Source organism: Micromonospora sp. NPDC051227 (genome assembly GCF_044455385.1).
In the GTDB taxonomy this organism is placed as follows: Bacteria; Actinomycetota; Actinomycetes; order Mycobacteriales; family Micromonosporaceae; genus Micromonospora.
Genome location: NZ_JBITET010000009.1, coordinates 1 through 57,671, shown reverse-complemented (window position 1 = coordinate 57,671; position 57,671 = coordinate 1). Strand labels below are relative to the sequence as shown.

Below are 57,671 nucleotides of genomic sequence, written 5' to 3'. Positions count from 1 at the left end.
TCGGCAACCAGACCCGGGTCACCTTCTGCCTGCCCCGCGATGTCCCGCCCGGCCCGGTGAGCGTCGTCGGCTCCTTCAACGGCTGGCAGCCGGGCCGGCACGAGTTGGTGGTCCGCCGCGACGGCACCAGGACGGTGACGGTGAAGCTGCCGCCGGGGGAGTACCGGTTCCGTTACCTCGGCACCGGCGGCGTCTGGTTGGACGACGAGTCGGCCGACCAGGTCGACGACCGGGGCAGCCTGCTCCGACTCTGAGAATAAAACTGCCATCATCGATGGATTTATCGATGAGAGTCTTTACTGTTAACAATGTTTAAATTACGTTGAGGGCACCCACCGGACCCTGGAGAAGGAGCTGCCCCCATGCGTCGAAGAATCACCGTCCCGCTGGTGGCGGCGGGCGCCGTCGCCGCCACCCTCACCGTCGCCGCCCCCGCGCAGGCGCACGGCTACGTCTCCGCCCCACCGAGCCGGCAGGCGCTCTGCGCGCAGGGCCGGGTGCCCGACTGCGGGCAGATCAAGTACGAGCCGCAGAGCGTCGAAGGACCGAAGGGCCTACGCAGCTGCAACGCCGGAATCGCCCAGTTCGCCGTCCTCAACGACGACAGTCGGGGCTGGCCGGCCACCTCGGTGGGCAGCTCGCTGACCTTCACCTGGGTGAACACGGCCCGGCACGCCACCAGCAACTGGGAGTACTGGATCGGCAACACCCGGGTCGGCGTGGTCAACGGCAACGGCCAGCAGCCGGGCGCCACGGTGTCGCACAACGTCAACCTCGGCGGCTTCTCCGGCCGGCAGAAGATCCTCGCGGTGTGGAACATCTCCGACACGGCGAACGCCTTCTACTCCTGCATCGACGTGCAGATCGGCGGCGGAGGATCGAACCCGACGCCCACCCCCACCACCTCACCCACCCCACGGCCCACCCCGACAACCACGCCGACCACTCCGCCCGCGCCGGGCGGCAGTTGGACGACGGGTCGGGCGTACCAGGTCGGCGACCAGGTCACCTACGGCGGAGCGACGTACCGCTGCCGGCAGGCGCACACCGCGATCCCGGGCTGGGAGCCGCCGAACGTACCGGCGCTCTGGCTCAAGGTCTGACCGCACACGGGTGCGGCCCCTGGTCGCACCCGTGTCGCCGCCCTCGCGTGAACGGAGCAACCGGCATGCCCCGCCGCACCCCGCTGGCGTCCCTCGTTGCCGCTCTGCTGCTCACCGGAGCCTGCGCCGGATCGCCCACGTCGAGCCCGTCGGCCCTGCCTCAGCCGGCCCTCGCGTCCCCGGCCGGCTCGACGGCGGCCGGGTCCGCGGGTGCCGGGTCCGCGATCGAGGCGGACGCGATGAGCGGGATCGACGTGGTGTTCCTGAGCACCATGGTCGGGCACAGCGAACGCACCCTGCAGATCGTCCGGCTGGCCCGGGACCGGGTGCGCGACGACGCGCTGCGCACTCTGGCCGCCGCCGTCGAGGCGACCGAGGCCGACGAACTGGCCGCCATGCGCGGCTGGTTGCCCACGACCGGGCCGGGTGCCAGCGCGGCCGCACACCACCACGACGGGCACGGCGACGACGCCGCCCTCGACCGGCTGCGGACCGCGCCGGACGCGGACGTCGACCGGATGCTGCGCGACGTGCTCGCCGACCACCAGCGATCGGCCGCCGACCTGGCCCGATCCCACGTCGGCGTCGGCCGCAACGAGCGGGTCCGCGACCTGGCCCGGCGGATCGAGCAGTCCCGGACCGCCGAGGTCGAGCTGCTCAGGGGTACGGGTAAGCCCTGAGCACGGTCATGCCCTGAGCGCGGTTACGCCCGGCGTGCCCGGGTCAGCGGGGTTCCAGCTTGATGGAGACCGAGTTGACGCAGTGCCGGGTGTCCTTCGGGGTGAAGCCCTCACCGTGGAAGACGTGCCCGAGGTGACTGTCGCAGCGGGCGCAGCGGATCTCCGTACGCGCCATGCCGAGGGTGCGGTCCTCGATCTCCTTGACCCGGCCCGGGATGGCGTCGTCGAAGCTCGGCCAGCCGCAGTGCGAGTCGAACTTCGTGTCGCTGGAGAACAGCTCCAGCCCGCAGGCGCGACAGTGGTAGACCCCCTGGGTCTTCGTGTCCACGTACTCGCCCGTCCACGGGCGTTCGGTGCCGGCCTCCCGCAGGACGTGGAACTCCTCGGGGGTCAGTCGGACCCGCCACTCTTCGTCGGTACGGGGCAGCTCGTTGTCGTCAAGACTCACCCCTCAACGGTACGTCGAACGTCGGGGGCGTGGCATAAGGTCGCGGGATGGGTGGCACCAAGGCTGCGGCCGCCGAGGTCGAGGTGGCCGGGCACACCGTCCGGCTGAGCAGTCCGGATCGGGTGATCTTCCCGCAGCGGGGGTTCACCAAGGCGGACGTCTTCCACTACTACCTCGCTGTCGGCGACGGGATCATGCGCGCTCTGCGGGACCGACCGACCACTCTGCAACGCTTCCCCGAGGGTGTCGAAGGCGAGGCGTTCTTCCAGAAGCGGGTGCCCACCCGGGGGGTGCCGCCCTGGGTGACGACCGCGCAGATCACCTTCCCGAGCGGTCGGAACGCGGCGGAGCTCTGCCCGGCCGATCTGGCGCACGTGGCCTGGGCGGCGCAGATGGGCACGATCGTCTTTCACCCGTGGCCCGTGCGGGCCGCCGACGTCGACCACCCCGACGAGCTGCGCATCGACCTGGACCCGCAGCCCGGCACCGACTTCGCCGACGCGGCGCGGGCCGCCGGCGAGGTCCGCGCGCTCCTCGACGAGCTGGGCGCGACCGGCTGGCCGAAGACCTCCGGCGGCCGGGGCGTGCACGTCTACCTGCGCATCCAACCCCGCTGGACGTTCACCGAGGTGCGTCGGGCCACCATCGCGCTGGCCCGGGAGGTGGAGCGCCGCAACCCCGACCTGGTCACCACAGCCTGGTGGAAGGAGGAGCGCGGCACCCGGGTCTTCGTCGACTTCAACCAGATGGCGCGCGACCGCACGATCGCCTGCGCGTACTCGCTGCGGGCGAACGCGCGGGCCACCGTCTCGACCCCGGTCAGCTGGGACGAGCTACCCGACGTCGACCCGGACGACTTCGACCTGCGCACCGTGCCGGCCCGGCTCGCCGAGCGAGGTGATCCGCACGCCGGCATCGACGACGCACCGTGGGACATCTCCCCGCTGCTGGAGTGGGCCGAGCGGGACGCCGCCGCCGGCCAGGGCGACCTGCCGTACCCGCCGGACCACCCGAAGATGCCCGGCGAGCCCAAGCGGGTGCAGCCGAGCCGCGCCAAGCGCACCCCTGACGGTCCCTGACCGACCTCCGGGGTCACAGGCGCGGCTCGGCGGTCCACGCCAGGAACCTGTCGAACAGCTCCCCAGGATTCGAGCAACTTCCCCGATGTTGCTGTCTCCGGCATGTGGGAGGCAGCAACATCGCTGATGTTGTGCGGATCTTGGCGACGAGCGCTCGACGTGGCGGCCGCGCCGGTGTTTTCTCCTCACGTGGCGGCCGATTCTTGTCGTACATCTGTTCTGGAGTTCGTTTGTGATCGATGAGTTGGCGCGTTGACCCGGCAGTTGAGCGCCGGGGCGCTCGACATCGGCCTGCGACTCACGCCCGACACGGTGCGCCGGCTCGCCTGTGACGCCACCGTTCTGCCCGCCGTGCTCGGTGGCGTTGGCCAGGTACTTGACGTGGGCCGGCAACGCCGCTTGATCGCCGGTCCGCTGCGGCGAGCCCTGGTGCTCCGCGACGGCGGGTGCGCCTTCGGCGGGTGCGACCGGCCGCCGCGCTGGTGCGCCGCGCATCACATCCGGCACTGGGTCGACGGTGGCCCGACCAGCCTCGACAGCGCGGTGCTGCTCTGCGGCCACCATCACCGGCACGTCCACCGAACCGCCTGGGTCGTCCGGCTCGGTGGCGACGGCCATCCGGAGTTCGTGCCGCCGGCCTCGCTCGACCCCGACCAGCTCCCACGCCGCAACCACTACCACCGACGAACGTAGGCCGAGCGGCATCGACCAGGCGGGAAAGCGGCTGGGGATGTGGGGCGGGCCTTCGGCGGTCTGCCGCTCGGTGACGATCTGCCGTCGGCCACTGTGGATCTAGTCGTACTAGTCTGTGCCGCATGGCCTTACGACCGGACGAGTTCTACGACCGCGCGGTCGCCGCCGCGGACGACGAGCGCCGGCTTCCCTTGGCGCGGATGACCGGGTGGGAGATCAGTCCGTTCGAGCCGGACGGACTTCGAGTGTCGCCGCTGCGGCCTCCGGTGCTGCCGGAGCCGGCGCGGCACGGCGAGGACCCGGCGGACTGCGATAGCTGCCGCAACCGGGACGAAGGGATCTGGTTCAACGAGCGTTGGCGGTTGATCCGAATCCCGGGCGTGGGCGTCCCGCTGGCGCTCATGCTGTTGCCGCTCGATCACCATGACATGGCGGATCTCCCTGACGAGCTGGCTGCCGAGCTTGGGCTGTTGAGCACCCGGATCGTTCGCCACATGCAGGCGCTGCCGCACGTCTCGCGGGCGCACGTCCACCGCTTCGGGGATGGCGGCGCTCACCTGCACGTCTGGTTCTTCGCTCGGCCCGAGGGGCAGGCTCAGTTGTTCGGCTCGTGGCTGATCGCCTGGGACGACCTGCTGCCGGAGTACCCATCGGACGTGGCGGACGCCGACGCCGCGGCCGTCGTGGACGCGTTGATCGAGTCCCACGGAGGTCACCGGCTGTCGGACCCGGCGGATAGCTTGCCCGTATGACGAGCACCGAGCTGGCTGAGTTGGTTGTCGCGGACGCCGATGCCCTGCGTGCATGGTTGTCGGCGAACCACGCCTCGTCGCCCGGTGTCTGGCTCGCCCTGACCAGGAAGGGCGGCACGGTCACGACGTTGACCTGGCAGCAGGCGGTCGACGAGGCACTGTGCTTCGGCTGGATCGACGGGCAGGCCCGTAAGCGGGATGAGGAGTCCTCCTGGATCCGGTTCACCCCACGCCGGTCCCGCAGTTCGTGGTCCCAACGCAACGTCGCCAACGTGGCCCGGCTGGAGGAGCAGGGGCGGATGCTGCCGGCGGGCCGCGCCGCGGTGGATGCCGCGAAGGCGGACGGGCGGTGGGCCGCCGCCTACGCCCCGCCGTCGGAGGCCGAGGTGCCGGCCGACCTGCTCGCCGCCATCGCCGCCGAGCCCGCCGCTCAGGCCATGCTCGACGTGCTCACCAAGGCCAACCGGTTCGCTCTCATCCACCGCCTCAATGCCGTCAAGCGGGCGGAGACCCGCGAGCGCAAGATCGGCGAATTCGTCGCCATGCTGGCCCGTCACGAGACGTTCTACCCCCAGAAGGCGAAGCCGACGCTGTCGTGAGGGGTGCGTCGACGTTGCAGCAACCGATTGACTTTCGATAGGTAACGAGCGAAACTCGATGCATGGTTACAGAGCATCGAGCGGTTGCCGCTCTCAGAGTTTTCCTCGTGGTGCTGTTCGGGGTCCTGCTCGTGTTCCAGACCCTCTCGCTGCCCGGGCAGTTCGCGTACATGGCCCAGGAGTCCCCGGAGGACGCGTACCTCCGCTGGCCGGCCACGATCGTGGCGGTGTTCTGGGTGCTGTGCGTCCAGGTCGTCATCGTCGCGACCTGGAAGCTGCTCAGCCTGGTCAAGAGCGACCGCATCTTCACCGAAGCGTCCCTGAAGTGGGTGGACGCGATCGTGTGGGCCATCGCTGCCGCATGGGTGGTGCTCGTGGGTGTCTTCCTCTACGTGGGGTTCAACGCGGATGACCCAGGGATGCCACTGCTGCTGTTCCTGCTGACGGTGGGCGTCACGGTGCTGGGGCTCCTCATGGTGGTGATGCGGGCGCTGTTGCGGCAGGCAACCAGGCTGCGGACCGACATGGAAGCGGTGATCTGATGCCCATCGTCGTCCGCATCGACGTGGAGTTGGCCAAACGCAAGATGAGCGTCGGTGAGTTCGCCGAACGCGTCGGGCTCACCCCCGCCAACGTGGCGGTGCTGAAGAACGGCCGCGCCAAGGCTGTCCGCTTCAGCACCCTCGAAGCGATGTGCCGAGTGCTCGACTGTCAACCCGGAGACCTGCTGGAGTGGGTCGAGGAGGAAACCTCATGAGGTACGTCCTGATCGTTGTCACCATCCTCGGGGTCGCGCTCGGCATCGCCGGCGTGGTGCTCGGCGGGGCCGACGACTCCCCGGGGTTGCAGCTCATTGGCGTCTTGCTGGTGATCGGCGCGGTGGTGTTCGGCATCCGCAACCTTCGACGCGGCAGCTAGCCGCCCGGCTCCGGCCGACCTTCTCGTAATAACGATCATGTAACGGGCGCGAACCTTTCCCGGTAGGTGGCCTGTCTTGATGGTCGTCGGCCCGCCAGGGCCAGGGGAGGCGTCGGATGAAGCTGGTGTGGAGGCGGGCCCGCGAGGCGCGAGGGTTGCTGGTCGCGGCGGTGATCGCTGCCCTCGTCGCCGTCGCGTTGGTCACTGGGCTGTCCGACTACAACCGTCGGGCGGTGGACGCCGGGCAGCGGGCACTGGTCGCCGCCTCACCCGCCGAGGAGCGCGGCCTTCTGGTCAGTGGCTCGGGTGGGCGGGACGCGGCCGAGTTCGCCACCCGGGACAAGGCGGTCCGAGCCGAGTTCGCCACCGGGCTCGGCGGCGTCCCGGTCAGTGTCACCGCCGCCCGTTACGGCACCGGCCGGGAGCTGACCGGCGACCTCGGGCAGATCCCGCGTACGGCCGACGAACCGGTCTTCGCGAACCTGGCCACGCTCGCCGACCTCGCCAGCCACGCCGAGCTGACCAGCGGAGCCTGGCCCAGCCCCGGAGCGAACCCCGTCCAGGTGAGCCTGCCCGAGCGGGTCGCCGGCGCCCTCGGCCTGACCGTCGGCGAACGCGTCCCGGTGCGCGACCGGGCCACCGAACGACGCGGGGAGTTGGTGCTCGCCGGCACCTGGCGGCCCCGCGACCCGTCGGACGCGTACTGGCTGCTGGCCCCCGGCGTGGGGGCGGGCAGTGCCGGTTCCGGCACCTCCTACGGGCCGTTCACGCTCGACCCGGCCGACTTCGCGGCCACCTTCCCGGGCTCGGTGTCGGCGTCCTGGCTGGCCCAACCGGACCTCGGCGCCGTCGACACCGCCGACCTGCCCGCCGTTCGGAAAGCCCTCACCGAGGCGGTCTCGGCCGTGCCCGAGGCCGCCCAACTGGGCAGCTCCGGGCAGACGGTGACCAAGATGCCGCAGTTGCTGGACCGGATCGGTCGCGCCGACCTGGTGGGTCGCTCGTCGCTGGCCACCCCGCTGCTGCTCATTCTGGTGCTCGCCGGGTACGCGCTGGTGCTGGTCGCCGCGCTGCTGCACGAGGACCGCCGCCCACAGACCGCACTGCTGCGCGCCCGCGGTGCCGCCCGTCGGCAGTTGGCCGGCCTGGCCGCCCGTGAGGCGACCCTGGTGGTCGCCCCGGCCGCCGTGCTCGGTCCGCTGATCGCCGGTGAGGCGTTGCGGTACATCCGACCCGGCGGCTCGGGTGACCTCTCCACCGCCGGCGGCAACACGACCCTGGTCTGGGCGGCGGCAGCGGCCACCGCGGCCGGCTGCCTCGTCGCCATGGTCCTTCCGACGCTGCGTGGCGCCGGGACGTACGTCGCCGACATGGCGGCACGATCCCGGCCGAACCGGGCCGCGAGCGTCCAACGCGCGAGCGTCGACCTGGTGCTCGTTGTGCTCGCCGTGCTCGCCTGGGTGCAGCTGCGCCGGTACGCCTCCCCGCTGGCCGGTTCGGGTGGCCAGCTCGGGCTCGACCCGCTGCTGGTCGCCGCCCCGACGCTCGGCGTGCTGGCCGGTGCCGTGCTGGCATTGCGGGTGCTCCCGCCGCTCACCCGGTTCGCGGAGCGGTTCGTCGACCGACGCCCCTGGACCGCCACCATGTTCGGCATGTGGCAGGCCGGCCGTCGTCCGCACGCCGGCCCGGTGCTGCTGCTCGCCCTCGCCGTCGGCGGCAGCACCCTGGCCTGGTCGCTGATCAGCACCGGCGAGCGGTCCCAGGTCGAGCAGGCCGGCCACACTGTCGGCGCCGACCTCCGGGTGACCGAACGGACCGGGGGCGCCCCACCGACCCGGGCCGGTGAACTCGCCGCGCTGCCGAGCGTGAACCGGGTACTGCCGGCGTGGCGCGACGAGATCCGGGTCGGGCGGGAGAACCTGCCGGCGACCGTGATCGGTGTCGACCCGGCCAGCGCATCGGGCGTCGTCCGGCTCGCCGACCGCCTCGGCGACGGATCGGCGTCGGAGCAGTACGGGAGGATGGTCGGCGCGCGGGGGAAGCCAGCCGGCGTCGAACTGCCCGCCGGGGCGCGTGAGATCACCGGCACGATCCGTACCCCGGTGAGCAACGCCGCCCGGTCGCTGAAGGTGGCGGTGACGCTGCTGGTCACCACCCCCGACGGGCTCGCCCTGCGGCTGCCGGCGGCCAACGCCGACAGCGACGGCCGGGCCACCCCGTTCACCGCGCGACTGCCCGACCTGGGCGGGACGCGGTTGCGGCTGGCGGGCTTCGAGGCCGACGGTGGGTTGGCCGCCGGCAACTCCTACGAGCTCCAGGTGGACGGGCTGACGGTGGTCAAGGCCGACGGCACGAAGCAACCGACCGAACTGGGCGGCGACTGGGCCGTGACCGCCCTCGGGCAGGAACCCATGCCGGTACGAACCACCGGCGCCGGGTTCGCCGCGGCCCGCGCGGTCGACGTGATCCCCGGCGGGCAGTTCGCGTACCAGCCGCCCACCCGGTTCGCTGTCGTGCCGGGCGGAGACAACAAGCCCATACCGGTGTTGATGACCCCCGGGGTCATCAACGCGCTGAGCCTGCGCGTCGGCGACACCGTCGACCTGACCCTCTCCGGGGCGACGCTGCCGGTGCACCTGGTCGGCGAGCTGGACGCCGTGCCGGCCACCACCGACGAGGGTGTCCTGCTGGACCTGCCGGCCGCGGTCGACGCGATGATCCGGAGCAGCGGCGCGGTGCGACCCGTACCGGAATGGTGGGTCGGCGCCGCCGACGCGAACGCCGCCGCCCAGGCGGTCAGCGCACTCCCCGGCGTCACAGTGCTCAACCGGGAGGCGGCCATCGAGGCGGCCGCTGACGACCCGTACTGGCGTGGCTCGCGTACCGGCATGCTCGCCGCCGCGCTCGGCGCGGTGCTGCTCGCCCTCGTCGGCCTGATGGTGGACGTGTGGGCCACCGCCCGGCGTCGGCTCGGGGAGTTCGCGGTCCTGCACACCCTCGGTGCCACGCCCCGGCTGATGGCTCGGGCGCTGCTGGCCGAACAGACGTTCCTCGCCGGCATCGGCGTGGGCGTCGGGCTGTTACTCGGCACCGCGGTCGGCGCGACGATGGCCCCACTGGTCATCCTCACCCCGGCCGCCGGCCGGCCGACACCCCCGGCGGCGTTCGTGCTGCCCTGGGTGCCCATCGGCCTGACCGCTGTCGGCCTGTTGCTGGCGGCGCTCGCCTTCAGCGCGTTCATCGCCACCGGCATCCGTCAGCGGGTGGCGGCGGTGCAGCTGCGAATCGGGGGAGAACGATGAGCGTCGGGGCGGCCGTCCGGCGGGTCCGGGCGTACGGGGGGCAGTTCCTGCTGCTGGCGGTGCTGACCCTGGTGGTCACGCTGCTGATCAGTGGGGTGCCCCGGCTGGTCAACCGGCTCGCCGAACAGGGTCTGCGAGCGCAACTCAACAGCGAGCCGGCCGCCCGCCGGGACCTCTCGTACACCACCAGCCTGGCGGCGGCGACGGCGCGGCGGACGGCGATGGGCGACGCCGCCGAACGGTTCGACGCCCTGGCCGCGGAGATGCCGCCGCAGGTGCGTGCGGCAGTGACCGAGCGGTGGTACAGCGTCACGACCAAGGCGGCCCGCGTGGTCGGACCGGACCTGGCGGCCCGCAACCTGCTGGTCAATCTGGGCCTGCGGGCCATGCCCGGCGTGCAGGACGCGACCACCCTCGTCGAGGGGGCGTGGCCGAGCGAGACGTACGTTCCCGACCGGCCGATCGAGGTGGCGCTCGACGTCGACGTGGCCGCCAAGCTCAACCTGCGCGCCGGCAGCCAACTTCGCATCGGCAACACCGACGACAAGGGCAGACTCCTCGACGGCGCCCCGCTGGTGGTGACCGGGCTGTTCCGCCCCGTCGACAGCGCCAACGGCATCTGGGACGGGCTGCCGCAGCTGCTGCGGATCATCGAACCGCAGGGCGATGGCGAACCGTTCGTCATCGTCGGCGTCGTCGCGCAGTCGGCCCTCAACAAGCGGACCGCGGCGGGCTGGCCGATCCAGTCCAACTGGCGGTACCGGCTGGGCGTCGACCGGATCGGCGCACGCGAGCTGGACCAGCTGATCGACGGCCTGCAGGTGATGCAGCGCAACCAGCCGACGGGGCTCACCCTGACCCAGGGCGTCGACGTTCCCTTGCGCGCGTTCGCCGCCCAGATCGATGCCGTCCGGACCCTGCTCGCGGTGATCGCGGCCGGCGTACTGGCCACCCTGGCCGGGCTCATCGTGCTCGCGGCGGGTCTCGCCACCAGACGGCGTCGCTCGGAGTTCGCGCTGCTGCGCGCCCGTGGCGGTGGGGCCACCGCCGGTGCCCGGCGCAGCCTCGCCGAGTCGGTGCTGGTGGTGCCGGTCGCCGCCGCGCTGGGCTGGTGGTTGGGCACGCTGTTCCCCGGTGCCCCGGATCCGACCACGCCGTACGTCATCGTGGTGACCGTGCTGGTCACGCTGGCGCTGCCGTTGGCGACGCTGGCCGTACCGGCCGGCGGGGCGGCGCGCCGGGACCTGATCAGGGTGCGCCCGTCGGCCCGTCGGCTCACCGTGGAGATCTCCCTGCTGTTCCTGGCCGGGCTCGCCGCGGTGCTGCTGCGCCGGCGTGGCCTGACGCTCGGCGAGGTGGACCCACTGCTCGTGTCGGTGCCGGTGCTCCTCGCCGTCGCGGCGGCGGTGCTGGCGCTGCGGGCGTACCCCTGGCCGTTGTTGCTGCTGAGCTGGCTGGCCGCGCGTACCCGGGGCAGCGTGGCGTTCCTCGGCACGGCCCGCGCCGGCCGCGCGGCGGTCGCCGCCCCGCTGGTCGTGGTGGTGCTGGCGATCGGCACCGCGGCGTTCTGCGCGGTCGTGGCCGCCGGCGTCGACGCGAGCCGGGAACGGGCCGCCGAGCAGATCGTCCCCGCCGACGCGGTGATCCGCGGGGAGCGCTTCGCGCCCGACACCGTCGACGAGCTCGGTCGTCTGCCGGGGGTCCGGGCCGTCACCTCGGTGCTGTACGAGGACGACGAGCGGTTCGCGTCCGACGAGGTCGGCACCGATGCCTTCATCGAGCAGACGGACGTGCTGCTGGTCGACGGCTCGGGGCTGGACACCGTCGCTCGCGAATCCGAGGTGGACCTCCCGGTTCCGGCCGCGCTGCGCACCGCCACGCCCGGCCCGGGTCCGCTGCCGGCGATCGTCTCACCGGCGGTCGCCGCCGACCTGGCGAAGGCCGGGCTGGACGACTCGGCCTTCATCTCGGTGCAGGGCCAGCGGTACGAGTTCCGGGTGGCCGGCACTCAGGACGGTTTCCCGTTGCTGGCGGCGAACACCAGCCGGTTCGTGATCCTGCCCTGGCAGGCCCTGCCGACGCGTACCACCACACCCGTGCCGACCAGCCTGCTGATCGCCGGGGACTCGCTGGACGCGGAGGCGCTGCGCGTCGCCGGCGACCAGGGGCAGGAGCGCTACCAGCGGGACGGCACGGTCACCGGTCGGGACCGGCCGCTCGGGGTCACCGTCGACACCCGGGCGGACGTCCGCCAGGATCTTGGCGAGGGCGGGGCGAACGGGGTGCTGGCCTTCGGCTTCGTGGCCGGGGCCGCCGGCGGCACAGTGCTCGGGCTGTTGGCCATCGCGTTCACAGTGCTGGCCGGCGCGCGCGCCCGGGGTCAGGTGCTGTCCCGGCTGCGCACCCTCGGCCTGTCCCGCCGGCAGTGGCGTGGGCTGCTGCTGGTCGAGTTGACCCCGCTGGTCGCGGTGTCGGTGCTGACCGGCGCGCTGGTCGGTGCGGTGCTGCCCCTGCTGCTCAACCCGGTGCTCGGCCTGTCCGCGTTCACCAGTGGTGTGCCGATCCGGGTGGCTTTCGAGCCCAGCCTGGTCGCCGCGGTGCTCGCGCTCGGGGCGATCGCCCTCGGCTTCGCGGTCGCCGTCGAGGCCCTGAACAACCGCCGGTTGCGCCTCGGAGAGGTGCTTCGGCTCGGAGAGGAGAGCTGAGATGACCGCTACCGCCCAGACTCCACTGGTGCCGGACCTGGCCGCCCTGCAACAGCGGGCAGCGCTTCGCGCCGCCGAGCGGGCCGGCGGGCAGGACCGCCTCCGCGGGCACATCGTCTGCGACGGCCTGGTGCGCATCTTCAAGACCGAGGGGGTGGAGGTGGTCGCCCTGCAGGGGCTCGACCTGGTCATCGACCGGGGCGAGCTGGTGGCGATCGTCGGTGCCTCCGGTTCGGGCAAGTCGACCCTGCTCAACATCCTCTCCGGCCTGGACACCCCGACCGCCGGTATCGCCCGGGTGGCCGACTACGACCTGCTCTCGCTCTCCGCCAAGCGGCGGCTGAGCTACCGGCGGCAGCTGGTCGGGTTCGTCTGGCAGCAGACCGGCCGCAACCTGCTGCCGTACCTCAACGCGCTGGAGAACGTCGAGCTGCCGATGCAGTTGGCCGGCAAGCGCAGCCGCAAGGCCCGTCGGGAGCGGGCCCGGGAACTGCTCGACCTGGTCGGTGTGGGCTACTGCGCCGACCGGCGACCCGGGCAGCTCAGCGGTGGCGAACAGCAGCGGGTCGCGGTGGCGGTGGCGGTGGCCAACGATCCGGAGGTGCTCTTCGCCGACGAGCCGACCGGTGAGCTGGACGAGGCGACCGGCGCGGAGGTCTTCGCGGCGCTGCGCACCATCAACGCGGAACTGGGCGTCACCATCGTGGTCGTCACCCACGACCACGCCGTGGCCACGCAGGTCCGCCGGACCGTCGCGATCCGCGACGGCCGGACCGCCTCCGAGGTACGCCGGACCGCGCGGATCGACGCGGACGGCAACACCGAGTTGGTCAGCGAGGAGTACGCGGTGCTGGACCGCAACGGTCGGATGCAGCTGCCGGCTGCGTTCGTCGACGCGCTCTCGCTGAAGGAGCGGGTTCGGCTCGACCTGGAGCCGGACCATGTGCAGGTACGGCCCGGCGACCGGGCCTCGGAGGAGCGGGGGGCGCGGGCATGAGCCGGCAGGACATGGTGGTGACCGGCGCGGCCGGGTTCGGCGGTGCGCCCCCGGCGGGCGCCGACGAGGTGGTCCGGGTCAGCGGGGTCAGCCGGACCTTCGGCAGGGGTGAGCACGCCGTGCACGCGGTGCGGGACGTGTCGTTCACCGCCAACCGGGGTGAGCTGGTCGCCATCCGAGGTCGGTCCGGGGCCGGCAAGACCACTCTGCTGAACCTGATCGGCGGGCTGGACCGGCCGGACACCGGTCAGGTGGTGGTGGCCGGGCACGAGGTGACCTCGGCCGGGGAGGCGGAGCTGCTGCGGCTGCGCCGGGGCACCGTCGGCTTCGTGTTCCAGACCTTCGGGCTGGTGCCGATCCTCTCCGCCGCCGAGAACGTGGGCGTGCCGTTGCGGCTGGCGCAGGTGCCGGCCGCGGAGCGGGAAGAACGCGTCGCGGTGCTGCTGGAGCTGGTCGGCCTGGGCGGGCACGCCGCGCAGCGCCCGTACGAACTCTCCGGCGGCCAGCAGCAGCGGGTCGCGGTGGCCCGTGCGTTGGCCAACGAGCCGGACCTGCTCATCGCCGACGAGCCCACCGGTCAGCTCGACTCGGAGACCGGACGGTCCATCATGGATCTGTTGCGCGCGGTGGTGCACGCCCGCGGCATGACCGCCCTGGTGGCCACTCACGACCCGGCCCTGATCGACCTCGCCGACCGGGTGCTCGTCCTGCGCGACGGTCGCCTGGTCGACGGCTGACGGCGGGCTGCCTCCGCGGGCTGAACGCGACGCCGGGTCAGAGCGCGAGCTTCATGCCTTGGTGACTGGCCACGAAGCCGAGACCCAGGTAGAAGCGGTGCGCGTCCTCGCGGGTCTTGTCGGTGGTGAGTTGCACAAGCGCACAGCCGCGCTGCCGGGCCTGGTCGACCGCCCAGGTCATCAGGTCCCGGCCCAGCCCCTGGCCACGCCGGTCGGAGCGGACCCGGACCGACTCGATCAGCGATCGCTCGCTGCCGTGCCGGCCCAGGCCCGGGATGTAGGTGATCTGCAGGCAGCCGACCAGTTCGCCGGCCTGCTCGGCCACGATCAGCTGGTTGCGCGGGTCGGCGTCGATGGCCGCGAACGCCCTCTCGTACGCCTCGTCGACCTCGGTGAAGTCGCGGGCCCTGCCCAGGACGTCGTCGGCGAGCAGGGCGATGACGGCGGGCAGGTCCGCCCGAACCGCCTCGCGGTAGATCACATCGGTCATGCCGGTGAGCCTGGCACAGCGAAACCGACGAATGGGCCGGTGCCACTTGCCGGGAGCGGGCAGCATGGGGCGGCATGGAGCTTCTGCTGCTGCCGTTCCGGTGGATCTACCGAGCGTTGGTGTGGTTCGCGAACTCGCCGCGCACGCTGATCACCTCGTACCTGCTGATGATCGTGGTCGCGGGGGTCATCTACGGCGAGGTCGAGAACCGCAGCCCAGCCGACGCCGTCTGGTGGGCTGTGGTGACCGCGTCCACCGTCGGCTACGGCGACATCTCGCCAACCAGTTGGGCCGGCCGTACGCTCGCCGCGCTGCTCATCTCGACCATGGTGCTGCTGGTCATTCCACTGATCACCGCACATTTCGCGAGCCGGCTCATCGTCGATGACGACGCCTTCGAGCACGAGGAGCAGGAGCAGCTCAAGGCCGACGTGCGGCGGATGCGGGCGCTGCTGGAGGAGTTGGCAGCCCGGCAGGGCATCGAGCTGCCACCGCTGCCGCCGACGCCGCCGGTCACCGGGCCGGGCAGCGAAGCCCCTCTCTGGGAACGGTCAGGTCGAGCAGGTAGGCGTCGACCGCGCTGGTGATGCAGGACGTCTGCGGGTAGGCGGTGTGCCCCTCGCCCTCCCAGGTGAGCACCCGACCGACGCCCAGCATCGACGCGAGCCGTGGGGTCTGCTCGTACGGCGTCGCGGGGTCGCCGGTGGTGCCGACCACCAGGATCGGCGGCGCGCCGTTCGCTTTCCCGGTCGGGTACGGGTCACGACCGCCCGGCCACTCGACGCAGCTCAACATGCCGACCGCCAACGCCGGCCCGAACAGTGGGTATTTCCCGCGCCACTCGGACTGCAACTGCCGGATCTGCTGCCGGCTCGGCTTCTCCGTCTCGTCGGCGCAGTTGATGGCCAGGTTGGCGTCGAACAGGTTCGAGTAGTGCCCGTCGTCCTCCCGGCCGGCGTACGCGTCGGCCAGCCGGAACACGTCCTTCGGGTCGCCCTCGGCGAGCTTGTCGATCGCCTGGGCCAGCTCCTGCCAGCCGGATTCGGTGTAGAGCGAGGAGATGACGGCGTAGAACACCCAGCCGGCGGTGGCCTCCCGCCCGTCGGCGCCGCGTACCGGGGAGACCTTGGCCTTGTCGATGGCCGAGGTGACCGCGGCGCGGGCGTCCGGGGCGATCGGGCAGCGGCCGGCGTTCGCCGCGCACCAGCGGGTGAAGTTGGTGAAGGCCCTCTCGAAGCCGCGGGCCTGGCTCTCCGAGCCCTCGACCAGCCGCTGCTGCGGGTCGACCGCGCCGTCGAGCACCAGCGCCCGCACCCGCTGCGGGTAGAGCTGGGCGTAGGTGGCACCGAGCAGGGTGCCGTACGAGTAGCCCAGGTAGGTGAGCTTGTCGTCGCCCACGGCGGCGCGTACCGCGTCCATGTCGCGGGCGGCCTGCTCGGTGCCGTACAGCGGCAACTGGTCGCCGTAGCGGTCGCCGCAACCGCGCCCGATCCGCTGGCTCAGGCCGACGAAGCCGTCGAATGCCGACTGGCTCGCCGGGTCCGGGTCGAAACCGAAGCTGGCGTCCAGGTCGGCGTCCGAGATGCACTTCACCGGGCTGGACCGGGAGACCCCGCGCGGGTCGAAGCCGACGATGTCGAAGCGCTCGGTGATCGAGGCGGGCAGCCCGCCGAACTGGGGGCCGAAGGAGAGGTAGACGGCGGTGTCGACACCGGAACCGCCCGGGCCGCCCGGGTTGATCACCAACGAGCCCACCCGGTCGCGCTGCTTGGTGGACCGGGCGCGCAGCAGGGCGATCTCGAAGGTCTGCCCGGCGCCCGGGCCGGCGCTCGCCCCGCCGCCGGTGCCCCAGTCACGGGGCACCGCGATCCGGGTGCACTCGTAGCGCATGTTCGGTGCGCTCCGGCCCACCAACTCGTCGGGCACCTCCGGGCAGGGCCGCCAGTTCGGTGCACTGCCGGTCGGGGCGGCCGCGCCCTCCACCTCGGTGCGCGGCGCGAACGCCGGCAGCGTGCAACCGGCGGTGAGCAGCGCGGCGACACCGAAGGCGGCCAGAGTGCGACGGACCCGGCGGCTGGTCGCCATCCGAGGCTGGTCGGCGGTGCGGGTCACGTGGTCCTCCGGAATCGAGTCGACGGCCAGGCTACGCCGAGCCGGTGGCGGCTCGGTCCACGGTGGCCGTCGGGTCGCCGCGCAGCACCTGGTCCACGTCGAAGCGGATCGGCCGGTCGAGCTGGTCGTAGCGGCAGGATCGGGGGTCGCGGTCCGGGCGCCACCGAACGAACTGCGCGGTGTGCCGGAACCGTTCGCCCTCCATGGCGTCGTAGCCCACCTCGACCACCAGCTCCGGGCGCACCGGCTCCCACTCCAGGTTCTTCGTGCCGGTCCACCGGCTGACCCCACCCGGGATGCGTTGGCCACGCTCGTGGTCGCCGTGCACCCACGGGTGCTCGCCGCCGGTGTCCCGATAGGGCGCCAGCTCGTCGAGCAACTCGGCGCGGCGGGCCATGCTGAACGACGCACTCACGCCCACGTGGTGCAGGACCCCGGCGTCGTCGTACAGGCCGAGCAGCAGCGAGCCCACCACCGGGCCGGACTTGTGCCAGCGGAAGCCGGCCACCACCGCGTCCGCGGTGCGGGCATGCTTGACCTTGAACATCAGTCGCTTGCCCGGCTCGTACGGCAGGTCGGCCGGCTTGACGATCAGACCGTCCAGCCCGGCGCCCTCGAAGACGTCGAACCAGCGCCGCGCGGTGTCCGGGTCGGTGGTGACCTGGGTGACGTGCACCGGCGGGCGCACCCCGGCCAGCGCCTCGACCAGCCGCTCCCGGCGGCGGGGGTAGGGCTGGTCGAGCAGGGCCTCGTCACCGATCGCCAGCAGGTCGAACGCGACGAAGTCGGCCGGGGTGGTCTCGGCCAGCATCTTCACCCGGGACGCGGCCGGGTGGACGCGCTGGGCCAGCAGCTCGAAATCCAGCCGCGGTTGGCCGCTCGGCCCGTCACGCCGAATCACGATCAACTCCCCGTCGACAGCGCACCGCTCCGGCAGCTGTCGGCGGGCCTGCTCGACCACCTCGGGGAAGTAGCGGGTCATCGACTTGCCGCCCCGGCTGGCCAACTCGACCTCGTCGCCGTCGCGGAACACGATGCACCGGAACCCGTCCCACTTGGGCTCGTAGGTCACCCCTGGCGTGGTGGGCAGCTTGGGAACGCTCTTGGCCAGCATCGGCTCGACCGGCGGGTTGATCGGCAGGTCCACGCCGACCAGTCAATCAGACGCTGCCGACAGTCGTGAGGCAGATCACCGTGGATGCCGGGGCGGCGTGTCCGCCTACGCGCCGCTCGTCCCCGCCGGGCGAATCGAATAACCCCAGGTCAGAGCTACTTTCGCGAGGTGTCCGAGTGGGTCTGTGGCTGCTGCGGGCGGTGGCGGGTGAGCGTCGAGCTGATCCGGGGCCGCTACCGCTTCCGGCTGACCCGCCGCTACCCGGAGCGGTTCGGCGGCGGCCGGAACGTGCTCGGCGAGGTCGGCTCGGTGCCGGAGCTGGAGGAACTGTTGCGGCGGCGTACCCCTCTCACCCTGGCCGACCTGCACGAGGCCGCCTGACCCGCGCGGTGGCCGGGGACGGTGTGTGCGGCCGGGAACCACCGGGTGCCAGGCCCGGTCTGCCTCCACTGAGGAGGGACGGACGGGATCGAGCCTCGGTGTCACAATGCTCCCGGCGGCCTCGTCTGCATCCGTGGCGGTGCCGACCGGCGCCGCCGGGGAGGGGACACCATGCGGTTCGAGGCGGACACCGAGATCGGCGCGGATGCCGAGCAGGTCTGGGCGGTGCTGGTCGACGTGCCCCGCTGGCCCGAATGGACGGACTCGGTGACCCGGGCCGAGCGGGGGGAGCCGGGGCCGCTGACGGTCGGCGCGACCGCACGACTGACCCAGCCGAAGCTGCGGCCGGCGGTCTGGCGGGTCACCGAACTGACCGAGCGGCGGGAGTTCGTTTGGGTCTCCGACGCGCCGGGTGTGCGGACCACGGGGGAGCACCGGCTGCTGCCGCTGCCCGACGGGTGTACCCGCGTCGAGCTGGTCATCAACCAGTCCGGCCCGCTGGCCGGCCTGATCGGCCGGCTGTACGGCGGGCTGTTCCGCCGCTACATGCGATTGGAGGCCGACGGGCTCAGGCGTCGCTGCGAGCGGGGCTGACGGCCGGCTTCTCCAGCACCGCCAACGGCGGCCCGACCGCGCCGGTCGTACCCTGACCCGTGTCCGGTCGAGGTCGAGGGGGCAACGGTGGCCGAGTTGACGTACCCGGAGGTGGGGTCGACCCGGCACGGGCCGCTGCCCGGCGGATACCACCACCTGCGCCACCGGTATCCGTTGCCCGGCGGCTGCTTCGACACCGCCGCCGACGCGGTGCTGAGCTGGCGGCTGCACCGCACCGCCGGCGTCCGGATCCGCACCGACGCGCCGCGGGCCACCGCCGGTGTGCTGGTGACCTCCGGCCTCGGCGTCGGCCCGGCCCGCCTCTGGGGGCCGTGCCAGGTGGTCTGGAGCGCGGACTCGCCCACGCTCGCCGGCTTCGGCTACGGCACTCTGCCCGGGCACCCGGAGCGAGGCGAGGAGGCGTTCGAGGTCGTCCGCGACGACACCGGCGCGGTCTGGTTCGAGGTCCGCGCGTTCAGCCTGCCCGACCGCTGGTTCACCCGCGCCGGAGGCCCGGCGGTCCGGGCCGTTCAGCACGCGTACGCCTGGTGGCTCGGTCGCACCCTGCGTCGGCTCTGCGCCGGTCGCTGACCGCCGTGGCGCCGGCGAGACTCAGAACCGGGCGAACGAGCGGATCGGGGCGCGCGGGCCGTACTTCGGTGCTCGGATGCCGGCTGCCTCCAGCAGCAGACACACCCGGCCCCGGTGACCTCGGAACGGCTCCAGCAGGGCCATCATCCGGGCGTCGTCGCCCCTCGGTTCGCCGGCGAGCGCCCAGGCCACAGTGTTCGGGATGTGGTAGTCGCCGACGCTGACAGCGTCCGGGTCGCCGTACGCGATCCGGACCACCTCGGCGGCCGTCCACGGCCCGATGCCGGGGATCGCGGTCAACCGTCGGGTGGCGTCGGTGGCGTCGGTGCTGCGCTCCAGGCGGTCGGCGAGCGCGGCGGCGCGACGGAGCGTGTCGGCTCGGCGCTGTTCCACCCCGAACGGGTGGAACACCCAGTAGGGGGCCGCGGCCACGGTGGCTGCCTCGGGCGGCAGGAGCAGCGGCTGCAACGGGCCGGGAGCCGGCTCCCGGAAGTGCCGCACCATCGCCGCGTACGCCCGGTAGGCCTCCTTGCCGGTGACCTTCTGCTCGAAGACCGCGCGCAGCAGTCTGGGGAAGACCTCCCCGGTGGCGGGCATCCGGAGGCCCCGATGCTCCCGGGCCAGTCGGGCGACCAGCGGGTGTGCCGCGGCCAGTTCGGTGAAGCCGGTCAGGTCGTCGCGCAGCCCGGCGATCGCGTCGGCGCGGGCGAGGACGTGCTCGGCGCCGGGCCCGTACCCCTCCGCGAGCAACTCGCCGCCAGCCGGTCGCAGTGCGAGCGTGGCCGGACCGTCGGGGGTGCGGGTGGCCCACCAGAAGGTGCCGGCTGCCACCCGGGCGCACGGATCGTACGGGCTGAAGGTGAGCGCGCGGACCGAGGCGGTCAGCCGGTAGCCGACCGGCGGGTGCAGCACCCTGGTCGCGGCGGGTCCGGTCTCGGTCACCCCGCTACTCTGCCAGGTCACGGTGGGGGCTGACGACCGGCCGTACCGGTCCCGCCCGCGGTTGAGGAGCTTCGCGAGGATACGTTCGCCCGACCGTCCCGGTGTCGTTGAACCACCCGAATGGCCAGGATTATCTTGGCGAACAGGTGCATACCGCCCTTATGCCACTTTTGGCAGTGGGCCAGGTATCGATCATGTGGTTGTTTGATGGCCTGCAGGTAAACGCACTGCCCCGGGCCACCTGCGGCGGCCAAAAACTCCCACTCGCGGGAGAACGCGGTCCGACCCGGAGACCGGTGTCCCGCCGACAGCCGCCACCAGGCGGCGCGCGACCGACGCTGGATCGCCACGCAGTGCCAACGGGGGATCTGTGGAAGGGCATGCAGTGATGGCTGCGCGAGTCTGTGTCGAATCATCGCGAGTGGGATCTCACCCCGCCACCCGTCCGTGGGGCTGACGGGGTGCCCGCTGACAAGGCGGCCGTAGCGAGCGGACGGCCCAGCGCATGATCGCCCTGAAGGTCTATCGACTCCTGCCGTCGTCGGCACGGCGGCGTCTGCTGCGTCTGCTGCCCGCGCACCGGCGGATCGGCTTGGTGCAGACGCTCTCCCGCCCGCGCGGCGGCGACACCGTGCACCCCCTCGGCGCCCGGGTGGCGGTGACCGACGGTGGCGTTCGAACCCGGGCCGAGATCGTCGCCACGGCGACGCCGTTGGAACAGTGGCACCGCAACCTCACCGCCGTCACCACCGCGCTGCACGCCGCGGGCATCGAATACCACTGCATTCGTAACGACGACCACCTGCGCAGCACCGTCGCGGTCCTCGACGACCAGCGGCCGGCGGTACAACGCCTGATCCGCTCCGCGCCGGCGCTGTCCGGCGCGGACGTCCGGGTGGTGCAGGTCCGGCCCCGTCGGGACCAACCGGACGCCGCCCCGACCGAGGTGATCCAGGTCTGCTTCCCGGTCACCGATGCCCGCGCCGGTGTGGTCCTCGGCGCTCAGTTCGCCTGCGAGATCGAGTTCTGGAGCCGGCACGGAGACATGGTCCGCGCTCCCCGGCGCAACGGGGTCGTCGACGAGGCCCCCGCCCGGGCGCAGCCGGTCCGGGTGGCAGCGGCGCTGATGAGCCACTTCGTGCCCGAGGCCGACGACCACACCTACGGCACCCGCCGGGACCTGGCCGTCCGAGCGCCGGACCGGGTCGGCTTCCCGATCGACGCCGTCTACACCTGGGTGGACGGCTCCGACCCGCAGTGGCTGAAGCGGAAGTCGCTGGCGCTCGGCGCTCCGGACGGCCCGGTGCACGCGGTCGCCGCGAACTCGTCGCGCTACCACAACCGCGACGAGCTGCGGTACTCGTTGCGGTCGTTGCACAGCTTCGCGCCCTGGCTGCGGCGGATCTTCCTGATCACCGACAGTCAACTGCCGAGCTGGCTCGACCCGAGCCATCCGATGATCACGGTCATCTCGCACGCCGAACTCTTCGCCGACCTCGGCGGCCGGTCGTCGTACAACTCGCACGCCATCGAGTCCCGCCTGCACCGCATCGACGGACTGGCCGAACACTTCCTCTACCTCAATGACGACGTGTTCCTCGGTCGTCCGCTGCTGCCGAACCACTTCTTCCACGCCAACGGGATCGCGAAGTTCTTCCCCTCGCCGGCCCAGTTCGGTCTGGGGGAGGCGAAGCCGGAGGACCCGCCGGTGAAGGCCGCCGGAAAGAACAACCGTCGGCACATCCAACGGCAGTTCGGCGTGACCATCACGCAGAAGATGAAGCACACCCCGTTCGCGCTGCGCCGCAGCATCATGCAGCAGATCGAGGGCATGCTGCCGGACGAGGTGACGGCCACCGCGCGGCACCGGTTCCGGCACCATGGCGACCTGTCCATCCCGTCGTCGCTGCACCAGTACTGGGCGTTCCTGACCGCGCAGGCCGTCCCCGGCGACATCGAGTACGAGTACGCCGACCTGGGTCACCCCTCGACCCCCGCCCGGCTGGCCGAGCTGCTGGCCCGCCGGCACCGTGACGTGTTCTGCCTCAACGACACCGACTCCGACCCTCGATCGTTCGCCGAGCAGGAGCGGATGCTTGCCGACTTCCTGCCGCGCTACCTGCCCTTCCCCGCCCCGTTCGAGCTGCCGGACGACGTGGTGGCGGAGCGGCGGAACGTGGGCGCGGGGGAGCTGTGGAGGCGCTCGTACCGCCCGGTGCTGGATGCCCGTCGGGGCGCTCCGGTCGACGCGCCCACCATGCCCAACAACATGCTCAACACGGTCACCGACTTCAAGGCCGTCCTCGGCTCAAGAGAGCAACCGGGCCGGCGACGATCCGATTCGTCTGGGGAGCGCCATGACGTCTGACCGCCGTCCTCGGTCCATGGCGGTCATGGCCCACCAGGACGACGATCTCTACTTCCTGAACCCGCTGCTCGCCAGCCAGCTGCGACACAGTGCCACACACCTGACAGTCTGCCTCACCTCTGGTGAGGCGGATGGACGTAACGCCCCCGGTGGGTCGGCGGCACACGCCGCGCTGCCCGTGGACTTCGAGGGCTTCGCCGCCGCGCGGTTCAACGGGCTCCGCTCGGCGTACGGGGAGATGGTTCTCGGTGATCGGGACGCCAAGTGGCACCGCGCGACGATCACCCTGGGCTCGACGGCCGAGGCGGACCTTTCGACGCTGGTCGACGCGCCGTGGATCCGGTTGGTGTCGCTGAACCTCTGGTGTGCGCCGCCCCCCGGCTCGCCGGTCGGAGCTGGGTCGCTGCCGCAGTTGTGGACCGGCGAAGCGACTGTCACGCCCACCATGGTCCCGCTGGGTTCGCCGGTCTCCGGAACCTTCGCCTACTCTCGGGAGAACCTGATCGAGGCGCTGCTGCATCTGCTGCGCGACGCCGAGCCGACGCTGTTGTGGACGATGGACCCGGATCCCGATCGTCAACTGCACGACAAGGCGAACCCACAGCACGCCGACACCGGTAATTACTCCGACCACCTCTCCCACACCATCACCGGGCTGTTCGCACACGAGGCGGCCCAACGATGGTTCGCTGAGGGCGGTGGCAGCGCCACGATCGTCGAGGCGTTCCGCGGCTACTACGTCCGACGGTGGCCGTCCAACCTCAGCCCTGAGGCGCGGGCACTCAAGCAGCGATACAAGGACACCTACGGGTGGGCCGACGGTCGCCCCGCCGACGGACCCGTCGGCCACGGTGACCGCAAGGTCGGCGGCGATGCGATCGGCACCGGGAACGCCTCCGGAACCACGTTGCGCTATCCCGGCTCGCGGCACTGGGCGGTACCGGGCCCGAACGGTGAGTTGTCGGCCTTCGCCGTGCGGGGCGGCCAGGTGGTTCACTGGCAGCAGGCCGGCTCGGGCGCGTTCACCCCGAGCCGGGTGGTTCCCGGCAGCGGGCTCCTGCCGTACGTCGCCGCGTTGGCTACCCCGAGCGGCGGCTGGCGGCTCTTCGCGGTGCGGCAAGGACTCACGGCAGAGCCCGATCGGCACGTCCGCGACATCTGGACAACCGTACTGCCCGCCGCCGGCGACGCCAGCGTTCGCTGGGAGTCGCTCGGCAACCCCGCCGGGCGAAAGGCCCCGTCGGATCGACGGAACATCGGCATGCCGCACGCTGTCTCCCTGTCTGACGGGGGTGTCCTGTTGCTGGCCCGGAACGCCGGCAAGGGACTGAGCGCCCGGCTGTACGACGGGACGTCCTGGACGCAGTGGCAGGACCTCGGTGGCCGGGACATCCAGGACGGCCTGGCCGCTGTGACGTTGAACGACCACCACGTGGAGGTGCTGGCCGCCGGGCGCACTGGAATCGGACGTTGGCTGGTCTCCGTGCCGGAACTCAGAGCCGAGTACGCCCGGCTGGAGACGGAGGCGCCGGCAGGCCCGCCTGCCGTGACGCGGCTGCCCGACGGCGAGCGACTACTTCTGTTCCGGCGACGGGACTCGGCGTCCGTGCTGTCGTACCGCACGCGCGGCGGCGGCCGGGAATGGGACCTGTCGACGGCCGCTGACCTCGGTGGTCACGGCGGTCCCGGCCCGCTGACCGCTCGGTTCGTGTCCGAAGCGGGCGCGGTCCTGCTGGCGGTCCGAGACGACGCGTCCGGCTCCAGCGTCGCGTGGCTGGACCCGACCGGGTCGACGCCCTGCCGCTGGCTCCGCGAGTCGACGCCGATTGCTGGTGGCCACTCGGTGCAGGTCGACGCGTCCGGCTGCGCCGTCCTCCTGGCCGTGTCGACAGCCGGCGGGCTCCTCGCCTCGCGACCGGACCAATTCGGATCGTCCTTGAACCCGATGAAGGAAGTGCCGTGAACAACACGCCGGTGGTACCGCAGCGCGCGGGCGCGCCATCCCGGGCTGCCGACGCGGCCAGGTCCGCGCCGGTGGGGAGCGCCGGGCCAGACCTCCCCGCGCTTCGCGAGGTCCTGGTCGACGGTGGACGCCGTACCGCGCACGTGCACGCCGACCTGACTCCGATCCTGGGGCGTCGGCTGAACGTCGACGCGGTGAGCGGCGCGCTGGACGAGCACGGGGTGGACTACTTCCTTGTCCGAGGCATGGACGATCGGACGCCGGTGATCGGCGTCAGTGAGGTTGATCGGCTTGCCGCGTTGAGCGCCCTGGAGAAGCTGGGCGGGGTCGAGACCTGCTACGTGAGCCAGGTTCTGCCCCGACCGCCGATCGTCGGCGGCCTCACGGACGCGTCGGAGGCGCCGGCCTGGACCGAGCTGTACGCCGCTCAGGCGATCAAGCTGACCTGGTTCCGCGCCGACCCGACCCTCAAGCTGATCCTGGGCCCGGCGTACGGCTGCGAGATCGAGTTCTGGAAACCCGACCGGGCCGCCGGCCTGCTCCGTTCGCCCCGTCCCAACCGCATGATGCGGGCGGTGGCACTGGAGGGCACGCCGGTGCAGGTGGACGAGCATCGGCTGACCCGCCTCGCCTCTCCGGCGAAATGGCACCCGCCCCGGCGTAGCCGCGCGGAGTTCGACCGCGTGCTCCCGGACGACATCGACTTTCCCATCGACGTGGTCTATACCTGGGTGGACGGCGCGGACCCCCAGTGGCAGCAACGTCGTGCGGGCGTCCGTGGTGAGTCGCTGCACGCCGAGGCGGCGAGTGAGTCGCGGTACATCAACCGCGACGAGTTGAAGTTCTCGTTGCGATCGCTACACCTGAACGCCCCGTGGGTCCGCAACATCTACATCGTGACCGACCACCAGCGTCCGGCCTGGCTGGACCTCAGCGCCGGCAACATCTTCCTTGTCAACCACGACGAGATCTTCGCGGCCCCGGACGCCCTGCCGACCTTCAACTCGTGCGCCATCGAGAGTCAGCTGCACCGCATCGATGGGCTCGCCGAGCATTTTCTGTACCTCAACGACGACATGTTCTTCGGTCGCCCCCTGGCACCGCAGACGTTCTTCCTGGCCAACGGCAACACCAAGTTCTTCCTTTCGCAGAACCGGATCCCGCTCGGCGAGAAGACCGAGCTGGACAGCCCGGTGGACGCAATGATCAAGAACAATCGGGCCCTGATCGAGAAGCGGTTCGGCCGTACCCTCACCCAGGGCTCCCAGCATGTGCCCTATCCGTTGCGGCGCAGCATCCTCGCGGAGATCGAGCGGGAGTTTCCGGTCGAGCATGAGGCCACCATGCGCAGTCGGTTCCGCAGTGCCAACGACCTGACCATCACGTACTCGCTGCACCACTACTACGCGTTCCTGACCGGCCGCGCGCTGCCCGGGCGCGTCAACTACGGCTACGTCCAACTCGCGGTACCCGACCTCGAAGCGCGGCTGCGGCGAGCGGAGGCACGGCGGGACTGGGACACCTTCTGCATCAACGACGCCTACTCGACGTTCGCCCAACTGCAACACCAGATGACCATCCTCGAGCCGTTCATGGAGGCGTACTTCCCGGTCCCCAGCCCCTACGAACTGAGGATCTCCGGGTGAAGTTCGCCTTCCTGATCCACAACATGTACGGCGTTGGTGGCACCAATCGGGCCGTGCTGAACCTGGCCACCGCCCTGGTCGGCCGGGGGCACGGCGTGGAGATCGTCTCTGTCTTCCGCCGCACCGACGAGCCGATGTTCACCATCGACGACCGGATCGCGCTCGTCCCGCTCCTCGACACCCGACCTGGGCGTCCTGACCGGGCCGATCCCCGGCTCCGGGAGCCGTCTCTGCTGGTGCCGAAGAGCGAGGAGTTCCACACCCAGTACAGCCGGTTGACCGACGAACGGATGATCGACTACCTGCGCTCGACCGGGGCCGACGTGATCGTGGGTACCCGGCCAGGCATCAACATGGTGGTGGCACGGCACGGCCCCGACCACGCGGTCCGCGTGGCGCAGGAGCACATGACGCAGGATCTGATCGACGACGTGCTGAAGGAGGAGATCCGGCTCTCGTACGACCGGATCGACCTGGCCTTCACGGTGACCGAGGCCGACGCCGCCGCGTTCCGATCGGGCAATCCGGTGCCACACACCCGCGTCGTGGCACTGCCGAACAGTGTTCCCCAGCCCACCGTGCCGCTGGCCGACGGGACCAACCGGATCGTGGTCAGTGCGGGGCGGCTCGACCCGATCAAGCGCTACGACCGGCTCATCGCCGCCTTCGCGCGGGCATCCGGCGATCATCCGGGCTGGAAGCTGCGGATCTACGGAGATGGCCCAGAACGCCCCGCGCTGGTCGCACAGATCCGCGAGTTGGGGATGTCCGACCAGGTCCAACTGATGGGCCGGCGAGAGGACATGTCCACGGAGTGGGTCAAGGGCTCGATCGCGGCGGTCTCCTCGGAGCGAGAATCGTTCGGCATGACCATCGTGGAGGCGATGCGGCTCGGCCTGCCGGTCGTCAGCACCGACTGCCCGGTCGGACCCCGCGAGATCATCCAGCACGGGGTCGATGGTCTGCTGGTCCCGATGGGCGACATCGACGCGTACGCCTCGGCGTTGCGGACGCTGATGCACGACGACGATCTCCGGGCCGGCCTGGCCCGGCAGGCGTTGGCGAACGCGGCGCGGTTCGACCCGGATACGCTCGCCGACTCCTTCGCCCGACAGTGTGACGCCGTGCTGGTCGAGCGAGGCCCGGCGCTCGGGCGGCCCTCTCGGGCCGCCCGGTCGGGCAAGGGGCCGCGCACCGGTCGTTCGGTGCTGGCTCGTAGCGGTGAACTGGTTCGGGAACCCGATCTGGTCCGGCTGTTGGGCGATCCGGTCCTTCGCGGGATCGCGGGCAGTGACCTGGCCCGCCGGGCGAGCCTGGGCGCACTGGTGCGCCTCTCCCGCATTCGGCAGGCCCGCGCCACTTCCGCCCGATTGCAGAAGGCGATCCGGCGGCGGGCCGCCGCACCAGCCGCCGGGCCGACAGCGGACTGTCAGGTGCTGCCGGACCACGGCCTCAGTCTGAGTATCGATGCACCGGACCTCGCTGCGGGCGCGCACCTGTTGCTGCGCGATCGGGACAACGGGCACAAGGTGCGGGTGCCACTGGAACCGCAGGACGACGGGGTGCGCCAGGTGGCGGTGCTGCCCGCCGACGCGTTGCCGGAGGGCCGCTGGAACGCGTACCTCCAGCCGCTGACGGGGGCGCGCCTCCGACTGTGTCCGGCCCGGATCGACACGCGGGTACTCGCCGGCGGTCACCGACCGGCGGATGAGCCGGCCGGTGGGTACGTGGTCCGTTCGCACCTGCCGTACCGCACGGCGGACGGCTTTCTGGCGGTGCGGAGCTGGGTCCGGGCAGAGCACGCCGAGGTGCGGCGGATCGCACTCAGCGGTGAGCGGGTGTCGATTGAGGCTGTCTGGTGCGGATCCGGCATTCCCGAGCAGGCCGTGCTCCACCGACGGGGTCACCACGAGTGCGCGGTGTCCGTGCCGGTGGTACGGACCGGCAGCGGTCACCTGCGTATCGACGTGGCTGTAGACGAGCTGGCCGCACATCGACTGGGCCGATACGAGGACTGGGATCTGTGGCTGCGGCAGGTCGGCACGGACCGTGAGGTCCGGTTGGGTCTGCTCGTCGACGACATCGTCGACAAGAAACTCGTCTACAACTACCCGGAGATCTACCTGGTGGACGATCCGGGGCTGGATCTCGTGGAGGAGGACCCGGCACCACTGCTGCGAGTCCGCCCGTACTACACCCGCGACAGCGAACTGTCGATCGTCGTCGTCGATCGCCCATGAACACGGACACAAGGAGAAACCGGTGACCGAGTTGAAGCCCACGCCGGGGGAGCCAGCCCGGGCGCTGGCCGAACCCACCGGGTTCGTGGAGGTGTACCGCCGGGTGCTCAGCCCGCAGACCCGGCGTGCCATCGCGACGAAGGTGAGCCCCCGGGCCCGACACCAGCTGAAGCAGTGGGTCGCCCGGGCCGCCCGCGACGGTCACCTCTCCGAGCGCCGGGGCGAGCGGCTGGCCCGCCGCCAGCCGGAGTTGCTGGCCGGCGCGGACCGGGTGGTCGTCACCGCCGACCGGGGACCCCGGGTGGCCCGGATCGGGGCGACAGTCACCCCGCTGACGGCGCGGCTGGACAACCTCACCACTGTGACGGCGGCGCTCGACGAGGCCGGCGTACCCCACTTCCGGGTACGCGGTGAAACCCACCGCTCGTCGGTGGTCGCCGTCGACGCCGAGCACCGCGCGCGGGCGTACGCCGCACTCGCCGCCGCCTGCGGTCGGGTCCCCGGTTACGTCTGCCTGCCGGACGCCACCGGGCAGCCGGCCGCCGGCTTCGAACCGAAGACCTGGGACCGGCTGGCCGACGCCCCGGTGGTGCGGCTGACCTGGTACTGGACCGACCCCCAGCGGCGGCTGGTGCTGGGGCAGGCGTACGGGTGCGACGTCGAGTTCTGGACCCGGGACGGTGACACACTCGTCGCGCCGCGACCCAACGCTGTCGCCGAACAGGTGGCGGTGGCGGCGCCGCTGGTCCTCGTACCGGAGTCGCGGTTCACCGGCCTGGCGCCCGCCGCCGCGCCCGCGACCGCCTGGACCCGTCCGGAGTTCGCCGCACCGCGCCCCGACGATGTGCCGTTCCCAGTCGACGTGGTCTACACCTGGGTCGACGGCGCCGACCCGACCTGGCTACGCCGACGGGCAGAGGTGGCCGGGGTGCCGTACCACGCGGAGGCGGCGAGCGCGGCCCGCTTCCTCAGCCGCGACGAGCTGCGCTACTCGCTCCGGTCGCTGCACATGTTCGCGCCCTGGGTGCGCCATGTCTACCTGGTGACCGACGACCAGGTGCCGACCTGGCTGGACCCGTCCGCCACCGGGCTGCGGGTGGTCAGCCATCGGGAGATCTTCACCGACCCGACGGTGCTGCCGACGTACAACTCGCACGCCATCGAGAGTCAGCTGCACCACATCGACGGGCTCTCCGAGCACTTCCTGTACTTCAACGACGACGTCTTCCTCGGCACCGAGGTGCTGCCCCAGGACTTCTTCCTGGCCAACGGCATCTCCCGGTTCTTCCCCTCGCCGGCGTTGGTGCCGCCGGGCCCACCCGCCGCCGGGGACATCCCGTCGTCGGCGGCCGGGAAGAACAACCGGGCGTTGATCGCGGAGCGGTTCGGCACCGTGCTGACCCAGAAGATGAAGCACATGCCGCACGCGCTGCGGCGGAGCGTGCTCCAGGAGATCGAGCAGACGTTCCCGCAGCAGTACCGGCGGACCGCGGCGAGTCAGTTCCGCAGCATGGACGACCTGTCGGTCGCCTCGTCGCTGCATCACTACTACGCGTTCCACACCGGTCGCGCGGCACCGGGGAACCTGCGCTACACCATCGCCGAGCTGTCCCACCCGGACACACCCGCCCGGTTGGCGCACCTGCTCGCCCGTCGGGATCGGCAGGTGTTCTGTCTGAACGACGCGTTCTCCGTCGAGGAGGACCTCGACGCGCAGTTGGCGCTGCTCATCCCGTTCCTGGAAACGTACTTCCCGGTGCCGAGCCCGTGGGAACGGACCTGACCCACCCCGGACACGACGGTGGTCGGTCGCGCCCTCCCCGGCGACGACCGACCACCGTGCCCTCATCGGCGACCAGGCTCAGTACGAGTAGCCCGAGCCGCCGGCGTCGTTCGAGCCGCTGTCCGCCGGCGGTGCGACCGCCTTCGGCGTGCCCTTGGGCAGGCAGCTCAGGTTCTTCTTGCCGTCCGGCTGGACCACGAACCAGGTGCCACCGACAGCCTGGCCCTTCCACTGGCCGGGCTTCTTGTCACCGATGTAGCGGTAGACCGGCCAGCCGCCGACGGTGAGCTGACGGGTGCCGTCCTGCCGGGTCACGCTGCCGACCTTGTCGTCCGAGACGCCGGTGAGCTCCGGGTTGCCGTCGGTCAGTGCCGGGGGCCACACCTCGGCGCACTTGTCGACGCAGTTCGACGACGGCGGGTCGGCGGTGTCCTTGTCGAAGCGGTACAGGATCCAGCCGTCCTGGTCGGTGACCACCTTGCCCATCCGGGCGACACTCTTACCGACCAACTTGTCGGTCAGATCGACGTCCGCGGGCGGGGCGTCGGCGGCGGGCGCCTCCGGGGAGGCCGAGGCCTCAGGTTCAACCGTCGCGGTGGGCTCGGCCGCGGCGACGGCGACCGGCTCGGCCGCGCTCGAGTTCGCCCCGTCGTAACCCGCGGGAGCGCAGGCCGTTAGTGCGACCATCGCGCTCGCGACGATGACGGTCCGCTTCATCTGTGCCACGTGCCCTCCTCATTCTTGACAGTTCACCCATAGGTACGGCGGGCGGGCTGTCAAGGTTGAAGTAGTAACAGTGGTCAATTTCACGTAAACCGATTGAACCGTTTCCGGCCGCCATGCGTACGCCCCCGCGAGGGCCCCTTCGCGCAACAACAGATCGGCGCCGGTCATTGTGACAATGACCGGCGCCGATGCGGTAACCGCGCTTACATGGGTACGGTGACCAGCGGACTCGCTACGCCGTTGGCATCCACCGACTGCACCTGGAGCTGCTTGATGTCCTTCGGCAGAGCCGACGTCGAGGCGCTCAGTTCGAGACCCTGCGGTCGGGTGTTGGTGCCATAACCGCCATCCGGCACCGACCAGGTCGAGATGACCTCGGTGGTGGCGTTCTTGCGTACCACCACCAGTCGGCAGATGCGTGGGCCGGGCAGCTTCCGCAGGCTGAAATTGATCCGGGTGCCGTAGTCCTTCGTCACCAGGAACATGGTGGTCTGCACACCGGTGGTCGGGTCGGTCGCCTCGACCTGGTCACCCTCCACCTCGGTGCCGCCCACACCCGGGCCGCTCGGCGCGGCCGTCGGCCCGCTGGTCGGCGGGTCGTTGGGTGCGCTCGGCGTCGACTCGGCGAGCACCCCCGGCGGTTGCTCGTTGCCGGTCACGCTGACGAAGCCGTACCCGGTCAGACCGCCGAAGACCACCACCGCGGCGGCCGTCGCGAGCATGTGGCGAAACCGGGTACGCCGCCGGTCGGCCCGGACCGCGCCGAGCGTCCGGTCCAGCAGGGCCGGGTCGGTCGCCGTCTGCTCCAGCGCCATCATCGTCTCGCCGTCGATGTCGGAGAGCAGCCCGACGACCGGCACCATCGTCTCCAACTCGGCCGCGCACGCCCAGCAGGTGGCGAGATGCTCCTCGAACCGCTCAGTGTCCTGCTCGTCGAGCACACCGAGCGCGTACGCCGCGACGTCCATGTGGTCCGGCCGGCTCATTCTGTCACCCCCCGCTCCTGCAGAGCCGTGCGCAGCGCGCGCAGCGCGTAGTAGACCCTCGACTTGGCGGTGCCGAGCGGCAGGCCCAACTCCTCGGCGGCCTCCGGCACCGTCCGCCCCCGGAAGTACGTCGAGATCAGGATCTCCCGGTGCGACTGACTGAGCGTACGCAGCGCGTCCGCCACCGTCATGGTGCGCAGCACCCGGTCGGTGCTGTCCGCCTCGGCGAACGCGGTGAGGTCCCGGTCGTACGTCTCCGGCGGCCGGGCCTCCTGGCTGCGGTGCTCGTCGATGGCGATGCGGCGGGCCACCGTGACCAACCACGGCCGCAGCGAACCCTGCCCCTGGGTGCCCAGGCGGTGCGCGTTGCGCCAGGCCCGCAGCAGCGTCTCCTGGACGATGTCCTCCGCGCGCTGCCGGTCCCCCCCGGTGAGACGCATGACGAACATCAGCAACGGGCCGGCGTGCTCGGCATAGAGCTGACGGATCAACTGGTCGGAGTGGCTGGCCTCGGTCGTCGTCGCCTGATGGCGCCCGGGCGCCGGTCGCGGCGTCACCGGACCATTCTGGCGAGGCGTCGCCCGCGCGTCGACCCCCCGGGCAGACGAGGTTGACCGTGACGAGGGTCGCGCCGACAACCAGTCAGCGCGTACCGCGTCGCCATGCCAACCGGCCGCCACCGCGTGCATGCAGACCTCCGGGATGTTCCGTGACCAACACCGGCCCACGAGGTGGGCCGCCCGGTGGTACGCAGCGCCGGCCCCAGCGGATCAACAAACGACGGAAAAACTTCCCCGCCGCCGTCGAACGGACGGTCAGCGGCGTACCGAGAACAGCCCCGGCGGTGGCGGATCGGAGCCGGTGGCGTCGGCGTCCCGTACCACCTGCGCGCCACCGACGAAGCGGTCCAGCTCGTCGCCGGCCACCACCCGGCCGGGAAACCAGTCGCCGGCAGCGCGTCTGGTCAGCTCCGGCACCGGCGGTGTGGACCGCCCGGCGACCAGCACCAGATTCCCGTACCGGCGCCCACGCAGCACCGCCGCGTCCCCGATCAGGCAGGCCTGCGGCAGCACCGATCGGACCGTGGCGACCTGCCCACGGGCGTGCCGCAGCGGCGGGCCGTCGGCGAGGTTCGCCAGGTACCAACCGGCGGGGCGGAGCACCCGGGCCACCTCGGCCGTGTACTCCACGGACGTGAGGTGGGCCGGCGTACGCGCACCGGCGAACACGTCGGCGACCACCACGTCGTAGCTGGCCTCCCGAGTGGACGTCAGCACCGCCCGGGCGTCCTCCACCCGGACCCGCAACCGGGCGTCGGACGGCCACGGCAACGCCCGACGGACCAGCTCCACCAGCGCGCCGTCCACCTCGGACACCCGCTGGGCCGACCCGGGTCGGGTGGCGGAGACGTACCGGGGCAGGGTCAGCGCGCCGCCACCCAGGTGCAGCACCCGCAGCGGCTCACCGGCCGGTGCGATCAGATCCAAGGCGGCGGCCAACCGCCGCACGTACTCGAACTCGAGGTGGGTGGGGTCGGTCAGGTCGACGTGCGACTGCGGCGCGCCGTCCAGCAGCAGCGTCCACGAGCCGGCCCGGTCCGGAGCCGGGACGAGCTCCGCCAGCCCGGTGTCCACCTGCTCGACCACCCGGTCACCCGCCCGTTTACGCCCCACCGGAATTGGTATCCGCGCTCATCGGGCGGCGCGGGCCGCGGCGGTCAGCGCGCGGTGCAGCAGCCGGGAATCGCCGAGCAGGGCCCGCAGTCGGCGCTCCAGGCCGGCGATCGGGATCAGGTTCTGCGGGGCCCGAGGATCCTTGTACGGGGTGGAAGCGAAGCGTGGCAGGGTGACCAGCGACAGGTCGGCCAGCTCGATCGCCGCCTCGACGGGCAGATCGGCAGAGCACTCCACCCGAACGATGCCCGCCCACGGCGCGCCGATCGCCACCGGCAGCCGCAGATACCACGACCAACCACCCCAGGCGGTGCCGAGCCGGAACACCGGCGAGCGCTCACCCGAGGCCATACCCGTCACCACAGCGGTCAGCCGGGCATCAAGGTACTGACTGTGCTGCGTCTTGATGTAGCCCAGGGTGCGCGGCAACTGCCGACGACTGCGCAACGGGCCGTCCACCACCAACAGGTCACCGTCGACCCGGGCGGCGTCGGACACCGCCACCTCCAACGCGGTCAGCGGGCCCTGCACGGCGGCCGGCAACTTCGCCAGCTCGCCGGTGCCACCCACCCGGTGCACCGGGTAACGGATCGCGCCCGCCACCACATCCTGCGCCGACGGGCTCGCGGTGAACAGGCCCCGACCAACCCGGGTGCCCGCCAACTGCGCCGCACCCCGCCCCAGGTCACACCGGACCACCCCGGCCGCGTACGAGGCGGCCAACCCGGGGAACGACAGGCCGTCGGTCTCCGCCGTCCAGATGCTCGCGTCGATGCGGCGAACCCCGTCGACCAGCAACACCACGTCGGGCGCCCGCACCCCGGGGCGTACCCCGATCGCCCGCCAGTCCACGGCGGGCAACTCCACGTCCGCGTCGACCTGGGCGCTGCTCGGCGCGGCCGGCCCGGCGGCGGACGCCTCGAACGACGCCCCGTAAGCCGGATCCCACGAATCCACGAAGAACGCGGCGTCGCTCACCGAGCTGGCCCTTCGTTCGCGACTGCGGGGCTCCGCTGCGCTGCACTCCTCGCGCTCACCGGCCCGTCCGCTCCACGCGCGCGGACCGGGCATCCTTGCGCACCTCGAAGCGGACCGGGATCCGCTCGGCCAACGCCGGCACGTGGGTGACCACGCCGACCATCCGATCGCCTCGGGCCGCCAGGTTCTCCAAAGTCGCCGCCACCGTGTCCAGGGTGGCGGCGTCGAGCGTGCCGAAACCCTCGTCCAGGACTATCGACTCCAGGCTCGCCGCCGTGGTGGACATCCCGGCCAACTGCTCGGAGAGCGCCAACGCCAGCGCCAGCGACGCCTGGAACGTCTCACCCCCGGAGAGAGTGCGCACGCCGCGACGCAGCCCCGCGTCATGGTGGTCGACCACCACGAACTCGCCCTTGTCGTGCACCAGCTCGTACTGCCCGGAGGACAACTCCCGCAGGATCCCCGACGCGCCGTCGACCAGCAGGTCCAACGCCTCGGCCAGCAACCACCGCTCGAAGTTGTTGGCCCGCAGGTGCCCGGCGAGCGCGCGCGCCACCTGCGCCTCCCGCTCGTGCCCCGCCCGCTGCTCGCGCAACGTCCCGGCCTGCTCGCGACGCTCGTGCAGCCGCCGCCGGTCGGCGTCGGCCCGCTCCACAGCCACTGTCGCCGCGTGCACCGGGTCGTCCCCGACCGGCACGTCGGCGGCGGCGAAGATGCCCGCGATGGCCCGCTGCACCCCGTCGGCCACCGACTCGGCCTCCGCCACGGCGGCGGCCCGACCGGCCCGCTCGGCGCGGCGGCGGTCCGCCTCGGTGGTCGCCCACTCGGTCAGCGCCGCCCACGCGGCAGCCACGTCGTCCCGATCGGTCGCCGGTGGGCCGAACCGGGCCAACCCGTCACGGGCGGTGTCGAAGGCCCGCCACGCCGCCCGCAGCCGCTCCTCGGCGGCGTCCACCCCGGCTCGGGCCTGCCGAGCGGTCTCGCGGCCGGCCCGGACCGCGGTCGCCGCCTCCTCCAGCGCGCGGCGCAACCGGGCGTGCTCGGCCAACTCCCGGCGCAGCACGGCCGGCTCGGCCGCGCCGGAGAGCTGCCCGTCCAGCTCGGCCAGCCGGGCCTCCATCTGCTCCTGCCGGGCTCGCGCCTGCACCAGCCGCCGCTCCAGCTCCCGCGCCGCCGTGTCCCGCTCCTGCACTGTCGCCTGCGCGGCCTTGCTCGCGGCCCGCGCGGCCTTGCCCGCCGCCGTCGCTGCTGCCACCGCCGAATCGGCCGGCACCGCCGGCACCTCGGCCACCGGCTGCTCGCACACCGGGCACGCCGCACCGGTATGCAGATGCACCCGCAGGCTCACCGCCAGGTCGGTGGCCTTCGCCTCCTCATGCGCCCGGAATGCCGCCTCCAGCTCGGCGTCGGCCCGCTCGGCGACCACCCGTGCGGCGGCCAGCGCCGCCACCGCGGCGGCGTGCTCGTCATTCGCCGCGCGCACCGTCGCCCGGACCGTGTCGGCCTCGCCGGACAGCCGATCCCGATCGTCGTACGCCCGTAGTTGCAGTCGCAGCGCGCTCTCGTCACCGGCGGCGGTCAGCTCACCGCGCAGCTTGTCCTCCCGCTCCTCGGCCAGCGACACCGCTGTCGCCGCCGCCTCGGCGTCGGCCCGCGCCGCGGCGACCGCGCGAGCGACAGCGGTCACTCCGCCGGGCGCGCGCACCCCGGTCAGCACGGTCAGCTCGTCGTCCAGCGCGGTCAGCGCCGCCGCGGCCTCCCGTGCGGTGACCCGGGCCGCCGCCAGCTCCGGCACCGCCTCGGCCACCGCGGCCGCCAGCTCGGCCATCCGCTCCACCCGGGCCTCAGCCTCGGCCAACGCCTCGTCGTCCACGCCGGTCAACCCGGCGAGCACCTGGTCGACCGCCTCCAGCCGGGCCTCCGCCTGCGCGGCGCGCGCCGTCGCCTTCTTCTGCACGTCCTCGTAGACGCCGAGGCCGAGCAGGTTGACCAGGATCTGTTGCCGCGTCGCCGGCTTGGCGTGCAGGAAGTCGGCGAACTGCCCCTGTGGCAGCACCACACAGCTGGTGAACTGCTCGTACGGCAGCCCCACCGCCTCCAGCACCGCCTGTTCCATCTCGGCGGGGGTGCCGGCCACCACCTCGCCGAGGTCGTCCGGGCTCAACCCGGTGTCCAGTTTGGTCACGTCGAAGCCGGCCGGCATCAGCTGCAACCCGGCGTTCGCGGTCTTCACGTTGCCCCGGCCGTCCCGCCGCACCACCCGGGTCGCCACGTACCGGGCGCCGCCGGACTCGAAGACCAACCGCACCCGCGCCTCGGTCGCCGACGGCGCGAGCGCGTTCGCCAACCCTCGGGCGCCACCCCAGCGGGGCACCATGCCGTAGAGGGCGAAGCAGATCGCGTCCAGCACTGTCGACTTGCCCGAACCGGTCGGGCCGATCAGCGCGAAGAAGTCGGCGTCGGTGAAGTCGACTGTGGTCTCGTCCCGGAAGACCGTGAACCCGGCCATGTCCAACCGCATCGGACGCATCAGTGCTCGACCTCCTCGAAAAGCTCGTCGAAGAGCTCCCGGACACCCTCGTCGGCGTGGCCCCGGCTGTCCAGGTAGTCGGCGAACAACTCCCGGGGCGAACGCCCCGACCGCTGGGCGATGCGCGCGCCACTGCCCGGCGCGGCCAACAACTCCGGGTCGATCCGGATCTCCAGGGCCCGGGGGAGCAGCTCCTGGACCTCCTCGCGCAGGCCGGCGCGGGGTTGCTCCCGCACGTACACCCGCAGCCACGCGTCCGGTGCCTCGATCTCGGCGAGCTGGGCCAGGGTGCCCCGCACCGTGCGCAGCGCGCTCGCCGCCGTCACCGGCACCTCCCGCACCCGGGCGGCGGTGCTGGCCGTCACCTCGACCACCGTCACCGAGGGGATGTTCTCCTGCTCACCGAAGTCGACGGCGAGCGGACTGCCGCTGTACCGCACCGGGCAGGGGCCGGCGACCCGCTGCGCCCGGTGCAGGTGACCCAGCGCCACGTAGTGCGCGGTGGCCGGAAAGACGGTGGCCGGAACGGCGTAGCCCAACACGGTGTGCGCGTCGCGCTCGCCACCACCGGTGGCCGCGCCGGTCACCGTCAGATGCGCGGTTACCAGGTGCACCCGGTCCGGTTCGGTGAAACCCTCGGTCAGTCGCCCCAGCACCCGGCCCAGGTGGTCGGCGTACGTCTGGTTGGTCTCCGCGGCGGTCAGCTCGTACATCTCCAACGCGCGTACCGCGTACCGCTGGGACAGGAACGGCAACGCGGCCAGCCGCCACCGCTCGCCTCCGGCGGTGGTGCCGTCGATGACGTGCTCGTCCGGATTTTCCCGCACCCCGCCGCGCAGCGTGATGCCGGCGGCATCGGCCCACGGGCGCAGCGCGTCCAGCGCCGGGCCGTTGTCATGGTTGCCACCGATCGCCACCACGTCCGCGCCGGTCCGCCGCAGCGCCGTCAACGCCCTGGTGACCAGGCGGGTCGCCTCCGAGCTGGGCGCGGCGGTGTCGTAGAGGTCACCGGCGACGATCACCAGATCCGGCTGTTCGGAACGGGCAATCTCGATCACCCCGGCCAGCACGGCCTTGTGCTCGTCGGCCCGGGACTGCCCCTTGAGCACCTTTCCCACGTGCCAGTCGGAGGTGTGCAGGATCTTCATGGCTGTGCCGGCCCCCAGCTAGAACGGGATGTCGTCGTCGGTGCCGCCGCCGGAGCCCACCACGGCGAACGGGTCGGCGGACTGGGTGATCGAGCGCAGCGTCTCCGATGGCGCCCGGCCCGCCTCGGAGACCCGGGTGGCCCAGGCCGGGAAGGGGAACTCCAGGCAGAGCGGCACCGGGATGTCCGGCTGGTTGACGAACATGGTGCCCGGCTTGGCCAGCAACGCCCGCTGGCGCTGCGCGGGCGGCAGGAAGCCGTACTCCGGGCGGGACGCCTCGGCCGGGTCGAGCCGGCCGACCACCCGGATCGCCGAGTTGGTGACGATCCGCCGCTCCACCTCGCTCGCCGTCTGCTGCGCGCCGATCAGGATCACCCCGAGCGAACGGCCCCGCTCGGCGATGTCCAGCAGGACCTCCTTGATCGGCGAGGAGCCCTCCCGGGGGGCGTACTTGTTGAGCTCGTCGAGGACCACGAAGAGCAGCGGCTTGGCGGTGCCGGACTTCTCCTTGCGCTCGAACTCGCTCTTGAGCGTCACACCGACCACGAACCGCTGCGCGCGGTCCGGAAGGTTGTGCAGGTCGACCACCGTGACCTGGGCCGACTCGCTCGTGTTGATCGAGTGGGGGCGGCGGGTGGCGAGGTCGCCACGGATCAGCCGGGCCAGATCCTTCTTACTGCCGATCAACCGCCGGGCGAACGCGTTGACTGTGCCCAACCCCACCGCGCTGCCGGCCCAGTCGGAACGGGTCTCGTCGTCGTTGAGCTGATCGACGATGTGGTCGACCAGGTCGCCGTAGGAGCCGAGCCGGACCCCGTCGATGCTCACCCCGCCGTCGGCGGGCTGGGCGTAGCGGGCCAGGTGCGCGGCCACCGAGTGGACCACCATCGTGTACTGCTGGCGCTCGTCGTCGGCGTCGGCGAAGACGTACGGCAACAGGCGGTCGGTGCAGAACTCGCTCAGCGTCCAGTAGAACGAATCCACCCCGGTGAGCCGGCTGCTCACATCCGGCGTGCCGGCCGAGTCGCCGACCCGGGGTGGGGCGTACACCCGCACGTCGGGGAAGGCGCCGGCGCTCAACCCGAGCTTCGCGTACGCCGCGCGGGTGGGCTCGTCGAGGCGGGTGTTGGGGTGATCCAGGAAGAGCAGATCCTCACCCTTGACGTTGAAGATCAGCGCCTTGGCGTTGACCGCGTCGCCGCCCAGCACGCCGGAGCGGAACACCGAGTAGAGCAGGAAGGTGGCGAAGCTGGTCTTGGTGGCCACCCCGGAGATGCCGGAGATGGAGACGTGCGCGCCCCGACTGCCGTCGAGGAAGTCGGCGTTGAGGTAGACCGGGACCCCGTCCCGACCCATCCCCATCGGGATGCGCCGCTCCATCCGGTCGAAGTGCAGCGCGCGGGCCCGGGCGTCACCCTCGGCCCGGTGCACCACCGCGCCCGGGGTCGGCGGCACGTACAGCTCGGGATCGACCCGGGTGGTGGTGACCTCGGCCGCCTCCTGCACCTGCGCGGGCAGCGTGCCGTCGGCGATGGCGAACACGTCGGAGTCGAACTGGGCGCCCTCGTGCCGAGCGCGGACCTGGGTGACCACCCCGGCGATCGTCACCGGCTCCCGGTCCGGCAGCTCCCGACGCGTGACCACCACGTCGTCGAGCTGGAGGTAACTGCCGGGCGCCACGGCCGTCCAGAACTGCAACGGGGTGGCGTCGGCGGTGCCCAGCACCCGCCCGACCGCCTCGCCAGGGCTGTCGAGATCGGCGTCGGTCATCGGGCGACTCGGGTCGGTCGGGCATCACGGTCGGCGCACATGCAGTGCATCCTGCCCGAGGAGTACGACAGGTCGCCACGCGACGCGGCGGACGACACCATGCGCCGTCACACTCACCACGGTGGGTGTGTGACCGGGCGACGGCGGGTTACGGGCGGCCGTGGCGGAGCAGGAGGACGCCGTCCTCGGCGGCGAGCACGTGGCGCAGTGGCAGGTGCCGGGGTGGTGCGGCGTCGCCGGCGGTGATCCGGCCGGGGCCGGGCCCGGCCAGCAGCGGCGAGACGGTGAGGCACAGCTCGTCCACCAGGTCGGCGGCGGTGAGCGCGCCGAACAGGTGTGGGCCGCCCTCGCACAGCAGTTGGGTGAGCCCGCGTCGGTGCAGCTCGGCGAGACCGGCGGCCAGGTCGACCCGCTCGGCGCCGCAGCGCAGCACGTCGGCGACGTCGGTCAGCCCGGGCGGCGGATCGGCGTCGGCGTGGGTGAGCACCACCGGGCGGGTCGGCGCGTCGGCGAAGGCGGCCTGCGCCGGATCCAGGTCGAGCGAACCGGAGACGACCACCAACGTCGGGTACTCGGCCAACCGGTTGGCGCGGCGCCAGGCGCGGCGGCGCTCGTTGAGCCGGACCGCCCGGTACTCCTCGTGGCGGAGCGTGCCGGCGGCCACCACCAGGGCGTCGCAGACCATCCGCAGCAGGCCGAAAACCCGCTTGTCCGGCTCGCCGGAGAGCCCGGCGGAGTAGCCGTCCACGGTGACCGCACCGTCCAGGCTGGCCACGAAGTTCATCCGCAGTCGGGGCTTGTCGGCGCGGCCGTAGAGGGCGGTCAGCGCGGCGTCGTCGAGCGGCAGGGTCGACGGCTCGGGCCAGAGCCGTCGGATCGGAATTCCGACGGTCATTCGCCGGCCGGACCGGTGACCGGAGGGGTGGGTTCGGCGGTACGGTGCTGGCAGTCGCACCAGTTCCGGCCCGGGCAGTCGTCGTGTCGCCGGGCCCGGCACGCTCGGCAGATCATGCTCGCAGCCTAAGCCGCGGGAGGACAGGACAGCATGTCGCGTCAGATCTTCCAGCTGAAGATGTCCCTCACGGGGACCCGCCCGCCGGTGTGGCGCCGGGTGCTCGTGCCGGCCGGCTACACGCTGGACCGGCTGCACCGTGTGGTGCAGCACGCGATGGGTTGGCGGGACTGTCACCTGCACTCGTTCGAGATCGACGCGGTGCAGTACGGCGAGCCGGACCCGGACGGGGAGTTGGCGTTGCACGACGAGCTGGACGTGCGGCTCGACGCGGTGCTCGGCAAGGGCAGCCGGTTCTCCTACACGTACGACTTCGGCGACTGGTGGGAGCACGACCTGGTCGTGGAGGACGCGTTGACCGCCGACCCCGACGAGCGGTATCCGGTCTGCCTGGCCGGCGAGCGGGCCTGCCCGCCGGAGGGCGTCGGCGGGCCGTTGGGCTACCAGGCGCTCCTGGAAGCCCTGGACGACCAGAGCGCCACGGCCGACCCCGTCAGCTCCCGCCACGCGATGCTGCGCGACTGGGCGGGTCCGACCTTCGACCCGTCGCGGTTCGACCCCACCCGCGCAACCACCCTCCTCCGCCACTTTTGCTGACCCACCCCGGGCGCGCCTTGTTGATCAAGAAGCTTGCGTCAGCAGGGCTCCGTTCCCTGACCGAAACCTCTTGATCCCCAAGGGTGGGGCAGGGGGTGTGGTTGGGGTGGGCGGGGTGGGTGGGGTCAGCGGTAACGATCTGGGAACGCTCCCAACGCCCTATTGACACTCCCGTTACCCGCCGGCAATCTCATGGGAGCGCTCCCGGAGGTGGCATGAATCACTCACGCATCCCCGGCCTGGCGCGATGAGACACCCCCCACCACATCCACCAGCCTCACCACCGGAAAGAGGGGTCAGCGCATGAGTGTCACCACGCGGCGTACCCGCCTGGCGGCCGCTGCCCTGGCCGCGATCACCGCAATCGGCGGTCTCGCGGCCTGCGGCAACGACGACGACAAGCCGGCGGCCGGCGAGAAGCCGGCCAAGCTGGTCGTCGACACCTTCGGCGAGATGGGCTACGACGAGCTCGTCAAGCAGTACGAGAAGGACACCGGCATCAAGGTCGAGCTGCGCAAGACCGCGCAGCTCGGTGAGTACCGGCCGAAGCTGGTCCGCTACCTGGCCACCGGCAAGGGCGCGGCGGACGTCACCGCCCTGGAAGAGGGCATCCTCAACGAGTTCAAGCCCAACGCGCGCAACTGGGCCGACCTCAACCCGCTGGTTGCCGACCACTCCAAGGAATACCTGCCCTGGAAGTGGGAGCTGGGCAAGGCGCCGGACGGCCGGCTGATCGGCCTGCCGACCGACGTCGGCAGCCTCGCCGTCTGCTACCGCAAGGACCTGTTCCAGGCGGCCGGCCTGCCCACCGAGCGCGACCAGGTGTCGGCGCTCTGGCCGGACTGGAAGGGCTTCCACGACGCCGGTCTGAAGTACAAGCAGGGCAGCGGCGGCAAGGCGTTCATCGACTCGATCACCGCCGTCTCCAACGGTGTGCTCTTCCAGGGCAACGGTGACCTGTTCTACGACAAGGAAGACAACATCATCGCGGACACCAGCCCCGCGGTGAAGAACGCCTGGGACACCGCCACCTCGATGGCGGACATCTCCGCCAAGGCGTCCACCTGGTCGCCGGAGTGGTCGGGTGGCTTCAAGCAGGGCACCTTCGCGGCCACCTTCTGCCCGTCCTGGATGCTCGGCATCGTGTCGGACAACTCCGGTCCGGCCAACAAGGGCAAGTGGGATGTCGCGTCCGTGCCGGGCGGCGGCGGTAACTGGGGCGGCTCGTGGCTCGCGGTTCCGGCGCAGAGCAAGTACCCGAAGGAAGCGGCGAAGCTCGCCGAGTACCTGACCAACGCCAAGAGCCAGGTGGAGGCCTTCAAGCTCAAGGGCCCGCTGCCCACCAACCTGGAGGCGCTGAAGAACGAGGCCTTCCTCGGCTACACCAACGAGTACTTCAGCAACGCGCCGACCGGCAAGATCTTCGGGGAGAGCGTCGCCAAGATCCAGCCGATCCACCTGGGTCCGAAGCACCAGGCGGTGAAGGAGAACGCGCTCGAGCCGGCCCTGCGGGCGTTCGAGAACGGGCAGGCCGACAAGGCCAAGGCCTGGGAGCAGTTCACGAAGGACGCAAAGACTCAGGGTGCCTTCTGAGTGATTCCCTGCCGGTGGCGTTCGGGGTTTCCCGGACGCCACCGGCCGGTCCCCTCCGCGTAGCGCCCTGCGCGAGGGCCCCCGGGCCTCGCCGGAAAAGGAAATTCGCATGAGCCTGTCGGCCACGACGGCACGGCCGTCGCCAGCAGCACCGCCTTCTCCCGACGTCTCTCGCCGACGTCGACGGGGAAGGTTACTCAACCGCCTCGATGTCAAGTACTCGCCGTACCTCTACATCGCCCCGTTCTTTCTGATCTTCGGCGTATTCGGGCTGTACCCGATGCTGCGCACCGCCTGGATGTCGCTGCACGACTGGGACATGATCGGCGAGCACACGTTCATCGGCTTCGACAACTACACCCGGCTGGTGTCCGACGAGTACTTCTGGAACGCGCTGGTCAACACGTTCGGCATCTTCGCCCTGTCGACCATCCCGCAGTTGTTGCTCGCCCTCTTCCTGGCGAACCTGCTCAACCGGAGCCTCCTGCGCGCCAAGACCTTCTTCCGGATGGCCATCTTCATGCCGAACGTGGTGTCGGTGGCCGCGGTCGCGATCGTCTTCGGGATGTTGTTCCAGCGGGAGTTCGGCCTGTTCAACTGGCTGCTCAGCTTCGTCGGTGTCGACCCGGTCGACTGGGACGGGTACCGGTGGAGTTCCTGGACGGCCATCTCCTCCATGGTCAACTGGCGGTGGACCGGGTACAACACCCTGATCCTGCTCGCCGGCATGCAGGCGATCCCGAAGGACCTCTACGAGGCCGCGGAGATCGACGGTGCCAGTCCCTGGCGACAGTTCTGGCAGATCACCCTGCCCATGCTCAAGCCCACCTTCATCTTCGTGGTCATCCTGTCCACGATCGGCGGCATGCAGCTCTTCACCGAGCCCCTGCTCTTCGGCAACGGCAACATCATCGGCGGCAACCAGCGGGAGTTCCAGACGCTGGCCATGTACATGTACGAGATGGGCATCGTGAACCTGAACACCGCCGGCTACGGAGCCGCGGTCGCCTGGGCCATCTTCATGATCATCATCGTGGTGTCGCTGTTCAACTTCCTACTCGTCCGCCGCTCGGCGAAGTGAGGAGAGATCGATGATCTCGGCTTCCCAGCGCCTGTGGCGCACCAGCCCGCTGACCTACCTGGCGCTTGTCCTGGCGGCGCTGCTGTCGATCTACCCGTTCTACTACATGCTGGTGATCGGCACGCGCAGCCTGGACAACATCAACGACGTACCGCCGCCGTTGACCCCCGGTAGCGCGTTCGGTGACAACTTCGGCCGGGTGCTCGACAACGACGCCGCCAACTTCCTCACCGGCATGATGAACTCGATCATCGTCTCCTCGGTGGTCACCGTCTCGGTGGTGCTCACCGGTTCGCTGGCCGGGTTCGCCTTCGCCAAGCTGAAGTTCCGCGGCAGCAACGCCCTCCTGCTGGCGATCATCGTCACCATGATGATCCCCACCCAGATGGGGCTCATCCCGCTCTGGGGCATGATGCAGGACCTGGGGTGGTACGACACCCTCTACGCGGTCACCGTGCCGTTCCTGGTCACCGCCTTCGGCGTGTTCATGATGCGGCAGTACGCCAGCCAGGCGATCTCCGACGAGCTGATCGAGGCCGGCCGCGTCGACGGCGCGAGCACGTTCCGGATCTACTGGAGCATCGTGCTGCCCGCGCTGCGTCCCGCCGCCGGCGTCCTTGGTCTGCTGACCTTCATGGAGACCTGGAACTCGTTCCTCTGGCCGTACGCCATCCTCACCCCGGAGAACCCGACCCTGCAGGTCTCGCTCTCCTTCCTCTCGTACGCCTACTACACCGACTACTCCCAGGTGTTCGCCGCCACGGCGATCGGGACCATCCCCCTGGTAATCGTCTTTCTCGTGTTCGGCCGCCAGATCATTGGCGGGATCATGGAAGGTGCCGTCAAGTCGTGAGCAACCCCGCCAGCCCACCCGCCGTCGACGTCCTCGACGAGCGGCCCGGGCTGACCTTTCCACCCGGATTCCTCTGGGGGGCCGCGACGGCGGCGTACCAGATCGAGGGAGCGGCGGCCGTGGACGGCCGTGCCCCGTCGATCTGGGACACCTTCAGCCACACCGAGGGTCGGGTCGTCGCCGGGCACACCGGGGACGTGGCGTGCGACCACTACCACCGCCTCGGCGACGACGTCGCGTTGATGGCCGAGCTGGGCCTGAAGTCGTACCGTTTCTCGGTTTCCTGGTCCCGGGTGCAGCCCACCGGCACCGGCGCGGCCAACCCGGGCGGCCTGGACTTCTACCGGCGGCTGGTGGACGAGCTGCTGGCCAACGGCATCGAGCCGTGGCTCACCCTCTACCACTGGGACCTGCCGCAGCCGTTGGAGGACGCCGGCGGCTGGCCGGCGCGGGACACCGCGGCCCGCTTCGCCGACTACACCACCCTGGTGGCCGACGCGCTCGGTGACCGAGTGCGCTACTGGACCACGCTGAACGAGCCGTGGTGCTCCGCGTTCCTCGGCTACGGCTCCGGCGTGCACGCCCCCGGCCGCACCAACGGAGCGGACGCGGTGCGTGCCGGACACCACCTGATGCTCGGTCACGGCCTGGCCGTGCAGGCACTGCGGGCCGCCCGGCCGGCAGCCGAGGTGGGCGTTACCGTCAACCTCTACCCGGTCGACCCGGCCAGTGACAGTCCCGCCGACTCCGACGCCGCTCGGCGGATCGACGGGTTGGCCAACCGGTTCTTCCTCGACCCGCTGCTGCGCGGGTCGTACCCGGAGGACCTGGTGGCCGACCTCAGCACGGTGACCGACTTCGAACACGTGCGCGACGGCGACCTGGCGACCATCTCCACGCCGCTGGACCTGGTCGGGGTCAACTACTACAGCCGGCACGTGGTCGCCGCGCCGGTCGAGGGCGTGGAGGCCGACCCGGCCCCCTCGTGCTGGCCGGGCAGCGAGGACGTCCGGTTCGTCACCCGTGGCGTCCCGGTCACCGACATGGGCTGGGAGATCGACGCCCCGGGTCTGACCGAGACGCTGCGCCGGGTGAACGGCTACACCGACCTGCCCCTGTACGTCACCGAAAACGGTTCCGCGTTCGTCGACTCGGTGGTCGACGGGCAGGTCGACGACGTCGATCGGCTGGCCTACTTCGACGCCCACCTGCGCGCCGCCCACGAGGCGATCGACGCCGGAGTGCCTCTGCGGGGATACTTTGCCTGGTCGCTGATGGATAATTTCGAATGGGCCTGGGGTTACACCAAGCGGTTCGGCATGATCCACGTCGACTACGACAGTCAGGTTCGCACCCCCAAGTCCAGCGCCAAGTGGTATGCCTCGGTGATCCGGCGCAACGGTCTGGCCGCACAATAGGCTCGGGCCAGCCATCAGGACGGCCCCGGCGTTCACCTCCCGCAGGTGACGCCGGGTCCGCCCGCCGTCGGAGGAGCAGACGATGACAACGCAGCGCACCCGGTCGCTCGGGCGCCCGACCCTCGACGCGGTCGCGGCGCGTGCCGGCGTCGGTCGGGGCACGGTCTCCCGCGTGGTCAACGGCTCGCCCCAGGTCAGCCCGGAGGCCCGGGCCGCGGTCCAACAGGCCATCGCAGAGCTGGGGTACGTGCCGAACCGGGCCGCCCGTGCGCTCGTGACCCAGCGGACCGACTCCGTCGCGCTTGTGGTGTCCGAATCCGGCGAGCGGGTCTTCACCGAGCCGTTCTTCGCCGCGATCGTGCGGGGGATCAGCTCCGGGCTGCTGGAGACGCCGATGCAGCTCTGGCTGGCCATGGCCCAGTCGTCGGTGGAGCGGGAACGGGTCGAGCACCACCTCACCAACCAGCACGTCGATGGCGTACTGCTGTTGTCGTTGCACGACTCCGACCCGCTGCCGACGCTGCTCGAGGAGCGCGGCCTTCCCGCCGTGCTCGGCGGTCGGCCCGCCCGGATGCTGCAACCCGGCGCCCAACCGGCCTGGTTTGTCGACGTGGACAACGTTGGCGGGGCCCGGCAGGCGGTGGAGTACCTGACGAGGCAGGGGCGGCGACGCGTCGCCACCATCGCCGGTCCGCAGGACATGGGTGCCGGCCTGGCCCGGTTGACCGGTTACACCGAGGCGGTCAAGGCCACCGGCGCCAGCGTCAACCCCGACCTGATCGCGTACGGCGACTTCAGCGAGGGCAGCGGCGCGGCCGGAATGCGCCGGCTACTGGACGTCTGCCCGGACCTGGACGCGGTCTTCGTCGCCTCCGACCTCATGGCGTTCGGTGCGCTGCGTACCCTGCGCGAGGCCGGCCGCCGCGTGCCGCAGGACGTCGCGGTGATCGGGTTCGACGACGCGACCATCGCCCGACAGGCCGAACCGCCGCTGACCACGGTCTTTCAGCCGGTGGAGGAGATGGGCCGGCAGATGGCCCGCCTGCTGGTGGCCCGGATCCGTGGCGAGGAGCTACCCGCCTCCCACATCCTCCTGGACACCCAACTGGTCCACCGAGCCTCCGCCTAACCCCACACCCCACCCCCACCCACCCCTGGTTGATCACGAAGTTACTGCCATGACACGCCGATGCGGAGGGCAATAACTTCATGATCAACGAGGGGTGAGCGGAGCGGCGGTCAGGCGGGGGTGGGGGCCCAGCGGCGGAGTTCGCGCTTGGCCAGGGAGTTGCGGTGCACCTCGTCGGGACCGTCGGCGAGGCGCAGGGTGCGGGTCTGCGCCCAGAGGGCGGCCAGTGGCGTGTCCTGGCTGACGCCGGCGCCGCCGTAGGCCTGGATAGCCTTGTCGATCACCCATTCCGCCATCGCCGGCGTGCCGATCTTGATGGCCTGGATCTCGGTGTGCGCGCCCTTGTTGCCCACGGTGTCCATCAGCCAGGCCGTCTTGAGCACCAGCAGCCGGGCCTGCTCGATGCGGACTCGGGACTCGGCGATCCACTCCCGGACCACGCCCTGCTCGGCCAGCGGTCGGCCGAACGCGATCCGTTCGTTCGCACGGCGGCAGAGCAGCTCCAATGCCCGCTCAGCCATTCCGATTAATCGCATGCAGTGGTGGATCCGGCCCGGCCCCAGCCGGGCCTGGGCGATGGCGAAGCCGGTGCCCTCGGCGCCGATCAGATTCTCCGCGGGCACCCGGACGTCGGTGAAGTCGATCTCGGCGTGCCCGCCGTGGGAACCGTCGGTGTAGCCGAAGACGGTCATGCCCCGGCGCACGGTGACTCCGGGGGTGTCCCGGGGAACCAGCACCATGCTCTGCTGGCGGTGGCGATCGGCGGTGGTGTCGGTCTTGCCCATCACGATGAAGATCTCGCAGCGCGGATCCATGGCCCCGGACGACCACCACTTCCGTCCGTTGATCACGTACTCGTCGCCGTCGCGGGTGATCCGGGTGGCGATGTTTGTGGCGTCGGAGGACGCGACGTCCGGCTCGGTCATGCAGAAAGCCGAGCGGATCTCACCCTCCAGCAGCGGCATCAGCCAGCGCTGCTGCTGCGCCTCCGACCCGAACTCGGCCAGCAGCTCCATGTTGCCGGTGTCCGGTGCCGCGCAGTTGACCGCCTCCGGCGCGAGGTGCGGGCTGCGCCCGGTCAGCTCGGCCAGGGGGGCGTACTGGAGGTTGGTCAGGCCGGCGCCGTAACGCGGGTCGGGCAGGAAGAGGTTCCACAGGCCGCGCTTGCGGGCCTCCGCCTTCAGTTCGCCCAACACCGGGGTACGCGACCACGGGTCCCCGGCGGCCACCTGCTCGGCGTGCACGGCCTCGGCCGGGTAGACGTGCTCGGTCAGGAACCGGGTCAGCTCGGCGCGCAGCTCCTCGGTCCGGCTGTCGTATGAAAAGTCCATCACCGCTCCCTGGCGGCGGTCAGCCCGTGCGCGACCAGCGGTGCCACCATCTCGCCGATCCGGTCGAAGCCCTCGCCGAGCGTCTGCCCGAGCGTGTGGCGGTAGTGGATGCCCTCGCAGATGACAGCGAGCTTGAAACAGCCCAGCGCCACGTGCCAGTGCAGCGGCCCGACGTCGACATCGCTGCGGCGGGCGTACCGCTCGATCAGCTCGCTGCCGGTGGGGAAGCCGGCGCGCGGGCCGAGCCCGTCGGCGACGGGGTTGCCAGCGGCGGTGTCGCTGCCGCCGAGCACGTCCCAGTACGTCAGCAGCAGCCCCAGGTCGGCGAGGGGGTCGCCGAGGGTGGCCATCTCCCAGTCGAGCACCGCGTGCACGGCGACCGGGTCGGCCGAGGCGAGGAGGTTGTCCAGCCGGTAGTCGCCGTGCACGATCCGGCCGGCGTTCGCGCCCTCCGGGGCGGTCGCCGCGAGCAGGTCACGCAGCTCGTCGATGTCGGGCAGCGGCCGGCTGCGGGAGCGGTCGAGTTGCCCGGCCCAGCGGCGGACCTGCCGGGCGAGGTAGCCCTCGGGGCGGCCGAAGTCAGCCAACCCGACGGTGGACGGCTCGACGTTGTGCAGCGCGGCGAGCGTGTCCATCATCGCCATGGCGAGGGCCCGGCGTCGTTCGTCGCCCAGGGGGTCGGTCTGCGCGCGGGTGCGGAACACCTCGCCGGGCATCCGCTCCATGAGGTAGAACGGCGCGCCGATCACCTCGGGGTCGGTGCAGAGCAGCAGCGCGCCCGGGACCGGCACCTCGGTCGGTGCCAGCGCCGAGATGACCCGGAACTCGCGCGCCATGTCGTGCGCGGTCGCCAGCACGTGCCCCAGCGGGGGGCGGCGCAGCACGACCTCACGGTCGCCGAGGCGCAGAAGGTAGGTGAGGTTGGACTTGCCGCCCGCGATCAGCTGGGCCCGCAGCGGCCCGGTGAGCAGCTCGGGTCGGTGCTCCGCCAGGTAGTCGGCGAGTCGGTCCAGGGCCAGCCCCGCTGGGGAGGCCGGGACGGCCTTCGACCGTGACGCATCGACGGCCGGATCACTCATCCGACTAGTTGATGGCAGCCCGTTCACGTTGTCAAGGTCAGAATTTCCCCAAGGGACATGCCTCTGCAACAGGGACGAAATGGTCAACTACCAGGCTGGGGCCAGCCTGCCGGCCGCTCTTTCGCCGGCCCGCCGAGCGGAGGGACAGACATGTTGCTGCGAGTTCGGGTCACCCTGCCGGACCGTCCGGGCACCCTCGGTCAGGTCGCCCGCACCTTGGGCGTCTCCGGGGCGGACATCGTCCAGGTGGTGGTCCTCGAACGGCTCGGCGGGCGCGCGGTGGACGACTTCACTGTCGTCTGGCCGGGCGCGGCGCGGGTCGAGCGGCTGCTGGCTGGCCTGGCGGCGATACCGGGGGTGCGGGTGGACGGTGTGTGGCGGGCGATCGGCGCGCCCACCACCACCGGCCAGGACGCGGAGCTGTTGGCCCAGGTCGCGGCCAACCCTGCCGACGGGTTGGCCACACTGGTCGACGCGGTGCCGGGGCTGCTGGCCGCCGACTGGGCCGTGGCCGCCGTGGTGCCGGTCGACTGGGCCTCGCGGAGCGGGGGCGGCGGGGCGACCGTGGGGTACGCGAGCTGGCGTGCCCCCGTACCCCCGCGGTTGCCGGAGGTGACTCCGCTGCGCGGTCGGTCGATGACCACGCCCGACGGCACCCACCACGCGATCGCGCCGTTCGGCCGGGCGGGCCTGGTGCTGGTGGTGGCCCGTGAGCGCAGCGAGACCCTTTCCGCCGCGGCGTTCCACAGCACCGAGGTGGATCGGCTCACCCAGCTCGTCCGCGCCTGCGCGGTGATCCTCGGTGACCGACTCGATCTCGTCGGCGCGCCGCCGGTGGTTGCCGGCTCCTGAGCGGCCTGAGGAGTTCCCGGGCCGACACCGCCGGGCAACCGGGCGGCAACAGGCGGGGTTGAGGCTCTTACCGGGGAAGGGAGCCAACCATGACGTTGTGGCGGATCCGAGCGACGGTGGACGACCGACCGGGTTACCTGTCGGTGCTCACGGCGAGCCTCGCGCTGCGTGGGGTCAACATCCTCACCGTGCAGGTGCAGCCCACCGAGCAGGGCGCGGTGGACGATTTCCTGGTCGACGCGCCGGACGCGCTCGACGAGGCCGAGCTGATCGTCGCCGTCGAGCGTGGTCGGGGTCGGGACTGCTGGGTGGCGCGCAGCGAGGCGCGTGGTCTGGCCGACCAGCCCACCCGGGTGCTCGGGCTGGCCAACCGGCTGGTGCGTGACCCGGACGCGACGGGCGAGGCGTTGCGGACCCTGCTCGCCGCCGACGTCGTCAGCTGGCGACCAGCGTCGGTCGGCGGCGAACGGGGGATCACCGGGGCCGACATGCTGTTGGCCGACCCGGCGGGCGGTTCGTTCGCGCTGCGCCGGGCCGCGCCCGACTTCACCCCGGCGGAGTACGCGCGGGCGCAGGCCCTGGTCGAGCTGGCCGCCACAGTGGCGCGCCGGGCCGCCGAACAGGTCACAGTGGTGCTGCCCGACGGCGCGGAGGTGGCCGTCCGGCCGGCCAGCGCCCACGACCTGCCCGGCGTGGTGGAGCTGCACGAGGCGTGCTCACCGCGTAGCCGGCAGCGGCGTTACCTGGGCGGGGCGACGCTGCCGCAGCCGGCCCGCCTGCGTCGACTGCTGGAGCCGAGCCGAGGGCTGACGCTGATCGCCAGCACCACCGGCTCCGACGGCACGGCCGAGTCGGTGGTCGCCATGGCGAACCTGCTTGGCGAGGGCGACGAGGCCGAGGTGGCGCTGCTGGTGCGGGACGACTGGCAGCGGCGTGGGCTCGGCTCGGCGTTGCTGCGCCGGGTGGTCCAGCACGCCGACCGGTCCGGGTACGCGGCGCTGGTGCTGCACGTGCAGGCCACCAACGACCCGATGCTGCGTACGCTGCGCCGGCTGGGCCGGCCCGCTGCGGCGGAGCGCGACGGCGGGCTGCTCACCCTCACCGTCCCGCTTGCCGTCGCCGCCGCGGCGGACCGGAGGGGCGCGTTCGCCTAAGGCCCTGCTCAGGGTCGGGACGGCTCGCGGCGGCCCGAGACGCAGAACCGGTTGCCCTCCGGGTCGGCGAGCACCACGTACGGCGGCTCGGTCGGGTGTGGATCGGTGGGATAGTGCCGCCAGCCGACGATCCGCGCGCCGAGGGCGAGCAGCCGGTCGAGTTCCTCGTCGAGGGGTCGGTCGCCGGCGTCCAGATCCAGGTGGAGCCGGGGGAACTCCCGCACGGGGCTCTCGCTGAGGTCCATCGCGAGGGCCGCGCCCGACACCCCCGGTGGCGGCTCCAGCACGATCCACTCGTCGCCGCTGAATCGGGGCTCGCGGCGACGGTAGCCGAGGGCCGCGGCCCAGAACGTGCCTGCCCGCTCGGCGTCGGACACGCCCAGGGAGAGCTGCGCGATCAATGCCATCTCCCGACGGTACGCGCCGACGAGGGCCCCTTGTGCGCGGCGAGCGTCCACAAGGGGGCCTCTCCCGTTGCGGTGCTCAGGTGGTGGGGTAGCTGTTGTAGTCGGGGAAGTTGCCGTAGAGCCGGCTGTCTCCGCCGACGGTGACGGCCTGCACCAGCAGGTCGCCGCCGACGAACGCGCCCTTCCAGGAGGCGCCCCGGCCGCCGAACGGTTCGTCCCGGTCACCGCGTGAGCGCGGTTTGTTGATGCCCACCTTGAACGCCTGCAGGTCCACGGCGAGCTTGCCGGCCTCGTCGGTGTCGTCGCAGGCCAGCGAGGCCACCAGCGCGCCGTTGGAGGCGTTCATCGCGGCCAGCAGCTCGTCGGTGGTGTCCACCACGACGATCGTGTCGACCGGCCCGAAAGGCTCGGCGTGCATCAGCCGGGACCGTCCGGGAGGGGCGAGCAGCACCGACGGCGCCACGTACGCCGAGGTGTCCTGCCCGGGAAGGAACGGCGCGCCGGTGAGCTTGCCCCGGTGCAGTGGGATCGCGCCGCCGCGGACCGCCTCGTCGACAGTGCGGCGTAGCTCCTCGGCCTTGGCGGCGCTGATCAGCGGCCCGAAGTCCAGCTCGGGCAGCGGGTCACCGGCGGCCCAGTCGTCGCCGACGGCGAGCGGGTGACCGAAGCGGACCGAGCGGACGACCGGCAGGTACATGTCGAGGAACTCGTCGACCAGGTCGCGCTGCACCACGAACCGGGGGTACGCGGTGCAGCGCTGCTTGCCGTACTCGAAGCCCTTCCTGAGGTGCGTGGCGAGCAGGTTCCACTGGGAGAAGTTCCAGATGCCCCAGGCGTTGAGACCCTCCTGCTCGATGAAGTGCCGCTTGTCGCTGTCGAGCAGTGCGGCGGCCACCTTGCCGCCGTTGGACCGGCCGCCGACGAACGCCACCGCGCCGATCTCGGGTGCCCGGACCAGCACCTCGGACAGCTCCCCGCCGCTGCCGGAGACGAGCGTGGCGGGCAGCCCGGCCCGGCGCATCAGCGCGTGCGCGACGGTCAGGCACACCGCGCCGCCCTGGGACGGGGTCTTGGCGATGACCGCGTTGCCGGCCAGGAGCTGCACCAGTTCGGCGTGCACCAGCACGCTCATCGGGTAGTTCCACGACGCGATGTTGCTGACCGGGCCGGGCAGCGGCTCGCGGCCGTCGGTGAGCATCCGGTCGATCTCGCCCGCGTACCAGCGGACGCCGTCGAGCGCCCGGTCCACGTCGGCGCAGGCCAGCCGCCACGGCTTGCCGATCTCCCACACCAGCAGCAGGGCGAGCAGGTCGCGGTGGGCGGTGAGCGAGTCCAGGGCCTCGGCGACCCGGGCCTTGCGGTCGGCCAGCGGGGTCTGGGCCCAGGCCCGGTGCGCGTCGGCGGCGTGGGCGACCGCGGCGCGCGCGGTGGTCGCGTCGACCCGGGGCAGGTTGATGAGGACGGTGTTGTCCACCGGGGTGCGAACCGGGGCGGGCTGGCCGACCGCCCGCCATTCGCCCTCGACCAGGTTGTGCACTGTGGTGACGCCGTCGACCTCGGTGCCGAACGCCTCCGGGGTGGCGGCCACCGCGCGGGCCAGGATGCCGGTCCAGGCGGTGTCGTCTGCGAGTCGTAGTGCCATCGCTTCTCCTCAGGGTTGACCAGGGAGCGGCGGCGTCGACGGCACCGCTGGTGAGCGGTACTGTCTCGCGCCTGGTAGTGGGTCAGCAACAGTACGTTTGTCTGGCTGGCCGCCGAAGCGCCCGAACGGTGCGGTGATCTTTCCCGAGGCTTTCCGCTTGAGCTGCGCATACATCGAACATCGATCGACATATGTCGATGGTGTGAGATGGTCCGCAATGGTTACTCGCCAGTACGGGAGCGGCGCCGAACGCGTCCGCCCTGGTCGGGCAGGCTTCCCAACCAGCGGCCCGCCCATTACATTGTCGGTTATCCATGGGAGCGCTTCCATGACCCGTGGTCACACCGCCACCCCGCTGTCGCCGGTGGCCGTGCCGCCCGTACGCCGTCCCGCGTCGGTGCGACCGCCGGCGGCGCCTCCGACAGGAGTCCGCCATGCGCCACCTGACCCGGCCGTTCAGCGGCCAGCCCGGCCGGTCGCCGGCCGCCGACCAGCCCTGGCCGCGGCGACTGCTGGCCCTCGGCGTCGCGCTGCTCACCGGCGCGTCCCTCGCGGTGACCGCACCACCGTCCGGGCCCGCCTCAGCCGCGCCGGCGGCGACCTACAACTACGCAGAGGCGTTGCAGAAGTCCCTGCTCTTCTACGAGGCGCAGCAGTCCGGTCGACTGCCCGACTGGAACCGGGTCTCCTGGCGCGGAGACAGCGCACTCACCGACGGCGCCAGCGCGGGCGTGGACCTCACCGGCGGCTGGTACGACGCCGGCGACCACGTCAAGTTCGGTTTCCCGATGGCATTCAGCGCCACAATGCTCGCCTGGGGCGCGGTCGAGTACCGCAGTGGCTACACCTCGTCCGGGCAACTGCCGCACCTGCTCAACAACCTGCGCTTCGTCAACGACTACTTCATCAAGGCGCACCCGTCGGCCAACGTCCTCTACGGACAGGTCGGCAAGGGCGACGACGACCACAAGTGGTGGGGCCCGGCCGAGGTGATGCCGATGGCGCGGCCCGCGTACAAGATCGATGCGAGCTGTGGCGGCGCGGATCTGGCGGGGGAGACGGCGGCCGCGATGGCCGGCTCCTCGATGGTGTTCCGGCCCACCGACGCCGCCTACGCGGACAAGCTGCTGGGCCACGCCCGGCAGCTCTACACCTTCGCCGACACCGTGCGGAAGGCCTACCACGAGTGCATCACCGACGCCACGAGCTTCTACCGCTCGTGGAGCGGCTGGCAGGACGAGCTGGTCTGGGCCGCGATCTGGCTGCACCGGGCCACCGGCGAGGCCAGCTACCTGGCCAAGGCCGAGAGTGAGTACGACAAGCTCGGCACCGAGAACCAGTCCACCACCCGCTCCTACAAGTGGACGATCGCCTGGGACAACAAGCAGTTCGGCGCGTACGTGCTGCTGGCCAACCTGACCGGCAAGCAGAAGTACGTCGACGACGCCAACCGGTGGCTGGACTACTGGACCGTCGGGGTGAACGGGCAGCGGGTGCCGTACTCGCCGGGCGGGATGGCGGTGCTCGACTCCTGGGGCGCGCTGCGCTACGCCGCGAACACCTCGTTCGCCGCGCTTGTCTACAGCGACAAGACCACCGACACCACCCGCAAGGCGCGCTACCACGACTTCGCCGTCCGGCAGATCAACTACGCGCTCGGCGACAACCCCCGCAACTCCAGCTACGTCATCGGGTTCGGCGCCAACGCACCGAAGAACCCGCACCACCGCACCGCGCACGGCTCCTGGTGGGACAGCCAGACCGTGCCGGTCCAGACCCGGCACACCCTCTACGGCGCGCTGGTCGGCGGCCCGTCCTCGGCCAACGACGCGTACAGCGACAGCCGCTCGGACTACGTGATGAACGAGGTGGCCACCGACTACAACGCCGGCTTCACGTCCGCGCTGGTCCGGCTGACCTCCGAGTACGGCGGCACACCGCTGGCGAACTTCCCGGTCGCCGAGACGCCGGACATCGACGAGCTGACAGTGGAGACCACTGTGACGCAGGCCGAACCTCGGGCCACCGGGCTCAAGGTGATGGTCTACAACAAGTCCGCGTTCCCGGCCCGCGCGCTGACCGACGGCCGGTTCCGCTACTACTTCCGGCCCGACGGCACCGGCCCGGTGCAGGTCACCGCCGGCTACACCCAGGGCTGCCCGTCCCCGACCACGGCCAAGCAGTTCAGCGGTGACATCTGGTACGTCGAGGTGGACTGCGCCGGGCACACCATCGCCCCGGCGGGTCAGTCGCAGCACCGGATGGAGGTCCAGTTCAAGATCGGCGTGCCGGAGGGCGGCACCTGGGACCCGACCAACGACCCGTCGTACCAGGCCACCGCCGGGCCCAACCGGAAGGTCCCGCTCTACTCCGGCGCCACCCGCGTCTGGGGCGAGGAGCCGGGCCCGGTCGTACCGGACACCACCAAGCCGACCGTCCCGGGTACTCCCGTGGCGTCCAACCTCGGCCCTCGCACTGTCACCCTGACCTGGGCACCATCCACGGACAGCGGCGGCAGCGGCCTCGCCGGGTACGACGTCCGCGAGTTCATGGTCGGTAACGACGTGGTGGCTACCCGACGGGTCACCGAGAACTCGATCACCATCACCACGCTGCTGCCGGAGCGGACGTTCGAGTACACCATCGTGGCGCGCGACGGCGCTGGCAACGAGTCGGCCGCCTCGCCGAAGCTCAGCGTGACCACGCCACCGGCCGGCACCGCCGACACCACAGCGCCGAGCACCCCCGGCACGCCGGTCGCCTCGGCCGTCACCGCCACCGGGCTCACCCTCGCCTGGACCCCGTCGACCGACAACGTGGGCGTCACCGGTTACCGGGTCTACCGCGAGGCAGGCGCCACCGACGCGCTGGTCGGTTCGCCGACCGGCACCACCCAGGCGGTGTCCGGGCTGACCGCCTCGACGGCGTACCAGTTCTACGTTGTGGCCGTGGACGCGGCGGGCAACACCTCCGCGGCGTCCACGCCGGTCGCGGTGACCACAGCGTCCCCGCCGGTCGGCGGCACCTGCACGGTGGGGTACGCCACCACCGACTGGGGCGGCGGCTTCACCGCCAACGTGTCGATCACCAACACCGGCACCACAGCGATCAACGGCTGGACCCTGCGGTTCAGCTTCCCCGGCGGGCAGAGCGTCAGTCAGGGCTGGTCGGCGGCGATCAGCCAGAGCGGCGCGGCGGTCACCGCCACGAACCTGTCCTACAACGGCACGATCGCGGCGGGCGCGTCGGTGAGCTTCGGCTTCAACGGCACGTACAGCGGCGCCAACCCGAAACCGACTGCCATCACCGTCAACGACACCCCCTGCACCATCGCCTGACCGGCACCGCGACGAGGTCTTGGACAGTTACCGTTCCACCCGGACTATTCAGTCCCATGACATCTGTCAGTGATGAAGTCCCGATACATGTGTCACTTGGTAGGGATCTTGGGTGTGCTGGTACACGGTGCCTGGCA

49 protein-coding genes and 1 pseudogene (1 of these 50 running past the window's edge) are annotated in these 57,671 nt (G+C 71.5%); 32 read left to right on the top strand and 18 right to left on the bottom strand.

All coding sequences use genetic code 11. The features are described from left to right. The 3 genes from ACIA47_RS21825 to ACIA47_RS21815 all read left to right on the top strand — a co-directional run. Window positions 1-254, top strand: the 3' portion of a protein-coding gene (locus ACIA47_RS21825) for an isoamylase early set domain-containing protein (protein WP_203122291.1). It extends 22 nt beyond the left edge of the window; 254 of the gene's 276 nt are visible here — the last part of the coding sequence; its start codon lies beyond the left edge, outside the window; the stop codon is at window positions 252-254. Between the two features lie 108 nt (window positions 255-362). Continuing rightward, the gene (locus tag ACIA47_RS21820; protein ID WP_112584938.1) at window positions 363-1,103 is read left to right on the top strand and encodes a lytic polysaccharide monooxygenase; all 741 of its coding nucleotides are present in this window, start codon (window positions 363-365) and stop codon (window positions 1,101-1,103) included. A gap of 65 nt (window positions 1,104-1,168) precedes the next feature. Beyond that, window positions 1,169-1,783 (top strand): DUF305 domain-containing protein, encoded by a 615-nt coding sequence (locus ACIA47_RS21815; protein ID WP_396710214.1) that lies wholly within the window; start codon window positions 1,169-1,171, stop codon window positions 1,781-1,783. A gap of 43 nt (window positions 1,784-1,826) precedes the next feature. On the opposite strand, the gene msrB is transcribed toward ACIA47_RS21815, so the two are convergent. Then, entirely contained in the window at window positions 1,827-2,231 is a 405-nt protein-coding gene (gene msrB, locus ACIA47_RS21810) for a peptide-methionine (R)-S-oxide reductase MsrB (RefSeq protein ID WP_091400676.1), read from the bottom strand. 47 nt (window positions 2,232-2,278) lie between these two features. Between msrB and ligD the strand changes: the two genes are divergently transcribed. The 11 genes and pseudogenes from ligD to ACIA47_RS21755 all read left to right on the top strand — a co-directional run bounded on the left by ligD (window position 2,279) and on the right by ACIA47_RS21755 (window position 14,013). Next, window positions 2,279-3,310, top strand: coding sequence for a non-homologous end-joining DNA ligase (gene ligD, locus ACIA47_RS21805; RefSeq protein ID WP_203122290.1), 1,032 nt, complete (start codon window positions 2,279-2,281; stop codon window positions 3,308-3,310). A 252-nt stretch (window positions 3,311-3,562) separates the two neighbouring features. Next, window positions 3,563-4,003: pseudogene (locus tag ACIA47_RS21800) on the top strand (DUF222 domain-containing protein); the annotation flags it as partial. A 200-nt stretch (window positions 4,004-4,203) separates the two neighbouring features. Then, entirely contained in the window at window positions 4,204-4,755 is a 552-nt protein-coding gene (locus ACIA47_RS21795; RefSeq protein WP_396710211.1) for a hypothetical protein, read from the top strand. Beyond that, on the top strand, window positions 4,752-5,354 hold the full coding sequence (locus ACIA47_RS21790) for a YdeI family protein (RefSeq protein WP_396710209.1): 603 nt from the start codon (window positions 4,752-4,754) through the stop codon (window positions 5,352-5,354). The genes ACIA47_RS21795 and ACIA47_RS21790 overlap by 4 nt, the downstream gene beginning before the upstream one ends. A 107-nt stretch (window positions 5,355-5,461) precedes the next feature. After that, window positions 5,462-5,896 (top strand): DUF2975 domain-containing protein, encoded by a 435-nt coding sequence (locus tag ACIA47_RS21785; RefSeq protein WP_396710207.1) that lies wholly within the window; start codon window positions 5,462-5,464, stop codon window positions 5,894-5,896. Continuing rightward, entirely contained in the window at window positions 5,896-6,111 is a 216-nt protein-coding gene (locus ACIA47_RS21780) for a helix-turn-helix transcriptional regulator (RefSeq protein ID WP_088946848.1), read from the top strand. The genes ACIA47_RS21785 and ACIA47_RS21780 overlap by 1 nt, the downstream gene beginning before the upstream one ends. Further along, window positions 6,108-6,272, top strand: a complete 165-nt coding sequence (locus ACIA47_RS21775) for a hypothetical protein (RefSeq protein ID WP_203122284.1) — start codon at window positions 6,108-6,110, stop codon at window positions 6,270-6,272. The genes ACIA47_RS21780 and ACIA47_RS21775 overlap by 4 nt, the downstream gene beginning before the upstream one ends. Before the next feature lie 116 nt (window positions 6,273-6,388). Beyond that, a complete protein-coding gene (locus ACIA47_RS21770) occupies window positions 6,389-9,574 on the top strand; it encodes an FtsX-like permease family protein (protein WP_396710205.1) in 3,186 nt (1,061 codons plus the stop codon). Further along, window positions 9,571-12,279, top strand: coding sequence for an FtsX-like permease family protein (locus tag ACIA47_RS21765; protein WP_396710203.1), 2,709 nt, complete (start codon window positions 9,571-9,573; stop codon window positions 12,277-12,279). The genes ACIA47_RS21770 and ACIA47_RS21765 overlap by 4 nt, the downstream gene beginning before the upstream one ends. A 1-nt stretch (window position 12,280) precedes the next feature. Next, window positions 12,281-13,276 carry an ABC transporter ATP-binding protein gene (locus ACIA47_RS21760; RefSeq protein WP_203122282.1) on the top strand — a complete coding sequence of 332 codons (996 nt, stop codon included), beginning with the start codon at window positions 12,281-12,283 and terminating at the stop codon, window positions 13,274-13,276. 11 nt (window positions 13,277-13,287) lie between these two features. Next, a complete protein-coding gene (locus ACIA47_RS21755; RefSeq protein ID WP_396710482.1) occupies window positions 13,288-14,013 on the top strand; it encodes an ABC transporter ATP-binding protein in 726 nt (241 codons plus the stop codon). Between the two features lie 37 nt (window positions 14,014-14,050). Here ACIA47_RS21755 and ACIA47_RS21750 read toward each other — a convergent pair whose 3' ends face one another. Then, entirely contained in the window at window positions 14,051-14,503 is a 453-nt protein-coding gene (locus tag ACIA47_RS21750) for a GNAT family N-acetyltransferase (protein ID WP_396710200.1), read from the bottom strand. Between the two features lie 74 nt (window positions 14,504-14,577). On the opposite strand from ACIA47_RS21750, the gene ACIA47_RS21745 reads away from it, so the two are divergent. Continuing rightward, entirely contained in the window at window positions 14,578-15,090 is a 513-nt protein-coding gene (locus ACIA47_RS21745; protein WP_203122279.1) for a potassium channel family protein, read from the top strand. Here the strand turns inward: ACIA47_RS21745 and ACIA47_RS21740 are convergent. Beyond that, window positions 15,017-16,588 (bottom strand): alpha/beta hydrolase, encoded by a 1,572-nt coding sequence (locus ACIA47_RS21740; RefSeq protein WP_396710480.1) that lies wholly within the window; start codon window positions 16,586-16,588, stop codon window positions 15,017-15,019. The two genes, ACIA47_RS21745 and ACIA47_RS21740, sit on opposite strands and share 74 nt — an antisense overlap. Window positions 16,589-16,646: 58 nt before the next feature. Next, entirely contained in the window at window positions 16,647-17,762 is a 1,116-nt protein-coding gene (locus ACIA47_RS21735; RefSeq protein ID WP_112584960.1) for an ATP-dependent DNA ligase, read from the bottom strand. Window positions 17,763-17,897: 135 nt separating this feature from the next. On the opposite strand from ACIA47_RS21735, the gene ACIA47_RS21730 reads away from it, so the two are divergent. From ACIA47_RS21730 to ACIA47_RS21720, 3 genes are all read left to right on the top strand, one after another. After that, complete coding sequence (locus ACIA47_RS21730) at window positions 17,898-18,110, top strand: hypothetical protein (RefSeq protein WP_091400689.1); 213 nt, start codon at window positions 17,898-17,900, stop codon at window positions 18,108-18,110. Window positions 18,111-18,281: 171 nt separating this feature from the next. Further along, window positions 18,282-18,704 carry an SRPBCC family protein gene (locus tag ACIA47_RS21725; protein ID WP_396710197.1) on the top strand — a complete coding sequence of 141 codons (423 nt, stop codon included), beginning with the start codon at window positions 18,282-18,284 and terminating at the stop codon, window positions 18,702-18,704. A gap of 87 nt (window positions 18,705-18,791) precedes the next feature. Then, window positions 18,792-19,295: a DUF1990 family protein gene (locus ACIA47_RS21720; protein WP_396710195.1), complete on the top strand. Its 504-nt coding sequence runs from the start codon at window positions 18,792-18,794 to the stop codon at window positions 19,293-19,295. A gap of 21 nt (window positions 19,296-19,316) precedes the next feature. Here the strand turns inward: ACIA47_RS21720 and ACIA47_RS21715 are convergent, their stop codons facing one another. Then, on the bottom strand, window positions 19,317-20,237 hold the full coding sequence (locus tag ACIA47_RS21715) for a DNA-3-methyladenine glycosylase (protein ID WP_112668955.1): 921 nt from the start codon (window positions 20,235-20,237) through the stop codon (window positions 19,317-19,319). A gap of 505 nt (window positions 20,238-20,742) precedes the next feature. Between ACIA47_RS21715 and ACIA47_RS21710 the strand changes: the two genes are divergently transcribed. Genes ACIA47_RS21710 through ACIA47_RS21690 form a run of 5 tightly spaced genes read left to right on the top strand, consistent with a single transcriptional unit; the run spans window position 20,743 to window position 30,237 of the window. Beyond that, window positions 20,743-22,605: a stealth family protein gene (locus ACIA47_RS21710; protein ID WP_396710193.1), complete on the top strand. Its 1,863-nt coding sequence runs from the start codon at window positions 20,743-20,745 to the stop codon at window positions 22,603-22,605. Between the two features lie 25 nt (window positions 22,606-22,630). Beyond that, complete coding sequence (locus ACIA47_RS21705; RefSeq protein WP_396710191.1) at window positions 22,631-24,568, top strand: PIG-L family deacetylase; 1,938 nt, start codon at window positions 22,631-22,633, stop codon at window positions 24,566-24,568. Continuing rightward, entirely contained in the window at window positions 24,565-26,214 is a 1,650-nt protein-coding gene (locus ACIA47_RS21700) for a stealth family protein (RefSeq protein WP_203126213.1), read from the top strand. The genes ACIA47_RS21705 and ACIA47_RS21700 overlap by 4 nt, the downstream gene beginning before the upstream one ends. After that, a complete protein-coding gene (locus ACIA47_RS21695; RefSeq protein WP_396710188.1) occupies window positions 26,211-28,454 on the top strand; it encodes a glycosyltransferase family 4 protein in 2,244 nt (747 codons plus the stop codon). The genes ACIA47_RS21700 and ACIA47_RS21695 overlap by 4 nt, the downstream gene beginning before the upstream one ends. A gap of 22 nt (window positions 28,455-28,476) precedes the next feature. Further along, complete coding sequence (locus tag ACIA47_RS21690; RefSeq protein WP_396710186.1) at window positions 28,477-30,237, top strand: stealth family protein; 1,761 nt, start codon at window positions 28,477-28,479, stop codon at window positions 30,235-30,237. A 78-nt stretch (window positions 30,238-30,315) separates the two neighbouring features. On the opposite strand, the gene ACIA47_RS21685 is transcribed toward ACIA47_RS21690, so the two are convergent. The 9 genes from ACIA47_RS21685 to ACIA47_RS21645 all read right to left on the bottom strand — a co-directional run bounded on the left by ACIA47_RS21685 (window position 30,316) and on the right by ACIA47_RS21645 (window position 40,943). Further along, the gene (locus ACIA47_RS21685) at window positions 30,316-30,963 is read right to left on the bottom strand and encodes a hypothetical protein (RefSeq protein WP_112584978.1); all 648 of its coding nucleotides are present in this window, start codon (window positions 30,961-30,963) and stop codon (window positions 30,316-30,318) included. Between the two features lie 203 nt (window positions 30,964-31,166). Next, a complete protein-coding gene (locus ACIA47_RS21680; protein ID WP_396710184.1) occupies window positions 31,167-31,949 on the bottom strand; it encodes an anti-sigma factor family protein in 783 nt (260 codons plus the stop codon). Continuing rightward, the gene (locus tag ACIA47_RS21675) at window positions 31,946-32,638 is read right to left on the bottom strand and encodes a sigma-70 family RNA polymerase sigma factor (RefSeq protein WP_091400696.1); all 693 of its coding nucleotides are present in this window, start codon (window positions 32,636-32,638) and stop codon (window positions 31,946-31,948) included. The genes ACIA47_RS21680 and ACIA47_RS21675 overlap by 4 nt, the downstream gene beginning before the upstream one ends. 126 nt (window positions 32,639-32,764) lie before the next feature. After that, window positions 32,765-33,622: a spermidine synthase gene (locus ACIA47_RS21670; protein WP_396710182.1), complete on the bottom strand. Its 858-nt coding sequence runs from the start codon at window positions 33,620-33,622 to the stop codon at window positions 32,765-32,767. An 18-nt stretch (window positions 33,623-33,640) separates the two neighbouring features. Next, complete coding sequence (locus ACIA47_RS21665; protein ID WP_112584984.1) at window positions 33,641-34,600, bottom strand: hypothetical protein; 960 nt, start codon at window positions 34,598-34,600, stop codon at window positions 33,641-33,643. A 55-nt stretch (window positions 34,601-34,655) separates the two neighbouring features. Continuing rightward, window positions 34,656-37,130: an AAA family ATPase gene (locus ACIA47_RS21660; protein WP_396710179.1), complete on the bottom strand. Its 2,475-nt coding sequence runs from the start codon at window positions 37,128-37,130 to the stop codon at window positions 34,656-34,658. Next, the gene (locus ACIA47_RS21655) at window positions 37,130-38,278 is read right to left on the bottom strand and encodes an exonuclease SbcCD subunit D (RefSeq protein WP_396710177.1); all 1,149 of its coding nucleotides are present in this window, start codon (window positions 38,276-38,278) and stop codon (window positions 37,130-37,132) included. The genes ACIA47_RS21660 and ACIA47_RS21655 overlap by 1 nt, the downstream gene beginning before the upstream one ends. A gap of 18 nt (window positions 38,279-38,296) precedes the next feature. Further along, complete coding sequence (locus ACIA47_RS21650; RefSeq protein WP_091400701.1) at window positions 38,297-40,048, bottom strand: ATP-binding protein; 1,752 nt, start codon at window positions 40,046-40,048, stop codon at window positions 38,297-38,299. A 148-nt stretch (window positions 40,049-40,196) separates the two neighbouring features. Continuing rightward, entirely contained in the window at window positions 40,197-40,943 is a 747-nt protein-coding gene (locus ACIA47_RS21645) for a pyrimidine reductase family protein (RefSeq protein WP_396710175.1), read from the bottom strand. A gap of 150 nt (window positions 40,944-41,093) precedes the next feature. Here ACIA47_RS21645 and ACIA47_RS21640 point away from each other — a divergent pair, with 150 nt between their 5' ends. The 6 genes from ACIA47_RS21640 to ACIA47_RS21615 all read left to right on the top strand — a co-directional run bounded on the left by ACIA47_RS21640 (window position 41,094) and on the right by ACIA47_RS21615 (window position 47,731). Continuing rightward, window positions 41,094-41,657, top strand: a complete 564-nt coding sequence (locus ACIA47_RS21640; protein ID WP_203125934.1) for a plasmid pRiA4b ORF-3 family protein — start codon at window positions 41,094-41,096, stop codon at window positions 41,655-41,657. 303 nt (window positions 41,658-41,960) lie between these two features. Further along, a complete protein-coding gene (locus ACIA47_RS21635) occupies window positions 41,961-43,250 on the top strand; it encodes an extracellular solute-binding protein (RefSeq protein ID WP_203125933.1) in 1,290 nt (429 codons plus the stop codon). Between the two features lie 109 nt (window positions 43,251-43,359). Continuing rightward, window positions 43,360-44,331 (top strand): carbohydrate ABC transporter permease, encoded by a 972-nt coding sequence (locus ACIA47_RS21630; RefSeq protein WP_203125932.1) that lies wholly within the window; start codon window positions 43,360-43,362, stop codon window positions 44,329-44,331. A 10-nt stretch (window positions 44,332-44,341) separates the two neighbouring features. Beyond that, a complete protein-coding gene (locus ACIA47_RS21625) occupies window positions 44,342-45,184 on the top strand; it encodes a carbohydrate ABC transporter permease (protein ID WP_203125931.1) in 843 nt (280 codons plus the stop codon). Continuing rightward, on the top strand, window positions 45,181-46,602 hold the full coding sequence (locus tag ACIA47_RS21620; RefSeq protein WP_091400708.1) for a GH1 family beta-glucosidase: 1,422 nt from the start codon (window positions 45,181-45,183) through the stop codon (window positions 46,600-46,602). Before ACIA47_RS21625 ends, ACIA47_RS21620 begins: the two co-directional genes overlap by 4 nt. An 82-nt stretch (window positions 46,603-46,684) precedes the next feature. Beyond that, a complete protein-coding gene (locus ACIA47_RS21615) occupies window positions 46,685-47,731 on the top strand; it encodes a LacI family DNA-binding transcriptional regulator (protein ID WP_203125930.1) in 1,047 nt (348 codons plus the stop codon). A 110-nt stretch (window positions 47,732-47,841) separates the two neighbouring features. Here ACIA47_RS21615 and ACIA47_RS21610 read toward each other — a convergent pair whose 3' ends face one another. Further along, window positions 47,842-49,062 (bottom strand): acyl-CoA dehydrogenase family protein, encoded by a 1,221-nt coding sequence (locus ACIA47_RS21610; RefSeq protein WP_396710170.1) that lies wholly within the window; start codon window positions 49,060-49,062, stop codon window positions 47,842-47,844. After that, on the bottom strand, window positions 49,062-50,141 hold the full coding sequence (locus ACIA47_RS21605) for a phosphotransferase family protein (protein WP_203122669.1): 1,080 nt from the start codon (window positions 50,139-50,141) through the stop codon (window positions 49,062-49,064). The genes ACIA47_RS21610 and ACIA47_RS21605 overlap by 1 nt, the downstream gene beginning before the upstream one ends. 150 nt (window positions 50,142-50,291) lie before the next feature. On the opposite strand from ACIA47_RS21605, the gene ACIA47_RS21600 reads away from it, so the two are divergent. Both ACIA47_RS21600 and ACIA47_RS21595 read left to right on the top strand, forming a co-directional pair. Further along, window positions 50,292-50,993: an amino acid-binding protein gene (locus ACIA47_RS21600; protein WP_203122668.1), complete on the top strand. Its 702-nt coding sequence runs from the start codon at window positions 50,292-50,294 to the stop codon at window positions 50,991-50,993. A gap of 89 nt (window positions 50,994-51,082) precedes the next feature. After that, entirely contained in the window at window positions 51,083-52,147 is a 1,065-nt protein-coding gene (locus ACIA47_RS21595; protein WP_396710167.1) for a GNAT family N-acetyltransferase, read from the top strand. An 8-nt stretch (window positions 52,148-52,155) separates the two neighbouring features. On the opposite strand, the gene ACIA47_RS21590 is transcribed toward ACIA47_RS21595, so the two are convergent. Next, a complete protein-coding gene (locus ACIA47_RS21590; RefSeq protein ID WP_396710165.1) occupies window positions 52,156-52,554 on the bottom strand; it encodes a VOC family protein in 399 nt (132 codons plus the stop codon). A 76-nt stretch (window positions 52,555-52,630) separates the two neighbouring features. After that, window positions 52,631-54,196 carry an aldehyde dehydrogenase family protein gene (locus ACIA47_RS21585; protein WP_396710163.1) on the bottom strand — a complete coding sequence of 522 codons (1,566 nt, stop codon included), beginning with the start codon at window positions 54,194-54,196 and terminating at the stop codon, window positions 52,631-52,633. Window positions 54,197-54,630: 434 nt separating this feature from the next. Here ACIA47_RS21585 and ACIA47_RS21580 point away from each other — a divergent pair, with 434 nt between their 5' ends. Continuing rightward, window positions 54,631-57,534 (top strand): glycoside hydrolase family 9 protein, encoded by a 2,904-nt coding sequence (locus ACIA47_RS21580; protein ID WP_396710161.1) that lies wholly within the window; start codon window positions 54,631-54,633, stop codon window positions 57,532-57,534. Window positions 57,535-57,671: the final 137 nt, after the last annotated feature.

Bases quoted from the DNA above. Each gene is read 5' to 3' on its own strand.
- ACIA47_RS21820 (WP_112584938.1), top strand. From the start codon at position 363: ATGCGTCGAAGAATCACCGTCCCGCTGGTGGCGGCGGGCGCCGTCGCC.
- ACIA47_RS21815 (WP_396710214.1), top strand. From the start codon at position 1,169: ATGCCCCGCCGCACCCCGCTGGCGTCCCTCGTTGCCGCTCTGCTGCTC.
- ligD (WP_203122290.1), top strand. From the start codon at position 2,279: ATGGGTGGCACCAAGGCTGCGGCCGCCGAGGTCGAGGTGGCCGGGCAC.
- ACIA47_RS21795 (WP_396710211.1), top strand. From the start codon at position 4,204: ATGACCGGGTGGGAGATCAGTCCGTTCGAGCCGGACGGACTTCGAGTG.
- ACIA47_RS21790 (WP_396710209.1), top strand. From the start codon at position 4,752: ATGACGAGCACCGAGCTGGCTGAGTTGGTTGTCGCGGACGCCGATGCC.
- ACIA47_RS21780 (WP_088946848.1), top strand. From the start codon at position 5,896: ATGCCCATCGTCGTCCGCATCGACGTGGAGTTGGCCAAACGCAAGATG.
- ACIA47_RS21775 (WP_203122284.1), top strand. From the start codon at position 6,108: ATGAGGTACGTCCTGATCGTTGTCACCATCCTCGGGGTCGCGCTCGGC.
- ACIA47_RS21770 (WP_396710205.1), top strand. From the start codon at position 6,389: ATGAAGCTGGTGTGGAGGCGGGCCCGCGAGGCGCGAGGGTTGCTGGTC.
- ACIA47_RS21765 (WP_396710203.1), top strand. From the start codon at position 9,571: ATGAGCGTCGGGGCGGCCGTCCGGCGGGTCCGGGCGTACGGGGGGCAG.
- ACIA47_RS21760 (WP_203122282.1), top strand. From the start codon at position 12,281: ATGACCGCTACCGCCCAGACTCCACTGGTGCCGGACCTGGCCGCCCTG.
- ACIA47_RS21755 (WP_396710482.1), top strand. From the start codon at position 13,288: ATGGTGGTGACCGGCGCGGCCGGGTTCGGCGGTGCGCCCCCGGCGGGC.
- ACIA47_RS21750 (WP_396710200.1), bottom strand. From the start codon at position 14,503: ATGACCGATGTGATCTACCGCGAGGCGGTTCGGGCGGACCTGCCCGCC.
- ACIA47_RS21745 (WP_203122279.1), top strand. From the start codon at position 14,578: ATGGAGCTTCTGCTGCTGCCGTTCCGGTGGATCTACCGAGCGTTGGTG.
- ACIA47_RS21740 (WP_396710480.1), bottom strand. From the start codon at position 16,588: ATGGCGACCAGCCGCCGGGTCCGTCGCACTCTGGCCGCCTTCGGTGTC.
- ACIA47_RS21725 (WP_396710197.1), top strand. From the start codon at position 18,282: ATGCGGTTCGAGGCGGACACCGAGATCGGCGCGGATGCCGAGCAGGTC.
- ACIA47_RS21710 (WP_396710193.1), top strand. From the start codon at position 20,743: ATGATCGCCCTGAAGGTCTATCGACTCCTGCCGTCGTCGGCACGGCGG.
- ACIA47_RS21705 (WP_396710191.1), top strand. From the start codon at position 22,631: ATGGCCCACCAGGACGACGATCTCTACTTCCTGAACCCGCTGCTCGCC.
- ACIA47_RS21680 (WP_396710184.1), bottom strand. From the start codon at position 31,949: ATGAGCCGGCCGGACCACATGGACGTCGCGGCGTACGCGCTCGGTGTG.
- ACIA47_RS21675 (WP_091400696.1), bottom strand. From the start codon at position 32,638: ATGCACGCGGTGGCGGCCGGTTGGCATGGCGACGCGGTACGCGCTGAC.
- ACIA47_RS21660 (WP_396710179.1), bottom strand. From the start codon at position 37,130: ATGCGTCCGATGCGGTTGGACATGGCCGGGTTCACGGTCTTCCGGGAC.
- ACIA47_RS21655 (WP_396710177.1), bottom strand. From the start codon at position 38,278: ATGAAGATCCTGCACACCTCCGACTGGCACGTGGGAAAGGTGCTCAAG.
- ACIA47_RS21650 (WP_091400701.1), bottom strand. From the start codon at position 40,048: ATGACCGACGCCGATCTCGACAGCCCTGGCGAGGCGGTCGGGCGGGTG.
- ACIA47_RS21645 (WP_396710175.1), bottom strand. From the start codon at position 40,943: ATGACCGTCGGAATTCCGATCCGACGGCTCTGGCCCGAGCCGTCGACC.
- ACIA47_RS21640 (WP_203125934.1), top strand. From the start codon at position 41,094: ATGTCGCGTCAGATCTTCCAGCTGAAGATGTCCCTCACGGGGACCCGC.
- ACIA47_RS21635 (WP_203125933.1), top strand. From the start codon at position 41,961: ATGAGTGTCACCACGCGGCGTACCCGCCTGGCGGCCGCTGCCCTGGCC.
- ACIA47_RS21630 (WP_203125932.1), top strand. From the start codon at position 43,360: ATGAGCCTGTCGGCCACGACGGCACGGCCGTCGCCAGCAGCACCGCCT.
- ACIA47_RS21625 (WP_203125931.1), top strand. From the start codon at position 44,342: ATGATCTCGGCTTCCCAGCGCCTGTGGCGCACCAGCCCGCTGACCTAC.
- ACIA47_RS21615 (WP_203125930.1), top strand. From the start codon at position 46,685: ATGACAACGCAGCGCACCCGGTCGCTCGGGCGCCCGACCCTCGACGCG.
- ACIA47_RS21610 (WP_396710170.1), bottom strand. From the start codon at position 49,062: ATGGACTTTTCATACGACAGCCGGACCGAGGAGCTGCGCGCCGAGCTG.
- ACIA47_RS21605 (WP_203122669.1), bottom strand. From the start codon at position 50,141: ATGAGTGATCCGGCCGTCGATGCGTCACGGTCGAAGGCCGTCCCGGCC.
- ACIA47_RS21600 (WP_203122668.1), top strand. From the start codon at position 50,292: ATGTTGCTGCGAGTTCGGGTCACCCTGCCGGACCGTCCGGGCACCCTC.
- ACIA47_RS21595 (WP_396710167.1), top strand. From the start codon at position 51,083: ATGACGTTGTGGCGGATCCGAGCGACGGTGGACGACCGACCGGGTTAC.
- ACIA47_RS21590 (WP_396710165.1), bottom strand. From the start codon at position 52,554: ATGGCATTGATCGCGCAGCTCTCCCTGGGCGTGTCCGACGCCGAGCGG.
- ACIA47_RS21585 (WP_396710163.1), bottom strand. From the start codon at position 54,196: ATGGCACTACGACTCGCAGACGACACCGCCTGGACCGGCATCCTGGCC.
- ACIA47_RS21580 (WP_396710161.1), top strand. From the start codon at position 54,631: ATGCGCCACCTGACCCGGCCGTTCAGCGGCCAGCCCGGCCGGTCGCCG.